Source organism: Streptacidiphilus sp. PAMC 29251 (genome assembly GCF_054208735.2).
In genome coordinates, this window is record NZ_CM135725.2 from 7,015,827 (window position 1) to 7,072,632 (window position 56,806).

Below are 56,806 nucleotides of genomic sequence, written 5' to 3' on the forward strand. Positions count from 1 at the left end.
GGGAGCAGCGAGACGATCCGCTCCGGCGCCGCGGTGGTGGAGACCAGGGCCTCGATGGCCAGCTGGTAGCGCGGACGGGTCCGGCCGCCGGTCATGGCGTACGGGCGGATCAGCGGCTCCTCGTCCGGCTCGGGCTCCTGGTGCGGCTGGTGCTTCCAGTCGTCCGCGTACGAGGGCCGACTCGGATAGCCGGATCCGGTGCCGCTGGTGGTGGGGGCGTTCGGCGCCGGGTTGGCGGTGCCGCCGTTGGCGTAGGGGTTGTCCTGGTAGCCCGGGGAGGGCGCGCCGTAGCCCCGCTGGTCCTGCTCATGGCCGTAGTTGCCGGGGTAGTTGGGCGCGGGCGGGTAACCGCCGCCGCCCGGACCACCGAACGCGTCGTGGCCTGTACCGGGATAGCCGGTTCCGTACTGGCCGTTCTGGTCCTCGGGCGGTGTCACGGTTCCTCCTCACAGTGGAGCGACAGGGGAGTTGCGGCTCTTGCTGGTGGTACGCGGTGCTGGTCGGGCCGGCCGGGGGAGCCGTCGGTCAGTGGAGCAGGCTGCCCTGGAGCTCGGCCCTGAGAGCCGGGGTGAGCACCGTGCCGGCGCGGTCGACGAGGAGGGCCATTTCGTAGCCGACCAGGCCGATGTCGCTGTCGGGTGAGGCGAGTACGGCGAGGGAGGAGCCGTCGGAGACGGCCATGATGAAGAGGAAGCCGCGTTCCATCTCCACGACGGTCTGGGTGACCCGTCCGCCCTCGAAGATCCGGGAGGCGCCCTGGGTCAGCGACGTCAGCCCGGAGGCCACGGCGGCGAGCTGGTCGGCACGGTCGCGGGGGAAGCCCTCGGACATGGCGAGCAGGAGGCCGTCGGCGGAGACCACCACCGTGTGCGACACCCCGGGGGTGTTGTCCACGAAGTTGGTGATCAACCAGTTCAGGTTCTGTGCCGCCTGTGACATCTGACTCACTGCTAACGCTCCGGGTGGTTCGGGCTGCCGAAGAGATCGGCGCCGCCGTGCTGGTCGGGGGAGGGGGTGTCGCCCGCGTTGTGTCCCTGCTGGATGCCGCGGCGCAGGTTGGTGAGCCGGCCGCGGACCTCCTCGGGGGATCGGGACAGCTGCGGGGAGACGGCAGTAGCGGCGTTGCTGGGCTCCGCGACATTGCCGGGGAGCAGGTTCTGCCGGGGCACGCGGCGGGGCAGGCCGGCCGGGGTGGTGCCCCCGGTGGACGGCTCGGCCGCGGCGGCCACGGGCGGGACGAACACGGGAGCGGACGGCGGGGTGGGGACCTGCTCGTCCTCCTCCTCGCGGGCGCCGGTGAACCAGTTGGGGCGCTCGCCGGCCTCGCGGTCACCGATCGCCCGACCGCCGCCGAGGGCTTGGCCGGGACGGCGGGTGGGCAGCGAGCCGAACGAGCCGTTGGCTGCCGGAGCGGGCGCCGGGGACGGCCGCTGGGGCAGGGCGGGCGGAGTAGTGGCGGCGGGTCGGGGAGCGGGGGCTGGGGGGCCACGGGCGCCTCGGTAGCGGGTGCGGGGGCGGACTGCAGGGGTTCCGAGTAGTACGGGTGTCCGTACTGGGTCTCGGGTTCGGGCTGGTAGGGCGGGTACTGCTCGTGCTCGTACTGCTCCGCGCCGTACTGCTGCTGGGCGCCGTACCCCTGGGCGGGGTACGGGTCCTGGGACGCGAAGGGGTCCTGGAAGCCGGTCGACTCGAAGTCGGCGGCGGTGTAGCGGCCCGCCTCGTAGGAGGCGTCCGGGGCCGGGTACGACGGCGCGGTCTCGGCGTAGCCCTGGGGGCCGCCGAACGACTGGTCGAACGCGCGCTCGTCGAACTCTGCGGCGGCATAGGGCTCGGGGGCGTAGGGCTCGGGGAAGGCCTCGGCCGGGTGCGGCTGCTGGACCGGCTGCTGCGGGGCCGGCGCCGGCTGCGCGGGCCGCCCGCCCTGCTGCGGCGGCTGCCCGCCCTGCTGGGCCTGGGCTGCCTGGGCGGCCTCCTGCGCCGCGGGCTCCAGCGCCGCCTGCTCGCGCCGGTGGCCGAGCCGCATGGTGCGCTGCATCAGGTCCGGTCCCGCGCCGACCTCCGCCGCCGGCCGCTCGTAGCGGCTGTCGTCGAAGCCCAGCTCGCTCGCGGTGCGGTTGTCCGGGTCGGCGTAGGTGCCGTTCTCGGGCTCGCCGTAGATCCGGGAGACGGTGAACTGCTCCTCCGGCTCGGCCATCCGGGGCACCTGGGTCAGGTGGTCCGGGATCATCACCAGCGAGGTGGTCCCGGCGGACTCGCCGGAGGGGCGGAGCTGGACCCGGATGCCGTGGCGCTCGGCCAGCCGGCCGACCACGAACAGGCCCATCTGCCGGGACACCGAGGCGTCCACGGTCGGCGGGTCGGCGAGCTTGCTGTTGATCGCGGCGAAGTCCTCGGCGGTGAGGCCGATGCCCTTGTCGTGGATCTCGACCAGCACCCGCTGGTCCGGCAGCCGGGTCGCGGTGACCCTGACCCTGGTCTGCGGGCTGGAGAAGGTGGTGGCGTTCTCCAGCAGCTCGGCGAGCAGGTGCACCATGTCGGTGACGGCGGGGCCGATCACGTCCGTCTCGGGGATGCCGCTGAGCTCGATGCGCTCGTACTGCTCCACCTCGGAGGCGGCCGCGCGCAGCACGTCCACCAGCGGGATCGGGTCGGTCCAGTCGCGTCCGGCCGACTCGCCGGCCAGGACCAGCAGGTTCTCGCCGTTGCGGCGCATACGGGTGGCCAGGTGGTCCAGCTTGAAGAGGCTCTCCAGCTGGTCCGGGTCGGCCTCGTTGTTCTCCAGCTCGGTGATCAGGCCCAGTTGGCGCTCGATCAGGCCCTGCGAGCGGCGGGAGAGGTTGGTGAAGATCGCGTTGACGTTCCCTCGGAGCAGTGCCTGCTCGGAGGCCAGCCGGATCGCCTCGCGGTGGACGTCGTCGAAGGCGCGGGCGACCTCGCCGATCTCGTCCCGTCCGGTCAGCGGGATCGGCTGGACCGTGGTGTCGACCCGCTCGGGGTCGGTCTTGGAGAGCTTGCGGACCAGGTCCGGCAGCCGTTCGGCGGCGATGCTCTGGGCGCTGTCGCGCAGGGTCCGCATCCCGCGGACCATGGAGCGGCCCATCAGGTAGACCAGCACACCGGCCACCAGCATCAGCGCGAGCGCCTCGGCGGTGATGGTCAGCGCCTGCCGGTTGGCGTCGCTCTGGGCCTGCTTGGCGTCGGCGACGACCTGGTCGGTGATCGCCTTCTCGACCGTGCGCTCCTGCTGGGTCCGCGAGCTGGCCAGCGCGAACCAGGCCTCGGGGGTGATCCCGGCGGGCTTGAGGTTCTTCTTCGTGACCATGTTGACCAGGGTGTTCTCGGCCGGCCCGATGCCCTGCCCGATCACGGTGTTCTTGTACAGCTTCACGTCGCTGGGCACACCGGAGATCAGGAACTGGTTCTCGGTGGTGGCGGTGAGCCGGTTGGCCACCTGGATCGCCTCGGCGAGCTGGAGCGGCATCTGGTTGGTGACCAGCGCGATCGTCACGTAGTTGCGCTCGGTGGAGGTGGAGGCCTTCTCCAGGGTCAGCGCGTAGAGCTCGCGGCCGCGGCTGTTGATGTTCTTGTCGCTGAAGAACAGCTCGTTGTCGAGGCCCATCAGCTGCAGGTACATCGCCGAGTACTGGAGCTCGGTGTCGATCGGGTCGATCTTGGTGTTGCCGTTGACCCGGAGGTTGGAGAGGTTCTTGGACACCTGGGTGTGGAAGTCGTTCAGGTCGTTGGCTATCTGGCCGTCCGACTTCACCCCCTTGGCGTCGTTGTCCATGGTCGCGATGTCGGCGTTGGTCTGCTGCCGCGCGGCGAGCACCTTGGGGTCGTTCTGGATGCCGTGCAGCTGCGGGATGACGGCGAGGTCGCCCTCGTTCTCCATGTCGTCCGCCACCGCGGCGGCGTCGCGCACCAGGATGGCGACCTTCTCGTTCTGCGCGGCCGCGCTGGCCAGGTCCAACTGGTCCTTGACGCGCAGCCCGGCGAAGGCCATCGCGGTGAGCACCGGGACGAGCACGATGGCCGTCAGCCGGGTGGGCACCCGCCAGTGGCGGAAGCCCCAACGGGAGCCTCCGTCCGCCACGGGAAGGGGAACGGCCTGCCGCGGTCCGGGGTCTGCCTGCTTCTGCCTCACTCGACAACAACCTCTCGGCCGGGCGGCCATTTCTGATGCGTGCTACTGATCTGCGCGGATCGCTGGAATTTCAGCACGTACGCGGTGTACGGGCCAAACACCTGGGCCAGGTCCGCATCCTGACGATAAATCGGACATAAAGCCCCACCTGCGGCGAATGCACACCCTTTGGTGGGCGCTGTGTACACATCCGGTCACAAGGGGTGAAACCTGTGGGGGAATTGCGTGTCGAACCGTTATGCAAACAGGACCCCCGGAGGGGTCCTTCCTAGCGCAGTCGTGCCAGCAGCGCGTGTTCGACGAGGGTGATCAGTGCGGATTTGGCGCTGTCGCGTCGGCGGGCGTCGGTGGTGATGACGGGGGTGTCGGGGCCGAGTTGGAGTGCTTCGCGGACTTCTTCGGGGTTGTGGGTCTGGTTTCCGTCGAAGGCGTTGAGGGCGACGACGAAGGGGAGTCCGCTGTTTTCGAAGTAGTCGATGGCGGGGAAGCAGTCGGCGAGGCGTCGGGTGTCGACCAGGACGACGGCGCCGATGGCGCCGCGGACGAGGTCGTCCCACATGAACCAGAAGCGGTCCTGGCCGGGGGTGCCGAAGAGGTAGAGGATCAGGTCCTCGTCCAGGGTGATCCGGCCGAAGTCCATCGCCACCGTGGTGGTGGTCTTGCCGCTGATGTGGGTCAGGTCGTCGATCCCCGCGCTGGCCGAGGTCATCACGGCCTCGGTGCGCAGCGGGTTGATCTCGGAGACCGCTCCGACCAGGGTGGTCTTGCCCACCCCGAAGCCGCCCGCGACGACGATCTTCGCCGAGGTGGTGGCCCGCCGGGCGGCGACGGGTGGCGCGGGCGCGAAGGGCGCCGCGGGCCTAGAGCTTGCGAAGTCCACTGAGCACCCTTTCGAGCAGTGTGACGTCCGGAGTGCCGCCGGTCTCGGAGGCGGCGGCCGGTTGGTGGATCGCGACCAGGCCGGCTTCGGCCAGGTCGGCGACAAGGATGCGGGCCACGCCGAGCGGCATGGGCACCAGGGCGGAGACCTCCGCCACGGACTTGACCTCACGGCACAGCTGGACGATCCGGGCGTGCTCGGGGAGCAGCGATCCGGCCCGGTCGGCCTGCGCCGTGGTGGAGATCAGCGCTTCGATCGCCAGTTGGTACCGGGGTCTGGTCCGGCCACCGGTCATGGCGTACGGCCGGACCAACGGCTGCCGGGCCGGCCCCTGCGGGGTGCCGTGCGCGTTGCCGTGCTGGCCGTAGGCGTTGCCGTACGGACCGGTGGAGCCTTGGGGCGGGGTCATCTGTCCTCCTTGAGCTGCAGCGGTCCGTCGTGCCACTCCGCGGCTGGCTGGTGGTGCCTGAGGGGGTTCGGTGCGGTGCGGGTCAGTGGAGCAGGCTGCCCTGGAGCTCGGCCCGCAGGGCCGGGGTCAGCACGTCGCCGGCGCGGTCGACGAGGAGGGCCATTTCGTAGCCGACCAGGCCGATGTCGCTGTCGGGTGAGGCGAGTACGGCGAGGGAGGAGCCGTCGGAGACGGCCATGATGAAGAGGAAGCCGCGTTCCATCTCCACGACGGTCTGGGTGACCCGTCCGCCCTCGAAGATCCGGGAGGCGCCCTGGGTCAGCGACGTCAGCCCGGAGGCCACGGCGGCGAGCTGGTCGGCACGGTCACGGGGGAAGCCCTCGGACATGGCGAGCAGGAGGCCGTCGGCGGAGACCACCACCGTGTGCGACACCCCGGGGGTGTTGTCCACGAAGTTGGTGATCAACCAGTTCAGATTGTGTGCCGCTTGGGACATCTGGCTCATCTGAGTCAACGCTCCTGGGGGTTGCTGCCGTACGGGCCACTGCCCCGGTTCGGCTGGTTGGCCTGGTGCGGCGTGGCCGGGTTGTGGTTGTCGCCGCCTGCCTGACGGCCCTGCTGGATGCCGCGGCGCAGGTTGGTGAGCCTGCCCCTGACCTCCTCGGGGGAGCGGGAGACCTGGGCCTGGGGGCCCTCGGCCGGGGTGGACTCGGCCGTGCCCGGCACGAGGTTGGCCTGCGGCACCCGACGCGGCAGCCCGGACGGAAGGACTCCGCCCGCGCTGGGCTCGCGCACCTGCTCGGCCCGGCGCCACACCTCGTCGTTGGCCGAGGCGCGCCACTGTCCGGCGGCGGTCGCGCCGGCCGGCGCGCCCTCCGCGGTGCCGCGCTGCGGCAGCGGACGCTGCGGGGGCGCCCCGAACGGGGCCTGCTCGGCGACCGGAGCCGCCGCGGGCGCCGGAACGGCCGAGGTGGACGGACGCTGCGGCTGGTACGGCTGCGGCCGCTGGGGGGCGGCCGCAGCCTGCTGCTGCGGGGCCTGGGCCTGCGGCGCCGCCGCGTCCGGAGCCTGTCCGGCGGCCTCGCCGTACACCTGCACCGCGCGCATCCGGTCGGCCCGGCCGCTGCGGAACCAGTTGGACTCCATCGCCTCGAAGATCGGCGAGCTGCCGGCTCCGGCCTCGGCCGGCGGCAGGGCCCGGGTCAGCGGGTGGTTCGCCACGTCCTGGGACACCACGGCCGGGGGCAGCGCCATCGGCGGCTGACCCTGCTGCGGTGCCGTCGGCTGCTGCTGCTGCGGCGGCCTGACCTGCTGCGGCGGCTGCGGCTGGGGGACCTGCGGCAGCTGCTGCGACTGCTGCGGCTGCTGCTGCGGCGGACGCGGGGCGAACTGCTGCGGCTGCTGCGGCGCGGGCCGCGGCGGGATCGGCCGGGCCGGCTCCTCGTCGAAGTGCGGCCTGGCGAACTGCGCCGTGCTGTCCGCACCGCCCAGGGCGTCCGCGGGCTGCGGGCGTCCGGCGGGCGAGCCGTGCTGGGGCTGCTCGGCCCACAGCGCGCGGTCGTCCGGGGGAGCGGGCTGCTGCTGACGCTGCGGGGGCTGCTGCTGGGCCTGCACCGGCTGCGGCTGCTGCTGTTGGGGCTGCGGCTGCTGCGGGGACGGGGACGGACCTCCCTGCGGGCCCTGCGGCCGGCGCGGGCCGCCGGGCTGGCCCTGCGGACCTCCCTGCTGGCCGCCCATCGGGGAGGAGCCCTGCGGCAGCCCCGGCGCGTTGCCGCGGCGCGGCAGACCGGGCTGCTCGGGGGACTGTGGCGGAAGCGGGGTGCGGCCGGGCGCCTGCGGCACCGCGCCGCGCTGCTGCGGGCCGCGGACCGGGGGAGCGCCCTGCATCGAGCCCTGCATCGCGTTCTGCTGCTGGGCGCCCTGCGGGCCGCCCTGCTGCGGGGACTGCATGCCGCCCTGCGGGCGCTGCTGGCCGGGGCCCTGCGCACCGCCGCGGCGCTCGGCCGCGTTGGTGACGTCCACCGGCAGCATGACCAGCGCGGTGGTGCCGCCGGAGTCGCTGGGGCGGAGCTGGATCCGGATGCCGTGGCGCAGCGAGAGTCGACCGACCACGAACAGGCCCATCCGGCGGGAGACGGAGACGTCCACCACCGGCGGGTTCGCCAGCCGCTCGTTGATCTCGGCCAGGTCGTCGGGGGAGAGGCCGATGCCGGTGTCGTGGATCTCGACCAGTACCCGGCCGTCCGGCAGCGCGTGTCCGGTGACCCGGACCCTGGTCTGCGGGCTGGAGAACGAGGTCGCGTTCTCCAGCAGCTCGGCGAGCAGGTGGACGAGGTCGTTGACGACCCGTCCGGCCACGTCGGCGGTGGGCACCGAGGCGAGTTCGATCCGCTCGTACTGCTCCACCTCGGAGGCGGCGGCACGGAGCACGTCGACCAGCGGGACCGGCCGGGTCCACCGGCGGCCCGGGTCCTCACCGGCGAGGACCAGGAGGTTCTCGCCGTTCCGGCGCATACGGGTGGCGAGGTGGTCCAGCTTGAAGAGGCTGGCCAGCTGGTCCGGGTCGGCCTCGCGGCTCTCCAGTTCGGAGATCATCGACAGCTGACGCTGGATCAGGCCCTGCGAGCGGCGGGAGAGGTTGGTGAACATCGCGTTGATGTTGCCTCGGAGCAGGGCCTGCTCGGCGGCCAGGCGCACCGCCTGCGCGTGGACCTGGTCGAACGCGCGGGCCACCGAGCCGATCTCGTCGGTGGTGTTGATGCCGATCGGGGCGACCGAGGTGTCGACGTCCTGCGGGTCCGACTCGGACAGGATCCGGACCAGCTCGGGCAGCCGGTGCTCGGCCACGTCCTCGGCGGCGGACTGCAGCGTGCTCAGGGTGCGGACCATGGAACGGGCCACGATGGCCGCGCCGAGCACGGCGACGAGGAGGACCAGGGCGATCAGCACCGCGTTGATGATCGCGTCCTGCTGGGCCGCGCTCCGCAGCGAGAGGACCTTGCTGTTGAGCTGCTGGACCAGGATCGACTCGTCCGCGTTCATGTTGGTGATCTGGGTGGTCGCCTCCGCGTTCCAGTCCGTGTAGGACGGCGGAATGCCGATGCCGCCCCAGCCGTCGGCCGCGTTCACGATGTTCTTGACCACGTTGTCGGCACGGGTGACGTTGATCGCGTTCAACCAGGCGCCGTCCAGGTTGTTGGCCTGGGTGACGCCGTAGAGGCGCTCGAACGTCGACTTGGTGCTGCTGGCGCTGGCGAAGGCCGAGGCGACGTACGCCCGGTCGCCGGGGCTCAGCTGGGTGGGGCCGGTGCCGGCCTTGATGGACCGGTCGTTGTTGGCCAGACCTGCGGCGATGACGGCGCGGACGACCGAGCGGTCGTCCTTCCACTTGGAGAACTCCTGCAGCGACCGGGTGGCCTGGACCAGCTCCGAGTTGGAGGAGGCCAGCGCGAGGTCCTGGCTCAGCGCCAGCAGCGGCTGGATCAGGTTCTCGTACGCCTCGACCGAGGCCTCCGCCTCGGTGCCGGTGGCGCGGCTGCTGAAGGCGGTCTTCCGAATCGTGTCCAGCTGGTTCAGCTTGGTGTCGATGTCGGTGATGTCGGCGCCGTCGGCCGGCAGGTCGGACTTGTCGAGCGACTCCACCAGCTTGGTGAACGCGGTCTGCCGGGTGGTGGTGGTCTTCTGGTCCTGCAGGATCGTGTCCGAGGAGGAGTCCTGCGAGTACATGATGGTGCCGGCCATCTCGTCGCGCTCGGTCTGCAGCGCGGTGGCCAGCAGCGTCGCGGCCTGGGCGACGTTACCCAGCTGGGCCACCTTGCCCAACTGGTCCTGGGTCTGCAGCGACGACTGGATGCGGAAGCCACCGAGCACGATGGCCGCGACCACGGGGAGCACCAGCAGCGCCATCAGCCGGGTGCGGATCCGCCAGTTGTTCAGCGCATAGCGCCTCGCGCCGGATACCCGCGTGGGGGCAAGGCGTCCTATTCGGGCCTTCGCGCCGTCGGCCGACCGCTGTCGGCCGTTCGTCGCGCTGTCCCGACCGGTGTCGATTGGGGGAGTCGCCGGAGACTGCTGGCGAACGGCTGCTTCGCGGTCCGCCGGGTCGCCCGGGCCGCCGCCACCCCTCTTGATACGTCCCTGCACTAGCGTCGCAACCTCTGGACCAGGCGCCCCCCGCGAGAACGCGGACAGGACGGTGTCGAGTTTCGGGCGGGCAAGGATCCGGTATATGGACCCTGTTGAGTGCCCGTGTGCCGCCTTTGGAATGGGCCCCGGCGCTGGCAGTGGCGCAGTGGAGGGGTGGCCTCCGGCGGTCCGTGGAATTTCAGCACAGTGCCGGACCAGCAACAAGGGGCCACACAGGGTAGCCAGTTCGGCTACTCTCCGCACCGCCCTCTTGACAGACTGTGCGCCTTCCCCCTGGCATATGGAACCTTTCGGACAGCTGACCGATCCTTGCACTCCAGCGAAGGTGACACCCTGTGATGATTTTGTCCGGTCTGTACGAGATGTCGGATTTTGAACTCAGAGCACAATGTCGTAACTGTCGGAACTCACCGCCACATAAGTGACCAAAATCACAGGGGGGGAGGTAGTGCGAGGCGGCTCGCATGTGGAATGAGATCCTGATGAGCAACCTGTCCGACCATCTGCCCCTGTGAGGTAGTCCGCGTGTCCACCAAGACGACGATGAGCTTCCGTCCGACCGCCAACCCGCGCCGGACGACTCTCGCCTCCCTGCCCGCAGACGGGGCCCCGGCTCTGCGCAGCTCCGCCGCCGATCAGGAGGAGCTGCCCCGGCAGACCGCGAACCCGCGGCGTACCAACCTCATGGTGGCCCCGATCCGGGTGGCTGTCCCCGAAACCGTCTGAGGACGTCCCCGAGGACTTTCCCGAGGCCCTGCCGGAGCAGATCCGGCAGGGCCTCCGCCATGCCTGCGGATAGGCTGGCAACAGCTCCACAGCAGTTCCGTCCGCAGTTCCGGCCAGTCCGAGGGGTCAGCAACCACCGTGCGTATCGCCAGGTTTTCCAGCGAGGGGACCGTTTCCTTCGGCGTCGTCGAGGGCGACGCCGCCCAACCCGAGACGCTGACCCTGCACGTCCTCTCGGGCCACCCCTTCGGCGAGCTCCAGCCCACCGGCCAGGTCCTCCCGGTCAAGGACGTCCGACTGCTGCCGCCGATGCTGCCCAACAAGATCGTCGCGGTCGGCCGCAACTACGCCGCCCACGCCGCGGAACTGGGCAACGAGGTCCCCGAGGTCCCGCTCACCTTCTTCAAGCCCTCCACCGCGGTGATCGGCCCCACCGAGAACATCGCCTACCCGCCGTTCTCCGACGACGTCCAGTACGAGGCCGAGCTCGCCGTGGTGATCGGCCGGATGTGCCGCGAGGTGCCGCTGGAGCGCGTGCCCGAGGTGGTCTTCGGCTACACCTGCGCCAATGACGTCACCGCCCGCGACGTCCAGCAGCGCGAGGGCCAGTGGGCCCGGGCCAAGGGCTTCGACACCTCCTGCCCGCTCGGCCCTGGATCGAGACCGACCTGGACCCGGCCGACCTGGCCATCACCTGCACCGTCAACGGCGAGCTGCGGCAGGCCGGACGCACCTCGCAGATGGTGCGCTCGGTGGCCGAGCTGATCGTCCACATCTCCGAGGCGATGACCCTGCTCCCCGGGGACGTCATCCTCACCGGCACCCCCGCCGGCGTCGGACCCCTGAACGTCGGCGACGAGGTCGCCGTCTCCATCGAAGGCATCGGCACTCTCACCAACAAGGTGATCAAGCGTGGCTAACACCGTCAGCGCCCCCGACCCCGCCGTCCGGGTCCGCTTCTGTCCCTCCCCGACCGGGAACCCGCACGTCGGCCTGGTCCGCACCGCCCTCTTCAACTGGGCCTTCGCCCGCCACAACGGCGGCAAGCTGGTCTTCCGGATCGAGGACACCGACGCGGCCCGCGACTCCGAGGACTCCTACGACCAACTGCTCTCGGCGATGCGCTGGCTGGGCTTCGACTGGGACGAGGGCCCCGAGGTCGGGGGTCCCCATGCCCCGTACCGGCAGTCGCAGCGGATGGACATCTACGCCGACGTCGCCGCCAAGCTGCTCGCGGCCGGCCACGCCTACCGCTGCTACTGCTCCACCGAGGAGCTGGACGTCCGCCGCGCCGCCGCCCGCGCGGCCGGCAAGCCCTCCGGCTACGACGGCCACTGCCGCGCGCTGACCGCGGAGCAGGTCGCGGCGTACGAGGCGGAGGGGCGCAGCCCGATCGTCCGCTTCCGGATGCCCGACGGCGCGATCACCTTCACCGACCTGGTGCGCGGCGAGCTGACCTTCACCCCGGACAACGTGCCCGACTACGGCATCGTCCGGGCCAACGGCGCTCCCCTCTATACCTTGGTGAATCCTGTGGACGACGCGCTGATGGGGATCACCCATGTGCTGCGCGGCGAGGACCTGCTCTCGTCCACCCCGCGCCAGATCGCGCTCTACGCCGCGCTCGCCGGGATCGGCGTCGCCACCGGCCCGGCCCCGCAGTTCGGACACCTCCCCTATGTCATGGGCGAGGGCAACAAGAAGCTGTCCAAGCGCGACCCCGAGGCCTCGCTCAACCTCTACCGCGAGCGCGGCTTCCTGCCCGAGGGCCTGCTCAACTACCTGGCGCTGCTGGGCTGGTCGCTGGCCGAGGACCGGGACCGCTTCTCCATGGCGGAGATGGTCGAGGCCTTCGACATCGGCAAGGTCAACGCCAACCCGGCCCGCTTCGACCTGAAGAAGGCCGAGGCGATCAACGCCGAGCACCTGCGCGGTCTGGCCCCGGCCGAGTTCGTCCGCCGGCTGGTCCCGTACCTGGTCGCCTCCGGACACTTCGCCGCCGAGGGCCCCACCGACGCCCAGTTGGACCTGCTGATCGCCGCCGCGCCGCTGACCCAGGAGCGGATGGTCGTCCTCGGCGAGGTCTCCGGCATGCTCGGCTTCCTCTTCGTCGCCCCCGAGGACTTCGCCCTCGACCCGGCCGACGCGGAGAAGGTGCTCACCGCCGACGCCCGCCCGGTGCTGGCCGCCAGCATCACCGCGCTGGACGCGCTGGAGGGCTTCGACCCGGACGACATCCAGGCCGCCCTGCGGGCCGCGCTGGTGGAGGGCCTGGGCATCAAGCCCAAGTTCGCCTTCACCCCGCTGCGGGTCGCGGTCACTGGGCGCCGGGTGTCCCCGCCGCTGTTCGAGTCCATGGAACTGCTCGGCCGGGACGAGACCCTGCGCCGTCTGCACGCCGCCCTGGACCGGGTGGCAGACTGACCGCATGGGGATAACGGGGCTGCTCTGGGACATCGACGACACGATCTTCGACTACACCGGGGCGGAACGCCTCGGTGTCCTCCAGCACCTCTCCGACGAGGGCCTGCTCGGCGAGTTCGACTCGCCCGAGCAGGCCCTCGCGCTGTGGCAGGAGGACATGGAGCGGGCCTACGCCCGCTTCCTGGCCGGGGAGCTGTCCTTCCTGGACCAGCGCCGCGAACGGGTTCGGCTGTTCCTGGAGCAGATCGACCGCTCGCTCCCCGACGTGGACGCCGTGGACTCCTGGTTCGGCCGCTACGTCCGCTGCTACGAGGCCCACTGGCGGATCTTCCCCGACGTGCTGCCGGTGCTGGACCTCCTGCAGCACCGCTACGCACACGGCCTGCTGTCCAACTCCTCGACCCGGCACCAGCACCGCAAGCTCAAGAAGCTGGGCCTGCGCCGCCGCTTCAGCTCGCTGGTCTGCTCCGACGACATCGGCTCCGCCAAGCCCGCCGCGGCGGCCTTCCTGGCCGGCTGCGCGGCCCTGCGCCTGCCGCCCGACCAGGTCGTCTACATCGGCGACAAGCTCACCACCGACGCCCTCGGCGCGCTCGGCGCGGGGCTGCTCCCGGTGTGGATCGACCGGCCCGCCACCGACCCGGCGCCGGCCCCGTCCGGGGTCCACCGCATTCACACCCTCGCTGACCTGCCGGGACTGCTGGAAGTAATCGATTTTGGTGCGATGCCCCCATCGGGTAATGTTCTTCTTGTTGCGCCGCCCGGGAGGGACGGTGGGAGAACCAGAAACTCTCATCAAGATCACCTGGACAGGCCAATGGGGTATGGTGTAATTGGCAGCACGAGTGATTCTGGTTCATTTAGTCTAGGTTCGAGTCCTGGTACCCCAGCGTAAGATCCCGCCCCCGTTGTGTAGCGGCCTAGCACGCTGCCCTCTCACGGCAGTAGCGCCGGTTCGAATCCGGTCGGGGGTACGCACCACTCAGCAGTACCGCAGGAATGATCAAGCCCCCGTTGTGTAGCGGCCTAGCACGCTGCCCTCTCACGGCAGTAGCGCCGGTTCGAATCCGGTCGGGGGTACCAGATCCTCCACCCTCACCATCGGATCGATCGAATCTCCGAGGCGACGAAGCAGGATCACCAAAGCTTGCCCCCGTTGTGTAGCGGCCTAGCACGCTGCCCTCTCACGGCAGTAGCGCCGGTTCGAATCCGGTCGGGGGTACGTGAGGACAGCAGGCCCCCGGCTCCGGTCGGGGGCCTGCTGCGTTACCCGGCCGGGTGTTATTGATCATGGTCTTGATCAGGTAGTGTTCTCCACGGAGCATCCACACGGGAGACCGGGTGGATTTTCTATGGGGTATGGTGTAATTGGCAGCACGAGTGATTCTGGTTCATTTAGTCTAGGTTCGAGTCCTGGTACCCCAGCAGTTCAAGCCAGCATGGCAGGCAAAGTGAAGGCCCGAGAGGGCCTTTTCGTGTTTTGAGAGGCCGGCAGCGCGCATGGCTAAGGGCAAGAAGGTCGCACGTCCACCCCTGCTGGCGCTCAGTCAGGTCAGCCGTCACTACGGCGGCAGGGTCGCCCTGCATCCCGTCAACCTCAACCTCGCCGCGGGCGAGTGCGTCGCCCTGGTCGGCCACAACGGCTCCGGGAAGTCGACGATGCTCCGGCTCGCCTCCGGGCGGGACACCCCGACCAGCGGCACGGTCAAGCTCGACGGCGTGGTCATGGACGAGAACGACCCCCGGGTCCGCGCCCGGCTCGCGGTCGTCGGCGATCTCTCGGCCTGCTACCCGGATCTGACGGTGCGTGAACACCTGGCCCTGGTCGCCGTCTCGCACGGCGTCGAGGAGCCGCTGACCTGGGTCGACCGCGCCCTCGCCGACCGCGGCCTGGCCGAGCACGCCGAGGCGCTGCCCAACTCGCTCTCCTCGGGCCAGCTCCAGTCGCTGCTGCTGGCCTGCGCCCTGGTCCGCCCGCGCGACCTGCTGATCCTGGACGAGCCCGAGCAGCGGCTCGACCCCGGCGCCCGGCAGCGCCTCGCCGACCTGCTGAAGGCCGAACTCGCGGACGGCGTCGCGGTCCTGCTCGCCACCCACCACCCGGATCTGGCGATGCACGTCGCCGACCGGGTGCTGCTGCTGGAGGACGGCGCGCTGCTGGCCCAGGGCGCCCCGCAGGCCGTCCTGCCCACCGCGTTCCCCGGCCTGGCCATGGGGAGCGCCAGGTGAGCATCGCGGACGGCGCCCCCCAGGAGGAGCAGGAGCAGGAACTCCAGCAGGAGGAGCTGCCCGAGCCGGAACCCTGGGTGGACTGGACCGACGACACCCTGGCCCTGCTGCGCGCCCTGCGCGCCCCGCACCGCCGCTCCCGCGCGGGCCAGATCGGCTATGTCGTCTACGTCGGCATGATGCTGGTGCTGACCTGGGGCGGGATGCTCTCCCTCGGCGCCTTCGCCAATGCCTCGATGGGCGCCGACTACACCGGCCACGACGCCCAGTTGCTGGCCGCGCTCCCGGCCGGGGTCTGCGCCCTGGGCCTCGGCCTGATCCTGGTGGTGGCCAGGGACGCGCTCTGGCGCGGCCCTGTGGTCGCCCCCCGGGCCACCGTCGACTGGCTGCTGAGCCAGCCGGTCCGGTCGGGTCCGGTGCTGCGCCCGTGGTTCTGGATCTCCTGTGCGATCGCGCTGGTGCCCGGGCTGCTGGCGGCGGCCGGGTCCGGGGTCGCGCTCGGGCTGATGGACAAGACCGGCTTCCTGCCGGCCTTCGGCTGGGCGCTGATCGGCGGGGTCTGCCTGCCGCTGCTGGCGACCTGCTGCGGCGTGGCCGTCGAGCGCTACGCCGGCGTCGCCCGCTTCGTCCGCCGGGCCTCGCCCTTCGTGGCGCTGCTGGTGCTGCTGCTCGCGGTGCAGAGCGTGCTCGGCTGGATGGGCCACGGCAACAGCGTCCTGGAACGGGCCGAGATGTGGTCCGGGCCCTGGGGCTGGGCCGCGCTGGTCGGCCTGGCGCCGAGTTCCGCCGCGGTCTCCGGCGGCTGGCTGGCGCTGGTCCCGCTGTTGGCGCTCACCGCCGTCGCCATGCTGCTGGCGTACCGCGCCGCGGCCGGCATCCCGCTGGGCAGCCTGCGCGAGCGGGCCCGGGCCGCGGCCGGGGTCGCGGCGGCGCTGCGCACCGCCGAACTGCGCTCGGCGCGGATGGTGCTGGCGCAGTCCGGGCCGAGCGGACGCCGGGCCAGGCTGCGGATCCCGCCGCCCACCCGGGCCTGGCTGGCCGTCCCCTGGCGGGATGTGACCGCGCTGCTGCGGGCGCCGTCCAGGGTCGGCCGCGCGGTGCTGTTCTCGGTCCCGGCGCTGCTGCTGGTGCCGGTGGTGGCCGCGGCGACCGGGCTGGACCGGCTGCTGCTGACCGCGGTCTCGGTGTCCTTCGGCTATCTGGCGGCCGCGCAACTCGCGGAGCCCGCCCGGGTCGAGGCGGACGATCCGCGCCGGGCCGGCTGGTCCCCCTATCCGTACGGCGAGCTGATGCTGCGCCACGCCGTCGTCCCCGCGCTGGCCAGCGTGCTGATCGCCGCGCTCGGGGCCGGTGTCGCCGCCGCGCTCGGGGCCGGCGCCGCGGTCTGGATGGCCCCGGTGGCGGCGCTGCCGCTGACCGCCGCCGCCATGGTCAACGCCTGCCGCGGGCCCTCCCGGGTGGAGCTGATGTACACCCCGACCGGGATGGGCAGCATGGGCCCGTTCATCTTCCTGGCCTGGTACGCCGCCGGACCGGTCACCCTGGTCCCGGCGATGGCGGCCGCGCTGGGCATCGGCCACGGCCCCGGCGCGATCAGCGGGGTGCTGTGGTGCCTGCTGTTCGCCGCGGTCCTGCTGTACTGGTCCTACCAGCGTGCGCTGACCCTCTCCGGTCGGCACCGTCCCAAGGACTGACTTGTCTGCGTCCATGACCAGAACCACAGGACCGGGCCGGGGTGAAGCCGCCCCGACCCCCTCCCACCGCTTCCGGGCCCCGCGCGGCGCCCTGCGGGACGCCGCCCCCGCCCTGGTCGGCTACGTCCTGGTGCGCCTGGCCGGGCTGCTGCTGGCCTTCTGGTACGGCAGCACGCACGACAAGCAGACCCTGGTGCGGCTGGGCACCTTCTGGGACGCCGGCTGGTACGTCCGCATCGTGCAGACCGGCTACAGCGTCGGTGACGGCTTCATCGGGATGCACAACATCCCCTACTCCCCGCGCGCGTTCTTCCCACTGTTCCCCTGGCTCGCCGACGCGGTCCGCTGGGTGCTCCCGGTCAGCCCGGGGACGGCGCTGGCGCTGGTCTCCAGCGCCGCCTCGCTCGCCGCCGCCTGGGGCATCCACGCGGTCGGCCGGTTCTGCTACGGCCGCCGGGTCGGGGTGATCGCCGCCGTGCTCTGGGGCGTGCTGCCGCTCGCGGTGCTGGAGAACACCGCCTACTCCGAGGCGCTGTTCACCGCCCTGGCGGCGTGGACCCTCTACGCGGTGCTGACCCGCCGCTGGCTGACCGCCGGCGTGCTGTGCCTGCTGGCGGGGCTGAGCCGGCCCAGCGCCATGGCGCTGACGGCCGCGGTGGGCCTGGCCGCGCTGCTGGAACTGGTCGCCTGCCTGCGCGGCCGCGGCTCGGGGCACTGGCTCCGACCGCTGGTCGCGGGCCTGCTCTCGCCGCTGGGCTGGGCCGGCTACATGCTCTGGACCGGCTGGGTGCTCGGCTCCTGGGGCGCCTACTTCCACATCCAGCAGGCCTGGGCGTCCAGCTTCGACGGCGGCGGAACCAGCCTGCACTGGTTCGAGGACCTGCTGTTCGGCTCGCGGGCGGTGTCCGGGATCCCGCTGTCCGACGCGGTGATGGCGCTGACCCTGGCCTGCTACCTGGTGCTGTTCGCGCTCACCCTGGTGCACCGGCAGCCGCTCCCGCTGCTGGTGTTCAGCGCCGCGCTGCTGGTCATCGACCTGGGCAACGCCTCTCCCGCCCCGCCGTTCGCCCGCTTCCTGCTGCCGGCCTTCCCGCTGCTGCTGCCGCTCGCGGTCTCCCTCGGCCGGCTCCGCTCGCGCGGCTCGCTGGCCGTGGTGCTGGGCTCGGCGACGCTGCTCTCGGGGCTCTACGGGGTGTTTGTGCTCTTCATCGGGGGAGCGCCGGGCTGAGCCGCGGCCAGAACCGCGGCCAGAACCGCGGCCGGGAGCCGCTGCCGGCCCGCCGCGGAACGCGCAAGGGCCCGTCCTGCGGTCAGGACGGGCCCTCGTTGCTGGTTCCCTCAAGCCGGTAGCTGCCTCAAGCTCTGCGCAGGGCCTCGGTCAGGCGTCCGGCGGCCTCGATGATGGACTGGGCGTGCAGCCGCCCCGGGTGCCGGGAGAGCCGCTCGATCGGCCCGGAGACCGACACCGCGGCCACCACCCGGTTGGACGGGCCGCGGACCGGCGCCGACACCGAGGCCACCCCGGGCTCGCGCTCGCCGATGGACTGGGCCCACCCGCGCCGCCGTACGCCGGAGAGCGCGGTCGCGGTGAACCTGGCGCCCTGCAGGCCGCGGTGCAGCCGCTCCGGCTCCTCCCAGGCGAGCAGCACCTGCGCGGCCGAGCCGGCCTTCATCGGCAGGGTGCTGCCGACCGGCACGGTGTCGCGGAGGCCGGAGAGCCGCTCGGCGGCGGCCACGCAGATCCGCAGGTCGCCCTGACGGCGGTAGAGCTGCGCGCTCTCGCCGGTGACGTCGCGCAGGTGCGTCAGCACCGGCCCGGCGGTCGCCAGCAGCCGGTCCTCGCCCGCCGCCGCGGAGAGTTCGGAGAGTCGGGGCCGAGAATGAAGCGGCCCTGCATGTCACGGGTCACGAGTCGGTGGTGTTCCAACGCGACGGCCAGCCGGTGCGCGGTGGGCCGCGCGAGCCCGGTCGCCGCCACCAGTCCGGCCAGGGTCGCGGGGCCTGACTCCAGCGCGCTCAGCACCAGAGCAGCCTTGTCGAGAACGCCGACGCCACTAGAGTTGTCCATGCGCTGATATTGCAGTCTCAGATCGCGAGACGCAAGTTCAATCTTCTGGGATCTGCGCCACTCTTGGCTCAAGCAGCCCGAGGACGTCGCCGCAGTGCGCCGTCGAGGGCGGCCAAATCGACACGTAGACCGACATAGTTGCCGGTCGGAGGGACTGTGATGGGACGCACACTCGCGGAGAAGGTCTGGGACGACCATGTCGTCAGGCGCGCCGAGGGCGAGCCGGACCTCCTCTTCATCGACCTGCACCTGCTGCACGAGGTCACCAGCCCGCAGGCGTTCGACGGCCTGCGGCTGGCCGGTCGCAAGGTCCGCCGCACCGACCTGACGATCGCCACCGAGGACCACAACACCCCCACCCTGGACATCGACAAGCCGATCGCGGACCCGGTCTCCCGGATCCAGCTGGAGACGCTGCGCGCCAACTGCGCCGAGTTCGGGGTGCGGCTGCACTCGCTGGGCGACGTCGAGCAGGGCGTGGTGCACGTGGTCGGCCCGCAGCTGGGGCTGACCCAGCCCGGCACCACGGTGGTCTGCGGCGACTCGCACACCTCCACCCACGGCGCCTTCGGCGCGCTGGCGTTCGGCATCGGCACCAGCCAGGTCGAGCACGTGCTGGCCACCCAGACCCTGCCGCTGGCCCCGTTCCGGACCATGGCGGTCACGGTCGAGGGCGAGCTGCAGGAGGGCGTGACAGCCAAGGATCTGATCCTGGCGATCATCACCCAGATCGGCACCGGCGGCGGCCAGGGCTACGTCCTGGAGTACCGCGGTTCGGCGATCCGCAGCCTCTCCATGGAGGCCCGGATGACCATCTGCAACATGTCGATCGAGGCCGGCGCCCGGGCGGGCATGATCGCCCCGGACCAGACCACCTTCGACTACCTGGAGGGCCGCGACCACGCCCCCAAGGGCGCGGACTGGGACGACGCCGTCGCCTACTGGAAGACCCTGGCCACCGACGAGGACGCGGTCTACGACGCCGAGGTCTTCATCGACGCCAACGCGCTGACCCCCTTTGTGACCTGGGGCACCAACCCCGGCCAGGGCGCCCCGCTGGGCGCCAGCGTGCCCGACCCGGCCTCGTTCGAGGACCCGCAGGAGCGCGTCGCCGCCGAGAACGCGCTGAAGTACATGGGCCTGACCGCCGGCACCCCGCTGCGTGAGGTCCAGGTCGACGCGGTGTTCGTCGGCTCCTGCACCAACGGCCGGATCGAGGACCTGCGCGCCGCCGCCGCGGTGGTCGAGGGCCGCAAGGTCGCCGACGGGGTACGGATGCTGGTCGTCCCCGGCTCGGTCCGGGTCGCCCTGCAGGCGATCGCGGAGGGCCTGGACAAGGTCTTCACCGCCGCCGGCGCCGAATGGCGGCACGCGGGCTGCTCGATGTGCCTGGGCATGAACCCGGACACGCTCTCCCCGGGCGAGCGCTGCGCCTCCACCTCCAACCGCAACTTCGAGGGGCGGCAGGGCAAGGGCGGACGCACCCACCTGGTCTCCCCGCAGGTGGCCGCCGCCACCGCCGTGCTGGGCCACCTGGCCTCGCCGTCCGACCTGTCCGACGCCCGCGCGACCGTGGAGGTCTGATCACCATGGACAAGTTCGTTTCCCACACCGGCCGCGCCGTGCCGCTGCGCCGCAGCAACGTCGACACCGACCAGATCATCCCGGCGCACTGGCTCAAGAAGGTGACCCGCACCGGCTTCGAGGACGGCCTCTTCGAGGCCTGGCGCAAGGATGAGAACTTCGTCCTCAACCAGCCGCAGTACGCGGGCGCCAGCATCCTGGTCGCCGGGCCCGAGTTCGGCACCGGATCATCCCGCGAGCACGCCGTCTGGGCGTTGGAGAACTACGGCTTCCGGGCCGTCATCTCCTCCCGCTTCGCCGATATCTTCCGGGGCAATTCGCTGAAGAACGGCCTGCTCACGGTCATTCTGCCGAGCGAGGCGGTGGAGCGGATCTGGGCCCTGGTCGAGGCCGACCCGACGGCTGGGATCACGGTTGACCTGGAGGCCCGCGAGGTCCGCGCCGAGGGCGTCAACGAGCCCTTCGAGTTGGACGAGAACGTCCGCTGGCGACTGCTCAACGGGCTGGACGACATCAGCATCACGCTCGCCCAGGAGGCGGAGATCGCCACCTATGAAGCGAGCCGTCCCGCCTTCAAGCCGAGCACCCTGCCGGTCGCCTGAGAGCACGACCACGGCACCACCGGGACACGGTTGAGAGAACGTCACCAACTGTCCCGCCCACGGCCTCCCGCCCCGGTCAGACGACCTGGACGGGGGGCCGTTGCCATGTCAGTTGTGACTCTGTGTAAGGTCGAACCAGGTCTGCGGAGGGCGTAACTCGCCGCAGATGGCACAATCGATACATGAGCCCGACTGTCCCTCCCTCCCAAGAGCCCCCCAACGGGGCCTCGCGGGAGCCCTCGGAGGTCGAGCTTTACGCGCTTGTGGCCGCACGGCTGAAGGAGGCGCACGCCCGAGTGCGTGCGCTGGACGTGTCGGACGGCACCCGGGCGTCGCTCACCCGTTCGTTGCTCCTGGTAACCGAGGCGGCAAAGCGCGATCTCCCGGAAGCGGCACGGAGGTTGGGCCGGTTTGTGGACGCGCTCGACAGTGGGGTCACCCCGCTGCCGAAGGCGCCCTGAAAGCCGAATCCATTGCGACACAAGGGTGATTCGGACGTTTGGTATTTGAATTGCCGCATATACATGCCTAACGTGCGAAAAGCCCGGATCGAAACAGAATCGTCCGGGCACTGGGTTTCCGAAGGGGAAGACGTGAACAAGGCGCAGCTTGTTGAAGCGGTGGCCGAGCAGCTGGGTGGCCGTAGGGCCGCCGCAGAAGCAGTGGACGCTGTGCTCGACACCATCGTCCGTGCCGTGACTGCTGGGGACCGGGTATCGGTCACTGGCTTCGGCACTTTTGAGAAGGTCGACCGCTCAGCGCGGTTCGCCCGTAACCCGCAGACGGGTGAGCGGGTCAAGGTCAAGAAGACCGCGGTTCCGCGGTTCCGTCCGGGTCAGGGCTTCAAGGACCTGGTCAGCGGCTCCAAGAAGCTGCCGAAGACCGGCCCGTCGGTGAAGAAGGCCCCCAAGGGCTCGCTCACCCCCGGCAAGAGCGGGATGTCGGCCCCGGTCGGCTCCCCGGCCGCCAAGAAGGCAGCCGCGGCGAAGAAGACCACGGTCAAAAAGGCCACGGCCACGGTCAAGAAGGCAGCCGCGGTCAAGAAGACCACCGCCGCCGCTGCCGCGAAGAAGACCGCCACCACTCCGGTGAAGGCGGCGCCGACCAAGGCCGCCGCCTCGAAGCGGGCTCCGGCCAAGAAGGCCGCCACCACGGCCGTGAAGACGACGGCGGTGAAGTCCACCGCCAAGAAGACCTCCGCGGCGGTCAAGTCGCCCGCGAAGAAGACGGTCACCGCCTCGGCGACCCGTCCGGTCGCCAAGAAGGCCCCGGCCAAGAAGGCCGCCACCACCGCCGTGAAGACGACGGCCGTGGCCAAGAAGGCCCCCGCCAAGCGGGTCGCCAAGAAGGTCTGACGTACCGAAGGTCCGCAGTACCGCAGTACCGCACCACCATGCAGGCGCTGGCGATCGGGCCGGACCGCGGGAGCAATCCCGTGGTCCGGCCCGATCGTCGTCAGTCCGTCAGTCCGGCCGTCGTCAGAAGGTCTGCAGGGTGAGGAACACCACGCGGCGCTCCGCCCCCTGGCCCTCGGTCTCGATCCGCACCCGCTGTCCGGGGCGGAGCAGCAGCAGCCCGCCGGCGTCGAACGCGGCGGTGTCGAAGGGCAGCGGGGTGCCGTCGTCGAGCAGCACCGAACCACTGCGGCTGTCGGGGGAGTACGTGAACGCGGTCGCCTGCATGCGCCCAGGTTAGGGCAGCCGCTACCGCGCCCGGAGCCGGACCAGACCGGCCAGCGCCGAGGTGCGCGGTCCGGTGCCGAGCAGCAGCGCGGCCCGCAGGTCGTCCGGGGTGTCCACGTCGCGGCGGACCGAGGGGACGTCGGCGAGGGCCAGCTCGTACGCGCCGGAGGCCGCGTGCCGCAGCCGTGAGCCGCCCTCGAAGCGCGGGTCGAGCGGCTGCCCTGGACCGGCCCCGAGCAGGGTGGTGCCGACCAGTTGGGTGTCCGCGAGGAACGCCCGCGGATGGGCCGCGGCGGCCCGCAGCACCCGTCCCAGCTCCTCCGGGCGCAGCGCGGGCAGGTCGGCCGACATCGCGGCCACCCGGGCCGCTCCGTACCGGCCGCGGGCCAGTTCGGCGCCGTGCGCCAGCGCCGCGTTGAGGCCGGCCCCGGGGGAGTCGGCGACCAGCTCGGCGCCCAATGCCACCAGTTCGGGCCCGGCCGCGCCGTCGTCGGTGACCACCAGCACCCGGGCCACCTCGGCGCAGCCCAGCGCCGCCGCCACGGTGTCCTGGGCGAACGCCAGCGCCAGTTCGGGACGCAGCGCACCGGCGGCCTCGGCCAGCCGGCTCTTGGCGCGCGCCAGCGGCTTCAGCGGTACGACCAGGGTCCAGCTGGGAAGGCTCACAGCAGGTCATTCTGCCCTCTCCGTTCCGCTCCGGTCGGGGGGTGCCTCGACAGCCCGTCCGGGGCAGGGGGACACTTGTACGGTTCGGAGCAGGTGAGATGTGGGCAAGGAGGAGTGCGCGTGCCAGGCAGGAGTACGAAGGCGGCCCGTCGCAGATACGGCTTCTGGTACCGCCTCGCGGCGGCCATCGGCAAACCGCCGCTGTTCCTGCTGACCAGGCGTGACTGGCGCGGCATGGAGAACTTCCCGGAGACGGGCGGCTTCCTGACCGTGGTGAACCACAACTCCTACCTGGATCCGCTGGTCTACGGCCACTTCCAGTACGACTCGGGCCGCCCGGCCCGCTTCCTGGGCAAGTCCGGGGTCTTCAAGGTCCCGGTCATCGGCAGGATCCTGCACGGCGCCGGCCAGATCCCGGTCTACCGCGGCTCGGCCGACGCCGCGCACGCGTTCCGGGCGGCGGTGTCGGCGGTGGAGCAGGGCGAGTGCGTCGCCTTCTACCCGGAGGGCACGCTCACCCGCGACCCCGAACTGTGGCCGATGACGGCGAAGACCGGCGCGGCCCGGGTCGCGCTGATGACCGGCGCGCCGGTCATCCCGGTGGCCCAGTGGGGCGCGCACGAGATCATCCCGCGCTACGCCCACGGCGGGAGGGGCGACCGCCGGTTCCAGCCGGTCCCCCGGCACACCGTGCACGTCATGGCGGGTCCGCCGGTCGACCTCAGCGCCTTCGCCGACCTGCCGATCACCGGCCCGGTGCTCCGCGAGGCCACCGAGGTGATCATGGACGCGATCACCGCTCTGCTGGAGGAGTTGCGCGGCGAGAAGGCACCCCCCGTACGCTACGACGTGCAGCGCGCCGCGACGGAGCAGCGCCAGGAGAGGGAGGCCGGTCGGTGACGACCCGTTGTGCCGTGTTCGGAACCGGGTCCTGGGGAACGGCTTTCGCCATGATCCTGGCCGACGCCGGCTGCGAGGTCGCCCTGTGGGGGCGCCGCCCCGAACTCGTCGACGCCATCAACGCGAGCCGCTCCAACCCGGACTACTTCCCGGACCTGGAGCTTCCGCCGGGCATCACCGCGACAACCGATCCGGCCAAGGCCGCCGCGGGCGCGGAGTTCGTCTTCCTGACCGTGCCCTCGCAGACGCTGCGGGCCAACCTCACCGCCTGGGGCGGCGCGATCGGCCCGGAGACGGTGCTGGTCAGCCTGATGAAGGGGGTCGAACTCGGCACCGCCAAGCTGATGAGCGAGGTCATCGCCGAGGTGGCCGGCGCCGGTCCGGAACGGATCGCCGTGGTGTCGGGCCCCAACCTGGCGCCGGAGATCGCCCGCCGCCAGCCCGCCGCCAGTGTCGTGGCCTGCAGGGACGAGGACGTCGCCAAGCGGATCCAGGCAGCCTGCCACACCGGCTACTTCCGCCCGTACACGGTCACCGACGTGGTCGGCTGCGAGCTGGGCGGCGCGGTGAAGAACGTGATCGGGCTCGCGGTCGGCATCACCGACGGGATGGGCCTGGGCGACAACACCAAGGCCTCGCTGATCACCCGGGGCCTCGCCGAGACCGCCCGGCTCGGCCGGGCGATGGGCGCGGACCCGCACACCTTCTCGGGCATGGCCGGGATGGGCGACCTGGTGGCGACCTGCTCCTCGCCGCTGTCCCGCAACCACACCTTCGGCGTCAACCTGGGCCGGGGGATGACGCTGCAGCAGACCATCGCCGCCACCAAGCAGACCGCCGAAGGGGTCAAGTCCTGCGAGTCGGTGCTCGACCTGGCGCAGCGGCACGGGGTGGACATGCCGATCACCAGCACCGTGGTGGACATCGTGCACGGCGGGAAGCCCCCGCTGGTCGCGGTCAAGGAACTGATGTCCCGTTCGGCCAAGTCCGAGCGCCGCTGATTCGGCCGAATGCGCCCCAAGAGGCAACCGAAACACCCGAACGGTAGTCTCCCTTGGGATATGAGCACTGAGCCCTCCTCCCCAGTCCCGGTTGCCGCTCCCGCCGCAGCCAGCAAGCCGCGTGTCGCGATCGTCTTCGGCGGTCGCAGTTCCGAGCACGCCATCTCCGTGTCCACCGCCGGAAGCGTCCTGCGGGCCATCGACCGCGACGCCTACGAGGTGCTGCCGATCGGCATCACCACGGACGGCCGCTGGGCGCTGACCGCCGACGAGCCGTCCCGGATGGCCATCACCGACGGGCGGCTGCCGAACGTCGACCAGATCGCCGAGTCCGCCGACGGCCAGGTCACCCTGCCGGTGAACCCGGTGGCGCACGGCGAGGTCGTCTACACCGAGCCGGGCTCGGTGCCCAAGGTCCTCGGCGACGTCGACGTCGTGCTTGCCGCTGCTGCACGGCCCCTGGGGCGAGGACGGCACCGTCCAGGGCCTGCTGGAGCTCTCCGGGGTGCCGTACGTCGGCTCCGGCGTGCTGTCCAGCGCGGTCGGCATGGACAAGGAGTACACCAAGCGGGTGCTGAGCTCGTTCGGCCTGCCGGTCGGCGCGTACACCGTGGTCCGGCCGCGCGAGTGGGCCGACGAGGCGCAGCGTCCGGCGGTCCGGGCCCGGATCGCCGAGCTGGGCTACCCGGTCTTCGTCAAGCCGGCCCGGGCGGGCTCCAGCATGGGCATCACCAAGGTCTCCGACCCGGCGCTGCTGGACGCGGCGATCGAGGAGGCCCGCCGGCACGACCCCAAGCTGATCGTCGAGGCCGGTCTGATCGGCCGCGAACTGGAGTGCGGCGTCCTCGAGTTCGAGGACGGGCCGCGGGCCAGCCTGCCGGCCGAGGTGCTGGTCGGCGAGGGCTACGACTTCTACGACTTCGAGGCCAAGTACATCGACTCCAGCGATGTGCAGATCCCGGCCGCGCTGACCGCGGACGAGACCGAGCGGCTGCGCGCCCTCGCGGTCGACGTGTTCGAGGCGCTCGCCTGCGAGGGCCTGGCCAGGGTCGACGTCTTCCTGCTGGCGGACGGCTCGTTCGTGGTCAATGAGATCAACACCATGCCGGGCTTCACCCCGATCTCGGCCTACCCGCGGATGTGGGAGGCCACCGGGGTGCCGTACCCGGAGCTGATCGACCGGCTGATCCGGGCGGCGCTGCGGCGCAGCACCGGGCTGCGCTGAGGTCGCTTTCCCGGATGGGAGGCCGCCTGCTCAGAGGCAGTCGAAGGGGTGGGCCGCGGTGTCGGTCGGGTCGGTCCTCAGCACCGGCCCGGCCAGCGAGCCGAGCGGCGACTGCTGCCCGGCGTAGGCGCCGGGGACGTTCACCTCGACATAGGTGTGCTGCCTGATGGTGGTGAAGCGGAAGCCGCCCCCGTCGGTCTTCTCGGAGGCCCAGCACACGCCGTTGACCTCCTCGGCGTCGTGCCTGGTGTCATCGGGGTCGTACGCCGGGGAGTGCGGGTCGAGCACCCCCGCCATCCCCACCCCGCAGCGCAGCGTGATCGCCGGGCTGCCCCAGGCCGCCGTGTTGGTGGACTTCGGCGTGGTGCCGCGGATCTTCTGCCCCTGCAGCGTCCCGGGCAGCGCCGCCTGCAGCGCCGCGCACTGCCGGGCGGCGGCACCGGTCGTCGCGGGCGCCGCCACCTTCACGCTGTCGCTGCCGGAACAGGCCGCCAGTACCAGCGCAGCCAGCAGCGCGGCGGCGGACAGCACGGCCTGGCGCACGGGTGCAGTAGTCACCCGGCGATGGTAGAGGGCCCTACAGATGCACCACCGGGCAGGTCAGGGTTCTGGTGATGCCGTCCACCTGCTGGATCTGGGCCAGCACCAGGCGCCCCAGGTCGTCCACGGTCTGCGCCTCGGCGCGGACGATCACGTCATAGGGTCCGGTGACATCCTCGGCGTGGAGCACGCCTGGGATCTCGCCGATGACCTGGGCGACCGAGGTCGCCTTTCCCACCTCGGTCTGGATGAGGATGTACGCCTGTACCACGGAGGACCTCCCGGCGGCTCGGCACGGAGATCGTGCGAGGGCTGGGGTTCCCCGCTTCGATGCCCCACAACCCCCCTCGCGGTACCGGATTCACGGCGTACGCAGCGAGGGGAGGCCGTACCGTGCGGGCTGAGGGCGTACGCTGCGCGCGGAGAACCTGAGATTTGCAGCCACTGTCGGAAGGCCGGAAGGACACACATGCAGGGCACCGTCGGCGAGCTCGGTGAGTTCGGACTGATCCGCGAGCTGACGTCCCGGCTGCCGCGGACCGCTGCCGTGGAGCTCGGCCCCGGCGACGACGCTGCCGTGGTCTCGGCCCCCGACGGCCGGGTGGTCGCCACCACCGACGTCCTGCTGGAGGGCCGGCACTTCCGTCGGGACTGGTCCACCGCCTACGACGTGGGCCGCAAGTCCGCCGCGCAGAACCTCGCCGACATCGCCGCCATGGGCGCCACCCCGACCGCGCTGCTGCTCGGCCTGGTCGCCCCGGCCGAGCTCCCGGCCACCTGGGCGCTGGAGCTGATGGACGGCATCAGGGACGAGTGCCAGGTCGCCGGGGCGGCCGTGGTCGGCGGCGACGTGGTCCGCGGCGACACCATCACCATCGCGATCACCGCGCTGGGCGACCTCCAGGGGCGCGCGGCGGTGACCCGCTCGGGCGCCCGCCCGGGGGACCTGGTGGCGGTGACCGGCTGGCTCGGCTGGTCGGCCGCCGGGTTCACCGTGCTGTCCCGCGGCTTCCGCTCCCCGCGCGCCTTCGTCGAGGCGCACCGCCGCCCGGAGCCGCCGTACCACGCGGGACCGGCCGCGGCGCAGCTGGGCGCGACGTCCATGATCGACGTCAGCGACGGCCTGGTGGCCGACCTGGGCCATGTCGCCGAGGCCAGCGCGGTGCACATCGACCTGCGGGCGGCCGACTTCGACATCCCGGCGCAGATGGCCGACATCGGCCAGGCGGTCGGCGTCGACCCGCTGACCTGGGTGCTCTCCGGCGGCGAGGACCACGCCCTGGTCGCCACCTTCCCCCCGGACACGCATCTGCCCTCGCGCTGGCGCATCGTCGGCGAGGTCACCCGGCCGGCCGGGCTCTCCCGGACCGGAACGGTCACCGTCGACGGGGCTCCCTGGGATCGCGCCGGTGGCTGGGACCACTTCGGCGATTGATCCGCTGCTTTGATCAACGGCGTGTCAGTGGTTGGGACGAACCGACACATAGCGGTAGTTCTGCTTAGGCTTGGACCATGCGAATCGGTGTGCTGACCAGTGGCGGGGACTGTCCGGGGCTCAACGCGGTGATCCGCTCGGTCGTGCACCGCGCGGTGGCCGACCACGGCGACGCCGTCGTCGGCATCGAGGACGGCTTCCTCGGCCTGATCGAGGGCCGCAGCCGCCCGCTCGCGCTGGACGACGTGCACGGCATCCTGACCCGCGGCGGCACCATCCTCGGCTCGGCCAGGGTGGCCAGGGAGCGGATGCGGGACGGGGTCTCCCGGGCCGACGAGCTGGCCAGGACCCTTGGCATCGACGCCCTGATCGCCATCGGCGGCGAGGGCACGCTGACCGCGGCCCAGCTGTTCAGCGAGGCCGGGCTGCCGGTCGTGGCCGTCCCCAAGACCATCGACAACGACATCGACGCCACCGACGTCACCTTCGGCCACGACACCGCGGTCCATGTCGCCACCGAGGCCATCGACCGGCTGAAGACCACCGCCGAGTCACACCAACGGGTGATGGTGGTCGAACTCATGGGCAGGCACACCGGCTGGATCACCCTGCACGCCGGGATGGCCGGCGGCGCCCACGGCATCCTGATCCCCGAACGGCCCTTCGACGTCGAGGAAGTCTGCCGGATGGTCGAGGAGCGCTTCGCCCGGGGCAAGAAGTTCGCCATCGTGGCGGTCGCCGAGGGCGCCGCCCCGCTCCCCGGCACCATGCGCTTCTCGCACGGCGAGACCGACGCCTTCGGGCACCAGACCTTCGGCGGCATCGGCACCCGGCTGGCCGGGGAGGTCGCCCAGTGGCTCGGCAAGGAGTCCAAGCCGGTGATCCTCGGCCATGTGCAGCGCGGAGGGACGCCCACGGCCCAGGACCGGGTGCTCGCCACCCGCTTCGGCTGGCACGCCGTGGAGGCCGTCCACAAGGGCGCCTACGGCCATATGACGGCCCTGCGCGGCACCGAGATCCGGCTGGTCCCGATCGTGGACGCGGTGACCCGGCTGAAGACCGTCCCCGAGGAGCGCTGGATCGAGGCCGAGGCGGTGCTCTGACCGCCGACCGACCAGCGCCGACCGATAGGTTGGCGGTCATGACGACCCACACCACCGCCCCGCCCCGGGTGCTCACCGTCGCCGGCTCCGACTCCGGCGGCGGCGCCGGCATCCAGGCGGACCTGAAGACCATGCTCGCCCTCGGCGTCCACGGGATGAGCGTGATCGCCGCCGTCACCGCGCAGAACTCGGTCGGCGTCCAGGGCTACTGGGAGCTGCCCGCCGAGGCGGTGCGGGCCCAGTTCCGCAGCGTGGTCGACGACATCGGCGTGCAGGCGGTGAAGACCGGGATGCTGGCCTCGGCCGAGCTGGTCGAGACCGTCGCCGAACTGCTGGCCGGGCTCGACCCGGCCGCCGCCCCGGTCGTGGTCGACCCGGTGGGGGTCTCCAAGCACGGCGACGCACTGCTGGCCGCCTCCGCGGTCTCGGTGCTGCGGGACCGGCTGCTGCCGGTCGCCACCGTGGCCACGCCCAATCTGCACGAGGTCGAGCAGCTCACCGGGCTGGTGGTGACCCGGGAGGCGGAGATGTCCGACGCCGCCAGGGCGCTCCAGGACCTCGGCGCCGCCTGGGCCCTGATCAAGGGCGGCCACCTCGACGGCGAGGCCGCCGACCTGCTGCGCGGCCCCGACGGCGGCGAGCACTGGTTCCGCGCCCCGCGCTACGACAACCGGCACACCCACGGCACCGGCTGCACCCTGGCCAGTGCCGTCGCCTCGGAGCTGGCGCTGGGGCTGGCCGTCCCGGAGGCGGTCGCCGCCGCCAAGGAGTACATCACCGGCGCGATCGCCGGCGGCTTCGCCCTGGGCGCGGGCATCGGCCCGGTCGACCACGGCTGGCGCCTGCGCCCGCGCTAGTGCGGGCCGGGGCCACACGGCCGGTCGCGGGCATGCAGAAGGCCGGCCCACCCTGGGGTGGACCGGCCTTCCGGCAGCTCGAGCTCGGTGACCGCGTCAGCGCGACACCTTGCCGGCCTTGATGCACGAGGTGCAGACGTTGAGCCGCTTCGGCGTACGTCCGACCACAGCGCGCACCGTCTGGATGTTGGGGTTCCAACGACGACGGGTACGGCGATGTGAGTGGGAAATACTGTTGCCGAAGCCCGGCCCCTTGCCGCAGACGTCGCAGTTGGCAGCCACGGGAGTCACTCCAAAGACTTCAGATGCACTTACGTTGACAACCCCGGTGGCGCGGAGGCCGTGGTAGCGACAGAGCTGCTAGGCGACTGCGCTGCTACCGAGGGGCGGCCCGGAGGGATCCGGGCAACCGGAGCAGCATACATCGGCTTACTCCGTACAACGAAACTACCACGGAGCCCCGGATAGCTCCGCATCCTCCTGGGGCTGGGGGTACGGATAACCTGCCAGCAGGCCTAGCTGGAACGCCGCGTACTCAAGGAGACACCCAGGTGCTGGACACCCTCGACGCTCCCGCCGTGCGCGCCTGGTGCCGCCTCTCCCTCGCCGCCCTCGGCCAGGCCCGGGAGGAGATCGACGCGCTCAATGTCTACCCGGTCCCGGACGGCGACACCGGCACCAATCTCTACCTCACCGTGGAGTCCGCCGCCGAGGAGGTGGACGCCCTGTTCGCGGCCGGCGCCGCCGCCCCCTCGGTGCACCAGGCGCTGCGGGCGATGGCGCACGGCGCCCTGCTCGGGGCCCGCGGCAACTCCGGGGTGATCCTGGCCCAGCTGCTGCGCGGCATCGCCGCCGCCTTCGGCACCGGCCCCGCCGACGGCCCCGCGCTCTGCCGGGCGCTGCGCCGCGCCGCCGACGCCGGCTACGAGGCCGTCGCCAAACCGGTGGAGGGGACGGTGCTCACCGTCGCCGCCGCCGCGGCCGAGGCGGCCGAGGCGGCCACGCTGCTCGACCCCGGGATCGCCCTGGCCGCCGTCGCCGACACCGCCTACGAGGCGGCCCGGGTCGCACTGGCCCGCACCCCGCTGCTGCTGGAGGTGCTGGGCCGGGCCGGGGTGGTCGACGCCGGCGGCCGCGGCCTGGTCACCGTGCTGGGCGCGCTCGCCGACGCGGTCGGCGGGCACACCCCGATGGGCCCGCTGGCCCTGGCCGGGACGCGGGCGGCCGAGCCGGTGCCCTCGGGCACGCACCTGGCGGTCGAGGGCGGCCCCGGCTACGAGGTGATCTATCTGCTGGACGCCGCCGACGACGCCCTGCCCGCGCTGCGCGAGGCGCTGGGCGCGCTGGGCGACTCCCTGGTCGTGGTCGGCGGCGACGGGCTGTGGAACGTCCATGTGCACGTGGACGATCCGGGCGCGGCCGTCGAGGCCGGGATCGAGGCCGGCCGGCCGCACCGGATCCGGATCACCCACTTCGCCAGCGTCGCCGCGACCGCCGCCGAGAACCCGGACGCCGACGCCGCCCCCGGCTCGCGCGGGGTGGTCAGCGTGGTCCACGGCCACGGCCTGGCCGGGCTCTGCGCCGACGCCGGGGCGACCGTGCTGCACGCCGACCCGGACCGTCCGCCGTCCAGCACCGAGCTGGCCTCGGCGATCCGCCGCTCGCACGCCCGGGAGGTGGTGCTGCTGCTGAACGACGCCGAACTGCGGGCGGCCGCAGGGGCCGCGGCCGAGCAGCTGCGCAAGGAGGGGGTCAGGGTCGCCGTCATCCCCACCCGCTCCCCGGTGCAGGGCCTGGCCGCGCTCGCGGTGCACGAGCCCGCGCGGCGCTTCGACGAGGACGTGGTCGCGATGACCTCCGCCGCCGGCGCCACCCGCTACGCCGAACTCGCGGTCGCCGAGGGGGAGTCCTGGACCATGGCCGGGGTCTGCCAAGCCGGGGACGTGCTCGGCCTGATCGACGGCGACGTGGCGGTGATCGGCACCGAGACCGGCCGGACCGCCGCCGTGGTGCTGGACCGGATGCTGGCGGCGGGCGGCGAGATGGTCACCCTGATCCTCGGCGAGGGCGTCCCGTACGAGGTCGCCGAGCAGCTGACCGCCCATGTCCGCCGGTCCTACCCGGTCGTGGACACCGTGGTCTACCAGGGCGGGCAGCCGCTGCTGCCGCTGCTCATCGGAGTGGAATGAACGGAATTGTCAGTGCCGTGGTGTACAGCTGAGTGCCGGAAGGGAGGGCGTCGACCATGTCCACACTGGATGAGCCGCTGAAGAAGCTGGTCGGGGGACCACCGCCAAGGTGCTCGCCGACAGCCTCGGCCTGCACACCAACGGCGATCTGCTGCACCACTACCCGCGCCGCTACGTCGAGCGCGGCGAGCTGACCAGCCTGGACGAGCTGGAGTTGGACGAGCACGTCACGGTCTTCGCGCGGATCGAGAAGACCGAGGTCATCCCCTTCAAGGGCCGCAAGGGCAACCGGCTGCAGGTCGTGGTCACCGACGGCCGGGGCCGGCTCACCCTGGCCTTCTTCAACCAGGCCCACCGCGCGCACGAGCTGCGTCCGGGCCGGCAGGGCATGTTCGCGGGCAAGGTCGGCGTCTTCAACCGGGTCCGCCAGCTCGCCAACCCCGACTACCAGTTGATGGACGAGGACGGCGCGGGCCTGGCCGAGGAGTTCGCGGGCCGGCTGATCCCGGTCTACCCGGCCTCGGCCGCGATGCCCTCCTGGAAGCTCTCCAAGGCCCTGGACGTGCTGCTCGGCAGCCTGGACTGGACCATAGTGCTGGACCCGCTGCCCGAGGCCCTGCGCGAGGGGCGCGGCCTGCTGCCGCTGGACGAGGCGCTGAAGGCCATCCACCGTCCGCGCAGCCAGGCCGACCGGATCGCCGCGCAGGCCAGGCTGAAGTGGGACGAGGCCTTTGTGCTGCAGGTCGCGCTGGCCCAGCGCCGGGCCGCCGACTCGGCCCAGCCCGCCGTCCCCCGGATCCCGCGCGAGGGCGGGGTGCTGGACGCCTTCGACGCCCGGCTGCCGTTCGCCCTGACCGAGGGTCAGCAGAAGGTCACCGCGGAGATCTTCTCCGACATGGCCCAGGACCACCCGATGCACCGGCTGCTGCAGGGCGAGGTCGGCAGCGGCAAGACCGTGGTGGCGCTGCGGGCCATGCTCGCGGTGGTGGACACCGGCGGCCAGACCGCCTTGCTCGCGCCGACCGAGGTGCTGGCGCAGCAGCACCACCGCTCCATCGTCGAGATGATGGGCGACCTCGCCGAGGGGGGCATGCTGGGCGGCGCTGAGCAGGGCACCAAAGTCGCCCTGCTGACCGGCTCGATGGGGGTCCCGGCCCGTCGGCAGACGTTGCTGGACCTGGCCGTCGGCGACGCCGGGATCGTCATCGGCACCCATGCCCTGATCGAGGACAAGGTCCAGTTCATGGACCTCGGCCTGGTCGTGGTGGACGAGCAGCACCGCTTCGGCGTGGAGCAGCGCGACGCGCTCCGGGCCAAGGCCGAACGCCCGCCGCACCTGCTGGTGATGACCGCCACCCCGATCCCGCGCACGGTCGCGATGACCGTCTTCGGCGATCTGGAGACCTCGGTGCTGGACCAGCTCCCGGCCGGGCGCTCGCCGATCGCCTCCCATGTGGTTCCGGCGCTGGAACGCCCCAACTTCCTGGCCCGGGCCTGGGAGCGGATCCGTGAGGAGGTCGGCAAGGGCCACCAGGCGTATGTGGTCTGCCCGCGGATCGGCGACGAGGACGAGAAGAAGGCCAAGCAGGCCGAGGGCGAGGACCGCCGCCCACCGCTGGCCGTGCTGGACGTCGCCGCCGAGCTCGCGGCCGGCCCGCTGAAGGGCCTCCGGGTCGAGGTGCTGCACGGGCGGATGGCGCCGGACGCCAAGGACGAGGTCATGCGCCGCTTCACCGCGGGGCAGTTGGACGTGCTGGTGGCGACCACGGTGATCGAGGTCGGCGTCAACGTCCCCAACGCCACCGTGATGGTGATCATGGACGCCGACCGCTTCGGCGTCTCCCAGCTGCACCAGCTCCGCGGCCGGGTCGGCCGCGGCTCGGCCCCCGGGCTCTGCCTGCTGGTCAGCGACATGCCCCCGGCCAGCGCGGCCCGGCAGCGGCTGGACGCGGTGGCCGGCACCCTGGACGGCTTCGAGCTCTCCCGGATCGACCTGGAGCAGCGCCGCGAGGGGGATGTGTTGGGCCAGGCCCAGTCCGGCGTCAGGTCCTCGCTCCGGGTGCTCTCGGTGCTGGAGGACGAGGAGGTGATCGCCGCCGCCCGCGAGGAGGCGGTCCGGCTGGTCGCCGCGGACCCCGCGCTGGAGGGGCAGCCGGGGCTGCTGAGCGCGCTGCGCAGCCTGCTCGACGCGGACCGCGCGGACTACCTGGAAAAAGGCTGAAGTCGCCGTTCCGCAGCGCCTCCGCGACCCCGGAAATGTCAGTGCCGCGCGCGACAATGGAGGGGTTCAGGACGCCGCTTGAGCAGGGCGTTCCCACCGGACACTGGGGGCACACCGATGGCATTCCGTCACCTCAACGAACTCCCGCTCGGCGACAAGGTCTTCCGGATCGAACTCACCAGTGACGACGACCGCGAGGTCGTCATCGAGCTCTCCGGCTGGCGCGAGGGCCATGCCGGCAGCCCCATCGCCTCGGGCACCTTCCGGCTGCCGGTGGAGGACGTCGCCTCGCTGCGGATCGCGCTGAACCGCGCCCTGCGGGCCCTGGCGATCGTCGCCGACGTCTCCGAGCCGATCCCCGACCGCGACGTGCTGCGCGAGCTCTACCCCGGACACGGCGCCCCCTGGGTGCCGGTGCACGAGGAGGAACTGGTCCGGCGCTTCCACGACAACGAGACCATCGCCCGGATAGCCGCCCGCTTCGGCCGCACCCCGGACTCGGTCCGCACCAAGCTGCGCGAGCTGGGCCACGACCCGCGCCGCCCCGAGTACTGCCCGCCCGACGGCTGCCTGTCCTGGTCCCGCTACGCCTCCCCGGCGCTGCTCGGGGCCAGCCCGGTGGCCGAGGTCCCGTAAGAGCCGGGCGGTCGCCCTCCCCGGCTACGGATAGCGTGGAGGGTGACCGCCCACACCACCAGCAAGGACTGTACCCATGACCCGCGTGATCGCCGGATCTGCCCGTGGCCGCCGGATGGCCGTTCCCCCCGGCGAGGCGACCCGCCCCACCTCGGACCGGGCCCGTGAGGGCCTGTTCTCCACCTGGTCCTCGCTGCGCGGCTCGCTGGCCGGGGCCCGGGTGATCGACCTCTACTCGGGCTCCGGCGCGGTCGGCCTGGAGTCGCTGTCCCGCGGCGCGGCCCAGGCGCTGCTGGTCGAGGGCGACCCGGCGGCGGTGAAGACGATCCTGGCCAACGTCCGCCATCTCGCCCTGCCGGGCGCCGAGGTGCGCCCGGGCCAGGTCGAGAAGGTGGTGGCCGGCGCGGCCCCGGGGCAGCCCTACGACATGCTGTTCGCCGACCCTCCGTACCTGCTCGGGGACGCCGAGCTGCGCGAGATCCTGATCACACTCCGGGCCGGGGGCTGGCTCGCGGACGGCGCTTTCGCCACCGTGGAGCGCAGCACCAGGGGCGGGGAGTTCGCCTGGCCCGAGGGCTTCACGGCGCTGCGGGAGCGCCGTTACGGCGAGGCCACGCTCTGGTACGGTCGCGCCGCCGCCAATGACGCCGGGAGCGAGTGAGGGATGACCGTGGTGAACAAGGTACGTCGAGCGGTCTGTCCGGGGTCCTTCGATCCCATCACCAACGGACACCTCGACATCATCGGCCGGGTGGCCAAGCTCTACGACGTGGTCCACGTCGCGATCCTGATCAACAAGTCCAAGCAGGGCCTGTTCACGGTCGAGGAGCGGATCCAGATGATCGAGGAGGTCGCCGCGCCGTACGGCAACGTCGTGGTGGAGTCCCACCACGGCCTGCTGGTGGACTTCTGCCGGGAGCGGGAGATCCCCGCGATCGTCAAGGGCCTGCGCGCGGTCAGCGACTTCGACTACGAGCTGCAGATGGCGCAGATGAACATCGGCCTGTCCGGGGTGGAGACGCTGTTCGTCCCCACCAGCCCGACCTACAGCTTCCTCTCCTCCTCGCTGGTGAAGGAAGTCGCCGCGTACGGGGGCGATGTGTCCCATCTGGTCCCGGAACTGGTGCACCGCCGCCTGGTGGCCAGGATCGCCGAACGCCGGTAGCAGTAGAGTGCAGCTTCGAGTCCATTGCCTCCTCCGGCTCCACTGTTTCGGGGGGCGACCCCCGGTCCCGAGAATGTGAGCTCAGGTGGACGTGCAGCAGAAGCTCGACGAGATCACCGCGACGGTCGAGAACGCCAGGTCGATGCCGATGTCGGCGTCGATCGTGGTCAACAAGGCCGAACTGATCGCCATGCTGGCGGAGATCCGGGAGGCCCTGCCGACCGAGCTCGCGCAGGCCCAGCAGACCGTCCAGCAGGGCGACCAGGTGGTCGAGGAGGCCCGCCGCGAGGCGGAGCGGATCGTCCAGGAGGCGCAGGGCGAGCGGGCCAGGCTGGTCTCCGGCACCGACCTCGCCATGCACTCGCAGGCCGAGGCGGACCGGATCCTGGCCGAGGCCAGGGCCGAGTCCGAGGAGGAGCGCCGCGAGGCCGACGACTACGTCGACAGCAAGCTGGCCAACTTCGAGGTGGTGCTCACCAAGACCCTGGGCGCCATCGGCCGCGGCCGGCAGAAGCTGCGCACCGGCGGGGCCCCGGTCGACGGCGAGGACGGCGAGGAGTTCGCCCAGGACGCCTTCCGCTCGCCCAGCCCCGAGGTGGACGAGTACGTCGACGTGAAGCTCGCCGCCCTGGAGACCGCGCTCAGCAAGACCCTGGACGCGGTCGGCCGGGGTCGGGACAAGCTGCTCGGCAAGGCCCCGGCCGACGACCTCGGCGCCTACCTGGCCGCCGCGGACCACGCCTCTGGCATCAACCAGGGCTCCGAGCGGCAGGCGGCCGTGGCCGCCGAGCTGGCCCAGGCGGGCCTGCTCGCGGCGGAGCAGCAGCCACAGCAGCAGCCCCCGCACCAGCAGCAGCAGTTCGCTCCGCAGGAGGAACCGCAGTACTGGCAGCCGGTCGAGGTCGACGCCAACGGCTACCCGTACCAGCCGCAGCAGCCGCCCCAGCAGTACGACGCCTACGGCCAGCCGCTGCAGCCGCAGTACGACCCGTACGGCTACCAGCCGCAGCAGCCGCAGCCCGAGCAGCCGCAGTACGACCCCTACGCGTACCAGCCGCAGCAGGCCCAGCAGCAGCCACAGCAGCAGTACGACGCCTACGGCCAGCCGGTCCCCGCGCCGCACCAGAACCTCGACGAGACCAGCTTCTTCGACACCGGTTTCATCGACGTCAGCAAGCTCCGCGAGCTCGGCGGCAATCACTAGCGGAAGGGTCGGGACCGCGCGAGTTGGGTTGCGGTCCACACGTCCGGTAGTCTGACCTCTCCGGCCTGTTCAGTGCCGGGGATTGTCGGCTGCCCCGAACGTCTCGTACGTTCGGCACCGACAGGCAGAACACATCGCACGTCGTAGCCAGGACGCGCCGTAAGAGAGCAGGAAACCCTGAACCGCCTCGACCACCGCAACCCGCTTGTGTTTGACACACATGAGCTGGGACGACGGCCTGGTTCGATGCGCAAGGTTCCCCGTTCCCTCCCGGCGCCGGAAGGCCTCGCGATCGAGGTGATCGGCGTCCCCGAAGGAAGCGCTGTTCAGCTGGACCTCCGTCTGGAGGCTGTGGTCGAGGGCGTACTCGTGACGGGTACGGTCGAAGCAGACCTCAAGGGTGAGTGCGTGCGGTGCCTGGAGCCGGTCGAGCAGCAGCTCGAAGCGGACTTCCAGGAGCTGTACTACTACCCCGAGGCCGATATGAGCCGCTTCGGTCCCGCGACCAAGAACGACGACGACGAGGACGAAGAAGCTTCCCGACTCGAGGGCGACCTGTTCGACCTCGAGCCGGTGCTGCGTGACGCGGTGGTGCTCGCACTGCCGCTGCAGCCGGTGTGCCAGGAAGACTGCCTGGGTCTGTGCTCCGAATGCGGGGCGCGGCTCACGGACGACCCGGACCACCACCACGAGGCCGTCGACCCCCGGTGGGCGGCTCTGCAGGGACTCTCGGCCCTCGGATCTGAGGCCGGAAGCGAAGACAGCGGTATCCGTGAGGGTGCTGCCGAGAACCAGGAGAAGTAGCCGTGGCTGTTCCGAAGCGGAAGATGTCGCGCAGCAACACGCGCCACCGCCGTTCGCAGTGGAAGGCTGCGGTCCCCGCCCTGGTGGCTTGCGACCGCTGCCACGAGCCCAAGCTGGGCCACATCGCGTGCCCGAGCTGCGGCACGTACAACCGCCGTCAGGTCATTGCGGTCTGATCGGCCGGTGACCAACACGATGTCAGCGTCTGCGCTGCAACACGCCGACACCGGGTACGCCGTCCTGGAGGGGCGGCTCGGGTACACACTCGAGCCGGCCCTTCTGGTACGTGCGCTCACCCACCGCTCGTACGCGTACGAGAACGGTGGCCTGCCCACCAACGAGCGCCTGGAGTTCCTGGGCGACTCGGTGCTGGGTCTGGTGGTGACGGACACGCTGTACCGGATCCACCCCGACCTCCCGGAGGGCCAGCTCGCGAAGCTGCGTGCCGCGGTGGTCAATTCGCGCGCCCTCGCCCAGGTGGCGCGCGGCCTCGAACTCGGCAGTTTCATCAGCCTCGGGCGCGGTGAAGAGGGTACCGGCGGACGGGACAAGTCCTCCATCCTCGCCGACACCCTTGAGGCCATCATCGGTGCCGTCTACCTCGACCAGGGTCTGGACGCCGCCGACGAGCTGGTGCACCGGCTGTTCGACCCGCTGATCGAGGAGTCCTCCAGCCTCGGCGCCGGACTCGACTGGAAGACCAGCCTGCAGGAGCTCACCGCTTCGGTCGGCATCGGCGTCCCCGAGTACGTGGTCTCCGAGTCGGGCCCCGACCACGAGAAGACCTTCATCGCCGCCGCGCGGGTCGCCGGCGACGACTACGGCACCGGCAGCGGCCGGTCCAAGAAGGAAGCGGAGCAGAAGGCGGCACAGAACGCCTGGCACTCCATCCGCGAGAAGCACGGTCTCACCGATCCTCCGGCCGCGCCGGAGCAGACGGCGACCACACCCGCCGACAGCTGACGCGCCGGTGCCCGAGCTGCCCGAGGTAGAGGTGGTACGCCGCGGCCTGGACCGCTGGGTGAGTGGACGCACGGTGGGTTCCGTCACCGTGCTCCACCCCCGGGCGGTGCGTCGCCATGCCGCAGGTTCCGAGGACTTCGCCGCGCAGTTGGCGGGGCGCGCCCTCGGCCCGGCGCAGCGCCGCGGCAAGTACCTGTGGCTGCCCATCCCCGGCACCGGCACCTCGCTGCTCGGCCACCTCGGCATGAGCGGCCAGCTGCTGATCCAGCCGGGCGACGCCCCGGCCGAGACCCATCTGCGGGTCCGCTTCCGCTTCGAGGACAGCGTCGGCACCGAGCTGCGCTTCGTCGACCAGCGCACCTTCGGCGGCCTCGCGGTCGAGGAGGCCGACCCCAGCGATCCGGACGGCGCCCCGCTGTCGCTGGCGCACATCGCCCGCGACCCGATGGACGCCCGCTTCGACGACACCGCCTTCCTGGCCGCGCTGCGCCGCCGGACGACCGGGGTCAAGCGCGCGCTGCTGGACCAGACCCTGATCAGCGGGGTCGGCAACATCTACGCCGACGAGGCGCTGTGGCGCGCCAAGCTGCACTACGAGCGCCCGGCCGACACGCTCTCCCGGACCCAGGCCGCGCTGCTGCTGGCTTCGGCCCGCGAGGTGATGGGGGAGGCCCTGGCGGTCGGCGGCACCAGCTTCGACAGCCTCTATGTGAACGTCAACGGCGAGTCCGGCTACTTCGCCCGCGCCCTGGACGCCTACGGCCGCGAGAACGAGCCCTGCCACCGCTGCGCCACCCCGATCCGCCGCGCCGCCTGGATGAACCGCTCCAGCTACTTCTGCCCGCGCTGCCAGCGGCTGCCCCGCCCGCGCTGAGCCCCACGCCCTGCTGAGCGTCACGCCCTGCTGAGCCCCACGCCCTGCTGAGCGTCACGCCCCGAAGGCCAGCACCGTGGCCGAGCGGTACTCCTCGCCCGGCCGCAGCACCGTCGACGGATAGTCCGGGCGGTTGGGGGAGTCAGGGAAGTGCTGGGTCTCCAACGCCACGCCGGAGTAGCGGCCGTAGGCCCGTCCGGACGGGCCGGTGAAGCTCCCGTCCAGGGTGTTCCCGGTGTAGACCTGGATGCCCGGCTCGGTGGTGGAGAGCGTCAGCACCCGCCCCGAGGCCGGATGCCGCAGCACCGCGACCCGGCGCGGGTTGCTGGTCCGGCCGCCGTCGAGGGCCCAGCAGTGGTCGTAGCCGCCGGCGATCCGCAGCTGTTCGTCCTCGGCGCCGATGCGCTCGCCCAGCGGACGCGCCGCGGTGAAGTCGAACGGGGTGCCGGCCACCGGGGCCGGGCCGCCGCCGAGCGGCCGCAGGTCGGCGTCCACCGGCAGATAGGCGGCGGCTGCGAGGGTGAGTTCATGGTCCAGGACGCTGTCCGCACCCTCCCCGGCCAGGTTGAGGTAGGAGTGGTTGGTGAGGTTGACCACGGTGGGGGCCTCGGTCTCGGCCCGGTAGTCGATCCGCAGCCGCCCCTCCGCCAGGGTGTAGCGCACGCTGGCCCGCAGCGTACCGGGGAAGCCCTGGTCGCCGTCCGGGCTGGTCAGACTGAGTTCGACCCCGCCCGGCACCGGCTCCGCGGTCCACAGCCGGGTGTCGAAGCCCTCGTCGCCGCCGTGCAGCGAGTTGGGGCGCGGCCGGTCGCTGAGCGGGACCAGGTGCACCCGGTCGTCCAGCCGGAAGCGCCCGGCGGCGATCCGGTTGCCGTAGCGGCCGATGGTCGCGCCGAAGTAGGGTGCGCGACCGAGGTATCCGGCCAGGTCGCGGTGGCCCAGGGCGATGTTCGCGGTGCGGCCGGAGGAGTCGGGGACGTGCAGGGCCTGCAGGATCGCACCCAGGGTGAGGACGGAGGCGGTGAGGCCGGTACCGTCCGTGATGGTCCACCGGTGCACCGGTGAGCCGTCGGGGAGGGTTCCGTAGTCGTCGCGGACTGGTGTGGATGACTGGGCTGGAGAGCGCACGGGCAGGACTCCTGATCCGATATTCTAACGTTGTAACGCAGCAGCTGATGCCGCCGTGGCCTCAGAGCCTGATCGGGTAGGACGAAAGGTCGACTCAATGGTCGGACGAATGGGCGGATCGACCGCACCGCGGCTCAAGGACGTCGCCGAGGCCGCCGGGGTGTCGGTGAAGACCGTCTCCAACGTGGTCAACGGCTCGGTGCATGTCGCCGAGGACACCAGGGTCCGGGTCCAGCGGGCGATCGACGACCTCGGCTACCACCCCAATGTGATGGCCAGGCGGCTGCGCACCGGGCGCAGCGGGGTGATCGCGCTGGCCTTCCCCGAGCTGCCCTCGCCGTACTTCGCCGAACTGGCGGTCGAGGTGATCGCCGCCGCCCGCCGGCACGGCTGCACCGTGCTGATGGACGACACCGCGGGCGACCCCGGCGCCGAGCTGCGGATCGCCTCGGGCCTCGGCGACCCGATGATCGACGGTGTGATCCTCAGCCCGCTGGGCCTGGACCAGGCGGAGCTGGTGTCCAGGGAGCGGCCGATCCCGCTGGTGCTGCTGGGCGAGGCCGACTTCGGACCGGTCGCGGACCGGGTCCACATCGACAATGTGGCCGCCGCCAGGGCCGCCACCCAGCACCTGATCGACCAGGGCTACCGCCGGATCGGCGCGATCGGCTGGCAGGACCCCAGCCCCCGCGCCACCGCGCAGCAGCGGCTGCTCGGCTACACCCAGGCGCTGGAGGGCGCCGGGCTGCCGGTGGAGCAGGCGCTGTTCCCGCCGGTCCGCTCCTACTTCCGGCCGGACGGGGCGGCGGCGATGCGCAGGCTGCTGAAGCTGCCCGACCGTCCGGAGGCGGTGTTCTGCTTCAACGACCTGATGGCGCTGGGTGCCATGCGGGCCGCGCACGAGGCCGGGCTCAGGGTCCCGCAGGACATCGCCCTGGTCGGCTTCGACGACGTGGAGGAGGCCGAGTACGCGATCCCCTCGCTGACCACCATCGCCCCGGACAAAACGAAGATCGCGGAGGCGGCGGTCGGCGCCCTGCTCGACCGGATCGCCAACGGCTACACCGAGCCCAGCCGGATGATCACGCCGGGCTTCCGGCTGGTGGTCCGGGAGAGCAGCCGCCGCCGTGGATGACGCCTGCCCGGGCCCGCTCAGCTGAGCCGCCGGGCTCGGCTGAGCAGGGTCTGCAGCAGCACCACCACCGCCAGGAACGCCCCGTTGACGGTGTCGGTGAAGGCCGACCCGTACTGCGAGAAGTAGTGGTCGATCAGATTGTGGATGACCGCGAGCAGCAGCACCCCGCAGACCGTGCCGCCGATCGACCCGGCGCCGCCGGTGAGCAGGGTTCCGCCGATCACCACCGAGGCGATCGCGGTGAGCTCGTAGCCGACGCCGATGGTGGTGACGCCTGAGCCGAGCCGGGCGCCGGCCAGCGCGCCGGCCGTCCCGGCCAGGGTGCCGGAGAGCAGGTAGACCAGCACCTTGGCGCGGACCACCGGCAGGCCCATCAGCACCGCGGCGTTCTCGTTGCCGCCGAGCGCGGTCAGCGTGGCGCCGAACCTGGTCCTGGTCAGCAGCAGCGCGCCGAGCCCGAACAGCGCGGCGACGATCAGCACCGGCGGCCAGACCCCGCGCCCAGGTTCCGGACGACCGAGTGCTGCGGGATCAGATAGGTGGTCGAGCCCTCGTTGGTCAGCGCCTGCAGCAGGCCGCGGGCGCCGAGCAGCCCGGCCAGGGTGACGATGAACGGCGCCATCCCGGCCCTGGCCACCAGCAGGCCCTGCACCGTTCCCCAGAGCGCGCAGACCGCGATCGGCAGCAGGATCGCCAGCCAGGTGCCGGTCTGCGCGCCCCTGGCGGCGAGCACCCCGCCGAGCGCGTAGAGCGAGCCGACCGAGAGGTCGATCCCGCCGGTGGTGATCACAAAGGTCATCGCCAGTGCCAGCAGCCAGACGAAGGCGTTGTTGCCGAGGATGCTGCTGATGTTGGACCAGGTGGGGAAGGTGCTGGAGGTCGCCGACGCGATCACGCAGACCAGCACCAGGACGGCCAGCGCCCCGCGCCGCTGGATCTGCCCCGACAGCTGTTCCAGCCGGGTGGACGGTTCGGCGGCGCCCTTCGGCGCGGCGTCGGGGGCGGGTGTCGCGGCGGTGCTGCGCGCGGTGGTGGAACTCATCGGGTACCACGCTCCCGGGAGGCGTAGACGGCGAAGCAGATGATGGCGGCTTCGACGAGTTGGGTGTACGAGGGGGGCACATTGTGCTGGTTCAGCACGGCGCTGATCAGCTGCATGAACAGGGCGCCGGCCACGGTGCCGGCCACCCGGACCCGGCCGCCGCTGAGCGGGGTGCCGCCGACGACCACGGCGGTGATGGCGCTCAGCTCCATGCTGAGGCCCTGGTTGGCCGGGTCGGCCTCGGCCCCGTGGCCGACGATCAGGATCCCGGCGAGCGCCGAGAGCACCCCGGAGATGACATAGACGGTGATCAGCACCCGGCGCACCGGCAGCCCGGCCAGCCGTCCGGCCTGCCGGTTGTCGCCGATCGCGACCAGCTGCCGGCCGAAGGTGGTGCGGCGCACCACCAGGCCGACCACCACGGCCGCCAGCAGTCCGATCCAGGCCATCAGCGGCACCCCGAGCAGGCTGTTCTCGCCCAGGGCGAGCAGGTTCGGGTCGGTGATCGGCTTCGCCGAGGAGCCGTTGACCAGCTCGGCCAGCCCGCGTACGCCGATCATCAGCGACAGTGTCGCCACGATCGGCTGCACCCCGGCGAAGGCCACCATCGCCCCGGCCGCCAGCCCGGAGACCGCCCCCAGCGCCAGCGCCAACGGGACCGCCACGCCCAGGCCGTAGCCCAGGTAGAGCGGGACCACGGCGGCGGACAGCGCGATCACCGCGCCGACCGAGAGGTCGATCCCCTCGGTGCCGATCACCAGCGCCATCCCCAGCGCCACCAGCAGCGTCGGGGCCAGCTGGAACAGCTGGATCCTGGCGTTGCCGGCGGACAGGAAGGTGGTGTCCAGCGACACCGCGATCACCAGCAGCAGCACCAGCGCCGCGTAGACGCCGTACTCCTGGAGCAGGTGCAGCAGCCGGGCCCGGTCGAGGACCGGCCCGCCGCGTTCCGCCGTGGTGGTACTCAACGCTCGTTCTCCTCAGCTGAGGCGGTGACAGGTGACGGGTCGTCGGCCGGGTTGCCGGCGTGGTCGGTGTCGGTGTGGCCGGCCTTGCCGGCGGGTCCGGCGGCGAGGGCCGCGAGCAGGGCGGTCTCGGTGACCTGGTCGCCGTCCAGACGGCCGACCATCCGGCCCTCCTTGAGCACCAACACCCGGTCCGAGCCCTCGATCAGCTCCTCCAGCTCGGAGGAGATCAGCACCACGGCCATCCCCTCGGCCGCCAACTCCTCGATCAGGCCCTGTACTTCGGCCTTGGCGCCGACGTCGATGCCCCGGGTGGGCTCGTCCAGCAGCAGCACCTTGGGGTTCATGCAGAGCCAGCGCGCCAGCAGCACCTTCTGCTGGTTGCCGCCGGACAGGTCGCTGACCTTCTGCTCCGGGCTGGACGCCTTGATCCGCAGCCGGTCCATGAACAGCTTCACCACCGCGTCCTGCTTGGCGGTGGAGACCACCCCGCCGCGGGACAGCCGGGGGAGCGCGGCCAGCACGATGTTCTCCCGCACCGACAGGCTGGGGACGATCCCCTCCACCTTGCGGTCCTCGGGCAGCAGCACCACCCCGGCCCTGATCGCCGAAGCCGGGCTGCGGTGCCGCAGTTCGACGCCGTCCACGGTGACCGTCCCGGCGTCGCTGGGCAGCGCGCCGACGATGGCCTTGGCGGTCTCGCTGCGCCCGGAGCCGAGCAGCCCGCCCAGGCCCAGCACCTCGCCGGCCCGGACCTCCAGGTCGACCCCGTGCAGCCGGTGACGGACGGTCAGATTCCTTGCGCTGAGCACCGGTTCGCTGTCGTCCCGGGTGTGCTCGGTGTCGCCGAAGGCGGTCGCCCCGCCGCGCTTCACCTCGGACATCTCCCGGCCCAGCATCAGCGAGATCAGCCGCAGCCGGTCGAGCCCGGCCATCTCGCCGGTGTGCACCACCTCGCCGTCGCGCATCACGGTGACCCGGTCGCAGATCCGGTACAGCTCCTCCAGCCGGTGGCTGACATAGACCACGGCGATGCCCTGTGCCCGCAGTCCGCGGATCACCCCGAACAGGGTGTCCACCTCGCGCGGCTCCAGCGAGGAGGTGGGCTCGTCCATGATCACCACCCGGGCGTCGATCCCCACCGCCCGGGCCAGCGCGACCATCTGCTGCGCGCCGAGGCCCAGCGTGTGCAGCGGACGGCTGACGTCGGCGTGCACGCCGTAGCGGGCCAGGGTGGCGGTGGCCTCGCGCAGCATCCGGCGTTCGTCGATCAGGCCGAAGCGGCGCGGCTCGCGACCGAGGAAGAGGTTGCGGGCCACCGACATCAGCGGGACCAGGTTCACCTCCTGGTAGATCGTGGAGACCCCGGCGGCCTGGGCCGCCAGCGGGCTGTGGAAGGCGAACTCCTCGCCCGCCAGCCGCATGCTGCCCGCGTCCGGCTTGTGCACCCCGGTGACCACCTTGATCAGGGTGGACTTCCCGGCGCCGTTCTCGCCGATCAGCGCGTGCACCTCGCCGGGGCGGAGGCTGAAGTCGACGCCGCGCAGGGCGTGCACCCCGGCGAGCGAAGCTCTTGCTGACGCCGGAGACCTCGAGCACGGGTGCCGGAACGGGCTCGGCTGCGGGCTCGGGCTCGGGTATGTCGGTGGGTGGTGTCTGGGGCACCGGTTGCCTCCTTGCCATGACGATCGTGCGGGCGCCCGCGCCTCGGGGTCGGTACCGGGCGCGGGCGGTTCCTCGGGGCCGGGTCAGTAGACGAGGCCCTGGGCCAGCGCGTCCTTGGCGTTGGCGGTGGTGAAGTGGTTGTCCTTGATGATCACCTTGGGCTGGACCCCGGCGGTGCCGAAGAAGTCCTGCAGCGACTGGAAGGCCAGCGGCCCGAACCGCGGGTTGGTCTCGATGTCGGCGGCCAGCTGGCCCGAGACGATATCCTGCACCGCCTGCTGGATCCCGTCGATGGACACCACCTTGATGTCCTTGCCGGGGGTCTTCCCGGCCGACTTGATCGCCTGCAGCGCGCCCAGCGCCATCCCGTCGTTCTCCGCGTAGACCGCGGTGATGTCCGGGTGGGCCTGGAGCATCTGCTCCATCACCTTCTGCCCGTCGGTCTGGTCGAAGTTGGCGGTCTGCGAGGCGACCACGGTCAGGTTGGGGTACTTGGCCGCGAGCTCGTCGGTGAAGCCCTTGGTGCGGTCGGTGGAGACGTTGTTGCCGGGGGTGCCGGAGAGGATGGCGACCTTGCCGGTGCTGCCGGTCGCGGTGGCCACGTCGTCGGCGGCGATCTGGGCCTGGCCGTAGAAGTTGGAGCCGATGAAGGCGATGTAGTCGCTGCAGGCGGTGCCGGTGACGCTGCGGTCGATGGTCAGCACCGGGATCTTCTTCGCCTTGGCCTGCGCCAGCGCCGGGCCGAGGCCGTCCGAGTTCTCCGGCGCCACGATCAGCACCTTGGCGCCCTGCGCGATCATGTCCTCGATCTGCGAGTTCTGGGCGTTGACGTCGGCGTTGGCGTTGCGCTCGATCAGCTTCACGCCCAGCGTCTTGGCCTGGGCCTCGATCGACTTGGTCTCGGTGGCCCGGAACGGGTTGCTGGTGGACTCGGACTGGGAGAAGCCGACCACGGTCTTGCCGTCGGTGATGTTCAGCGCGGGGACGCCGCCGCCGTAGGTCGCGGCGGTGCAGCCGGGTCCGGCGCTCGCCGAGGGGGTGACCACCTGCTGGGCGGCGGCCGTGTTGGCGGCCGAGGCCGAGCCGGTCGAGCCGGCGGCGGTGGTGCTCGCCTTGGTGCAGGAGCTGGCGGTGAAGCAGAGGACGGCGGCGAGGGCGGTTGCGGGGACGGCCTTGCGCAGCATGGTGGCGTTCATGCGCCGATCACATCCTTGTGAGGGTGGGGTGAGGCAGTGCGGGGAGGCGTTGCTGGGGGCGGTTGCAGTGGGCAGTGCGGGGGCTCATTCCAACGATGTAACGGGGACATTGAGACATCAGTCCCAGGGTGTGTCAAGGGTTTTGGTCGGTCCTGGGGACGTTCGATTGCCGATGGAAGCTCTCCGCTGCCGCCAAAAGGGCCCTGGGCCTGCAATGTTGTCATTTTGATGAGCTTTTGCCGCCGATTGCGATCGTTCTTGTTAGGTCTTGACGTGTTCTGTTGGAAGTGCCTCAATGTGCGTTACAACGATGTGCATTGACTCCCTCGCGCCCCACCCTTCGCGAACCAAGGACGATCCATGCCCGCATCAGAACCCGCCGGCCGCCGCGACGTACTCCGCTGGAGCGCCGCGCTCACCGCCGCCACCGTCGCCGGAACAGCCGGAACCTGGGTCCGACCGGCGGTCGGTCGAGCCGCCACTGCCGCCTCCGCCTCCGCCGTTTCCTTCGCCTCCTCCTCGGTTTCCGCCGCCGCGGTGACCCCGTCCGCCACGACCTTCTCCCCGCTGCGGCCGCCGGCCGTCCCGCTCGCCGTCCGCTCCCCGTACCTGAGCAGCTGGCTTCCCGGTGACAACCTGGCCGGGACCTGGCCCAGCTTCTGGAACGGCCACATCACCGCCCTCTGCGGCCTGGCCCGGATCGACGGCACCGCCTATGTCTTCGCCGGCAACCCCGCCCTGCCGGCCGGCGGTCCGGCGCTCACGGTGATGCAGCAGACCTCGCTGCAGCTCACCGCCACCCGCTCGATCTACACCCTGACCGGCGGCGGAGTCACCCTGACCGTCACCTTCTTCTCCCCGGTCGACCTGGGAAACCTGCAGCGCCAGAGCGTCCCGCTGAGCTACGTCACGGTCCAGGCCACCAGCAGCGACGGCCGCGGCCATGCCGTCGACCTGCACCTGGACGTCTCCGCCGAGTGGGTCCACGGCGACACCGCCACCCCGGTCAACTGGGCCCAGCAGACCGTCGGCTCCCTGGTCGCGTTGACCTGCCAGCCGGCCGCTCCCGGGGTGCTGCAGGAGCACAACGACCAGGCGTCCTGGGGCTCGCTGGTGCTGTCCGCCCCCACCGGCAACGGCACCAGCTGGCAGATCGGCCAGGACACCGTGGTCCGCGCCGCCTCGGCCGGCACCGGCCGCCTGGCCAACACCGTGGACAGCGCCCAGCCCCGCGCCATCAGCGACCGCTGGCCGGTCCTCGGCATCAACCGCGACCTGGGCACCCTCGCCGCCGGAGCCACCTCCACTCCGTTCACGCTCAGCCTCGGCCATGTCCGCACCCCCGCGGTGAGCTACCTCGGCACCCAGCTCCAGCCCTGGTGGACCCACTACTGGGGCTCCTGGCAGGACATGCTCAGCTGGTTCGCCGGCGACTACGGATCGGCGCTGAGCGCGGCCACCGCCCTGGACCAGCAGATCCACGACGCGGCCACGGCCGCGGTCGGCGGCGGGAGCACCGGCGACCACTACGCGGCGGTCTGCGCACTGGCCCTGCGCCAGGCCGTGGCCGGCACCGAGCTGGTCGCCAGGAACGGGGCGCCGTGGGCCTTCCTCAAGGAGATCTCCTCGGACGGCAACGTCAGCACCATCGACGTCACCTACCCGGCCTTCCCGGCGTACCTCTACCTCTCACCGGCCTATCTGCAGCTGCTGCTGGCGCCGATGCTGGAGTACGCCGAGCACGGCGGCTGGCCGAAGGCCTTCGCCGAGCACGACCTCGGCTCCAGCTACCCCAACGCGGCCGGGCACAACGACGGCAACGAGGAGGACATGCCGGTCGAGGAGTCCGCCAACATGCTGATCATGGCGGCGGCCGTGGTCCAGCGGCTGCCCGCAGCCACCGGCGCCGCCTTCGCCCAGGCCCACTACCCGATCCTGCGGCAGTGGGCCGAGTACCTGGTCGGCAACACCCTCGACCCGGGCTCGCAGAACCAGACCGACGACTTCACCGGCTTCATCGCGCACAGCGCCAACCTCGCCCTCAAGGGCATCATCGGCGTCGGCGCGATGGGCGTCATCGCCGCCGCGGCCGGCAACAGCGGTGATGTGACCCGCTATCAGGGGATCTCCCGCGGCTACGCCAGCCAGTGGGTCAGCAAGGCGGAGGACTCCTCCGGCACCCACCTCAAGCTCGCCTACGACCAGGACGGCACCTGGAGCCTGAAGTACAACGGCTTCCCGGACCGGCTGCTCGGCCTCGGCCTGGTCCCCACCGGCGTCGCCGCCCAGGAGGCCGCCTGGTACCAGTCGCACGCCGGCGCGTACGGCGTCGTCCTCGACCCCCGCAACGCCTACACCAAGGGGGATTGGGAACTCTGGACCGCGGCCTGGCTCGCCGACCACACCGCGACCAGGAACCTGCTGGTCGAGGGGGTCTACGGGTTCGCCAACAGCACCCCGCAGCGGGTCCCGCTGTCCGACTGGTACGTGGTCGCCAGCGGCGCCCAGCAGGGCTTCGCCGACCGCCCGGTGGTCGGCGGGATGTTCGCGCTGCTGCTCCCGCCCGCGGCGAGCGCCACCAGTTGGCACCGGATCCAGAACAAGAACTCCGGCAAGCTGCTCGCGGTCTCGGGCGCCTCGCTGGCCGACACCGCCGAGGTCACCCAGTGGACCGACAACGGCACGGCGGACCACCTCTGGTCCCTGGTCGACAACGGCGACGGCAGCTACCGCATCGTCAACCGCAACAGCGGCAAGGTACTCGCCGTCCACAACCAGAGCACCGACGACGGCGCCCACGTCCAGCAGTACCAGGACAACGGGACGCCGGACCACCTCTGGAAGCTGGTCGACAACGGCGACGGCTGGAGCCGCATCGTCAACGTCCACAGCGGCAAGGTGATCGCGGTGGACGGCCAGTCCCAGACCGACGGCGCCCAGATCACCCAGTGGGACGACAACGGCACCCCGGACCACCTCTGGAAACTGCTCTGAGCCGAGGCCCGGTCGCCGACCGTTCCCCCGGGTTTCGGGGGAGCGGCGGCGGTGCCGTCACCCTGCCGTGGGCGCACGTCGCGTGCGGTGGGCCCTGGTCAGGGCGACGGCCGGGACAGCGCATAGCCGAGCATCGGCCACGTCTCCCCCTTCGCCTCCTGGGACTTGTCGCGCTGCGGATCACGGCGAAAGCCCGCGCGCGATGCCGCCTGCCGCGAGGGGACGTTGTCCCGGTGAGCACGAAGCCACAGCTCGTCCAGGCCCACGCTCTGGAATGCCCAGGCACTGAACTGGGCCACCGCCCGGGTCGCCACCCCGCGTCCACGCGCGTCGGCGGCGACCCAGTAGGAGATCTCCCCGGCCTGTCCGTCATGCCGCAGTGCGATGTTGCCCAGCCGCTGCCCGGTGACCGAATCGCAGATGAGGAAGCCCTCCTGGTCAGCGGCCTCCCGCAGCCGGGCGATCGCCGCCCGCACCTGCGCGGCGTCCAGCGTCGGCGGGTCCGTCGTGAACCGCTGGATCAGCGGATCGCGCACGCTCTCCGCGTACCAGCCCGCATCCTCCTCGGCCCACCCGCGAAGCCGGACCACCCCGTCGTCCAGCACATGATCACCCATAGCCGAACGCTGCCTGTTCCGGCACTGGCGGCGTTGCCGGTCTCCCGCGGTCACCCCGCTCACACGGCGACCGGTACCGACTCGATCCACCACTCGGCCCCGCTCTCCGTGCGCTTGCGCGCCTGCTCCCGCTCCGCCTCCGCCCGGGTCAGGAACACCGAAACGGGACTCGCCTTGCCGGCAACGCCGGGGAGGTCGCCAAGGCGGAACATCAGGACGTAGACATAGCGATACGTCGAGCGATCCTGAGCCCGCGCCGAGCCCGTCCGATCTGTCGCGGCGACGGCATCGACAAGATCCTCAAGCCTGGCGGCCCTGCCGGTCAGGCCACTGTCGACGCCGATGAGCATCTGGTCCGACCAGGGCGGCGAGCCCTCCTCGACCACGCCCGCGAAGCGGCTCGGCTCGTGATCGCCGCCGAGGTCCTCGTGCCAGCCGAAGGCGCCGCAGACCACAAAGTCAGGGCTGCCCCGGGTCTCCAGGACCAGGATCCGGTCGCCGCCCGTCGGGGTCGGCGCGATCTGCTCCCGGATCCCCTCGGCCTCCTCGGCGGTGGCGCAGCGAACCACCAGGCCGTCGTAGTCCTGACGGAGCTTCATCGCCTGCACGGGCTTGAACAGCAGATCGACGCGAGTCGGCCCGCCTGCGCCGCTGCCGGCCTCCCGCCGACTGCGCAGCAACGTCTGGCCGTGGCTGACCGTCTGGGCCCACAGGCTGAACTGCCGACCCGAACGGAACAGCTCGCGACCAGGAGCGAATGCCTGCTCCGTGTTGAACCACTGACTCGATTCCATGCCGGTCAGGCTCCCTTCCCGCGGCCCTCGTGGTCAACGCACCCACCATCCTGCCACCACCGGGTGCGGTGGGATGGAGCATGGAGCGACGTCGCCAAGGTGCGGGATGCCTGCGCCCGGGGCGATCTCCCTTCTAGCAGCGACCGAAGCTCGACCGAGTCCGAATGAACGCCCGGGGCCGCCGACCCGAACCAGCCCCGCAGAGCCTCCCGGTACCCTTAAGTGACAACCCGTCAGCCACTCGCTTGATATGCCCTGGAACCACTGCCGCTGACCTTGTGCGACGTCTAGCATCCGACTATGCGAAACCCTCGGGCCGTAGCGGCCGTCATCGCCCTACTCGCGCTCCCGCTCTCCGCCTGCTCCGGTGGCGGCAGCGGCAGCGGCAGCGGAAGCGGCAGCAAGGAGACCGCCGACCTTCCGGCAGCCGCGCAGTTGCTGGGCAGCGGTGCGACGGCGATGACCGCGGTGCAGTCGGTGCGGTTCTCGATCAACGCGAGCGGCCAGATCTCGGGCCTCGCCCTGCGCAGTGCCACCGGCCAGCTGACCCGGGCCGGGAACGCGCAGGGCACGGCGTCGCTGTCGGAGAGCGGCGCCCTGGTGGAGATCAACTTCGTCATCGTGGGCTCCACGGCGTACATCAAGGGCGCGACCGGTGGCTACAGCAAGGTCCCGCTCCAGGTCGCCACCGCGGTCTACAACCCCGAGGCGATCCTGGACCCGGACAAGGGGGTCGTGAAGCTGCTGCAGACGGCGACGGGTGCCCGGACGGTGGACCGGGAGACTCTGGACGGGCAGTCGGTCTACCACGTGAAGGCGCTGCTGGCGCAGCCGGTGCTGGCCACGCTGGTGCCCGGGGACTCTTCGAGCGAGCAGGGCGATCTGTGGCTGACGGTGTCCTCGTCGCAGCTCGTGCGGGTCTCGTTCCCCGTACAGACGGCATCGGGAGGCAGCGGCTCGGTGACGGCCTCGTTCTCCGATTTCGGCGCACCGGCCACGATCACCGCTCCGCCGTCGTGACCGCCGACGACACAGCCGACGTAACAGCCGACGCCACCGGGCCAGCGCGCACCAGGCGGCACGCCGTCCTCGGTGTCACCGGCGTGGTCACGCTGCTCGGGTCGCTGGACGCGTATGTCATCGTCACCCTGCTGAACTCGATCACCAATGACCTGGGCATCCCGCTCAACCATCTGGAGCGGGCCACGCCGATCGTCACCGCGTACCTGCTCGGCTATGTCGCTGCCATGCCGCTGCTGGGGCAGAGCGCGGACCGGTTCGGGCCGCGGCGAGTGCTCCAGTCCTGCCTTGTCGTCTTCGCAGCCGCCTCGGCGCTCACCGCGAGCGCGCACAGCCTCCCACTGCTGGTCGCCGGGCGGCTGGTGCAGGGCGCCGCGGCAGGTGCGCTGCTGCCTGTCACGCTCGCGCTGGCCGGCCGCCTGTTCCAAGGCCGGGCAAGGCCCGTGGCGCTCGGTTCGGTGGGCGCCGCGCAGGAGCTCGGGAGCGTGCTGGGCCCGCTGTACGGGGCCGGCGTCGCGGCACTGACGGGCTGGCGCGGGGTGTTCTGGGTCAACGTCCCGCTCGCGCTGGTCGCCGTGGCGGTGGTGGAGTTCACGGTGCCGGCCTCGGCGTCGCCCGCGCAGGGCGAGCCGGCCGAGAGCCGACGCACCGACCTGGTCGGCGGCACGCTGTTGGCGGTGGCGCTGGCGCTGCTGGTGGCGGCCCTGGACAACCAGGACCCGCAGCGTTCGGTACTGCCGAGCTGGGGCCTGCCCATGCTGCTCGGCAGCGCGGTGGCGCTGGCGTCCTTCGTGCTGTGGGAGCGCCGCAGTCGGACGCGCCTGATCGACACCGGCCGGATGCGGCGGCGCCCCTTCGCCGCAGCGATGGCGACGAGCTTCTGCGCCGGCGTGGCGCTGCTGGTCACGCTGGTGGACGGGGAGTTGGTGGCGCAGTCGCTGCTGGGCGAGAGCTCGGTGGGTGGCGCGCTGCTGCTGCTGTGGTTCCTGGCGGCGCTGCCGGTGGGTGCCGTCATCGGCGGTCTGGCCGGGCGCCGACTGGGGCACTCTGTCGTGGCCGCGGCCGGCATGGCGGTGGCGGCCGTGGGCTATTTCCTGATCGCGGCGTGGCCCCTGGCGGCTCTGGCCGCCCACCTCGGCCCGCTTCCGCTGGCGCAGACCGACCTCGTGATCGCGGGCCTGGGTCTGGGCCTGGTGATCGCGCCGGTGGCGGGGGCGGTGTTGGACTCGACGGACCCCGGGCAGCACACGGCGGCCTCGGCCGCAGCCGTGATCTCCCGGACCATCGGCATGCTGGTCGGCGTGGCGGCGCTGTCGGCGTGGGGGCTGCACCGCTTTCAGACGCTGACGGCCCACCTCAACATGCCGGTCCCGGGCACGGGCGACTTCGCGAAGGCGTGGCCGGCCTACCAGCATGCGCTGCACGTGGCGCTGCACACCGAGTACAGCGACATCTTCCGGGTGACGGCCCTGGTCTGCGCGCTGGGCGCCTTGTGCGCGCTGGGACTTGCCGACCGGACGTCCGGCGGTTGACCAGCCGGACCAGCCGGACGACGAGGCCGACCCACCACGCCGGCCCCGGCAGGTCACTGACCTGCCCGTTGGCTCAGAAGCCGAAGTCCTGGGTCCACCACGGGCCGCCGCTGCTGGCGTAGTACGCGCCGACGCCGAGGGAGTGGTAGGTGCAGTTGAGGATGTTGGCGCGGTGGCCGGGGCTGTTCATCCAGGCGGTCATCACGTCGTCGGGGGTCTGCTGGCCCATGGCGATGTTCTCGCCGCCGAGGTTGGTGATGCCCAGGGCCTTGGCCCGGTCCCAGGGTGACTTGCCGTCGGGGTCGGTGTGGTCGAAGAAGTTCCTGACCGCCATCTCCTGGCTGAAGTTCTGGGCGAGGGTGTTCAGCGGCTTGGAGGCGGTGAGCGCACCGCAACCCGCCTTGGCGCGTTGGACGTTGACCAGGGCGAGGATCTGGCTCTGGTCGGTGGCGACCAGCGCGGCGGTGGTCCGACTGGCAACGCTGCTGGACGCGGTCGGCGTGGCGGTGGTCGCGGTCGGCGTCGCCGAGGCCTTGACCGTGGGCGTCGGCGTGGGCTTCGGCTTCGGGGTGGCGGAGGGGCGGACGCTGCTCCCGGCCGTCGCGCCGGGCCCGCTGCCGACGGTCACGCCGCCGGTGACGGCGGGCTCCGCGGTGCTGGTGCTGGTGCCGCCGCTGCGGTGGGCCACCGGACTGCGGCCGGCCGGGTCGCCGGCCACCACCACGCTGGCGGGCACGCCGGGCGGCAGCGGCAGCACACCGCTGAACACCCCGCCCGCGCCTGCGGCCAGGGCCGTGCAGCAGACCGCGAGCACGATCCGCGGCCCCCGCCTGCGCTTGCGCCTGCTGGTGCCCGAGCGGGCGGAGCGGCGGTGCGAGGAGTGGTTGCTCTGTGCGTGACGGGGCATGGCTGCCGCTGTCCCTTCCTGGCCCCCCGACCGAAGACTGGCCATCGTCGCTCACCCGAACGGGTGATGCAGGGGAGCGTAGGGCATAACCGGTGGGACGCGCGGGCAGGTGCGGCAACCTGCTGGTGAGAGACTTGTGCCCATGGGTGACGAGGTCCGGATGACCGCCTGGGTGCGCGGCGCGGTGCAGCAGGTCGGGTTTCGCTGGTGGACCAGGTCACGCGCGCTGGAGATAGGACTGCTCGGTTACGCGTCCAATCTGGGCGACGGACGGGTACAGGTGGTGGCCGTCGGCGGCCGGGAGCAGTGCGAGCTCCTGCTGGAACTGCTGCGGCACGGCGACACGCCCGGCCGGGTCGACGGGGTCACCGAACTGTGGGGCGATCCGCCGGACGACGAGTTCGCCGGCTTCGCGATCCGCTGAGCCGCGCTGACCTGCACCGGACCCGCGCCGGGTGACCGCTGTGCGGTCGGGCGCGGGCCGGAGGGGCCTTGCCGCAGTCATATGGTTGCGCTCTCGGCCATACCGTGGTTGACTCCGCTCCGAGCGGTGATCCACCGCCACTGCGCGTAGCGTGACGAATCCGCTGCCTGGCGACGTGGCCGGGGTTGCACGCTGTGATCGTGTTGACCCTTTTCGCGTTTGGTGAGACGCTGGAAGCCCGCGCACTCGCACGTACAGTCCAAGGCGTTCGGCCCCGAAAAGCCTGACAAAGACTGCCCTCCGGGTGCGTCCCACAACCACGACCTCACCTTCATCGGTCGGTCACTCAGCGTGGAGGACCATCCATCATGGCAAAGGCGCTTCTCGGTTACGTCGGCGGACCCGACCCGCGCGTGCTCTCCGAGATGCGACGTCTTCAGCAGCGAGTCCAGGACCTGGAATCCGAGCTCACTCGGATGCAGGCCGAGAACGACGCGCTGTCGTCCGTCGCGGACCACGAGCAGCTGCTTCGCAGCATCGACGTACCCCAGCCGGTTCCCGCCTACTCCTGATCACTTGAGCCAGTCCTCGGTCCGCAAGCCGAGGACTGTCCCGGATCCGGCGGGCGGCATCGCCACAGAGATAGTGCAAGGGACGCCCACCGTGGCGTCCCTTCGTCATTTCGCCTTCATCCCGTATACCCCCGCCCCGTAATCCCCTGTTCCTGGGATGCCCGCTTCCCTCGCAGGTGAAACCAGGTCGCGGGTCCACCGGTCCCGGCGTCGCGCCCGGATAGAGTGCCAGGCGTGCATCTCAAGAGCCTCACGCTGCGTGGATTCAAGTCGTTCGCGTCGGCGACCACGCTGCGTTTCGAGCCAGGGATCACCTGCGTCGTCGGCCCCAACGGCTCGGGCAAGTCCAATGTGGTCGACGCGCTGTCCTGGGTGATGGGCGAGCAGGGCGCCAAGTCGCTGCGCGGCGGCAAGATGGAGGACGTCATCTTCGCCGGGACCAGC

Annotated in this window: 46 protein-coding genes, 5 tRNA genes and 9 pseudogenes (2 of these 60 only partly in view); 39 read left to right on the forward strand and 21 right to left on the reverse strand. The window is 71.6% G+C overall.

Annotation, left to right across the window (positions count from 1 at the left end; genetic code table 11):
• The 7 genes and pseudogenes from ACXKR8_RS33440 to ACXKR8_RS33470 all read right to left on the reverse strand — a co-directional run.
• Positions 1–437: the 5' portion of a DUF742 domain-containing protein gene (locus ACXKR8_RS33440; protein ID WP_458268309.1), read on the reverse strand. 220 nt of this gene lie to the left of the window's left edge; 437 of the gene's 657 nt are visible here — the first part of the coding sequence; the start codon lies at positions 435–437; its stop codon lies beyond the left edge, outside the window.
• A gap of 88 nt (positions 438–525) precedes the next feature.
• On the reverse strand, positions 526–939 hold the full coding sequence (locus ACXKR8_RS33445; RefSeq protein WP_370084116.1) for a roadblock/LC7 domain-containing protein: 414 nt from the start codon (positions 937–939) through the stop codon (positions 526–528).
• Between the two features lie 1,278 nt (positions 940–2,217).
• Positions 2,218–4,093 (reverse strand): annotated as a pseudogene (locus ACXKR8_RS33450) (sensor histidine kinase); the annotation flags it as partial.
• A gap of 319 nt (positions 4,094–4,412) precedes the next feature.
• Entirely contained in the window at positions 4,413–5,024 is a 612-nt protein-coding gene (locus tag ACXKR8_RS33455; protein ID WP_458268311.1) for a GTP-binding protein, read from the reverse strand.
• Positions 5,005–5,433, reverse strand: coding sequence for a DUF742 domain-containing protein (locus ACXKR8_RS33460; protein WP_458268312.1), 429 nt, complete (start codon positions 5,431–5,433; stop codon positions 5,005–5,007). The genes ACXKR8_RS33455 and ACXKR8_RS33460 overlap by 20 nt, the downstream gene beginning before the upstream one ends.
• Positions 5,434–5,515: 82 nt before the next feature.
• On the reverse strand, positions 5,516–5,938 hold the full coding sequence (locus ACXKR8_RS33465; RefSeq protein ID WP_034090093.1) for a roadblock/LC7 domain-containing protein: 423 nt from the start codon (positions 5,936–5,938) through the stop codon (positions 5,516–5,518).
• Between the two features lie 5 nt (positions 5,939–5,943).
• Positions 5,944–9,339 (reverse strand): sensor histidine kinase, encoded by a 3,396-nt coding sequence (locus tag ACXKR8_RS33470; protein WP_458268313.1) that lies wholly within the window; start codon positions 9,337–9,339, stop codon positions 5,944–5,946.
• 765 nt (positions 9,340–10,104) lie between these two features.
• On the opposite strand from ACXKR8_RS33470, the gene ACXKR8_RS33475 reads away from it, so the two are divergent.
• The 12 genes and pseudogenes from ACXKR8_RS33475 (at position 10,105) to ACXKR8_RS33530 (ending at position 17,880) form a co-directional block, all read left to right on the forward strand.
• Positions 10,105–10,305: a hypothetical protein gene (locus ACXKR8_RS33475; protein WP_458268314.1), complete on the forward strand. Its 201-nt coding sequence runs from the start codon at positions 10,105–10,107 to the stop codon at positions 10,303–10,305.
• Positions 10,306–10,443: 138 nt separating this feature from the next.
• Positions 10,444–11,225: pseudogene (locus tag ACXKR8_RS33480) on the forward strand (fumarylacetoacetate hydrolase family protein).
• Positions 11,218–12,729, forward strand: coding sequence for a glutamate--tRNA ligase (gltX, locus tag ACXKR8_RS33485; RefSeq protein ID WP_458268316.1), 1,512 nt, complete (start codon positions 11,218–11,220; stop codon positions 12,727–12,729). The pseudogene ACXKR8_RS33480 and the gene gltX overlap by 8 nt, the downstream one beginning before the upstream one ends.
• Before the next feature lie 4 nt (positions 12,730–12,733).
• Positions 12,734–13,345: pseudogene (locus tag ACXKR8_RS33490) on the forward strand (HAD family hydrolase); the annotation flags it as partial.
• A 202-nt stretch (positions 13,346–13,547) separates the two neighbouring features.
• Positions 13,548–13,619, forward strand: a tRNA-Gln gene (locus tag ACXKR8_RS33495).
• Positions 13,620–13,630: 11 nt separating this feature from the next.
• A tRNA-Glu gene (locus ACXKR8_RS33500) sits at positions 13,631–13,703 on the forward strand.
• 33 nt (positions 13,704–13,736) lie between these two features.
• A tRNA-Glu gene (locus ACXKR8_RS33505) sits at positions 13,737–13,812 on the forward strand.
• A 66-nt stretch (positions 13,813–13,878) separates the two neighbouring features.
• Positions 13,879–13,951, forward strand: a tRNA-Glu gene (locus ACXKR8_RS33510).
• Between the two features lie 131 nt (positions 13,952–14,082).
• Positions 14,083–14,154: transfer RNA gene (locus ACXKR8_RS33515), tRNA-Gln, on the forward strand.
• Positions 14,155–14,229: 75 nt separating this feature from the next.
• The gene (locus ACXKR8_RS33520) at positions 14,230–14,958 is read left to right on the forward strand and encodes an ABC transporter ATP-binding protein (protein ID WP_458268318.1); all 729 of its coding nucleotides are present in this window, start codon (positions 14,230–14,232) and stop codon (positions 14,956–14,958) included.
• Positions 14,955–16,652 (forward strand): DUF6297 family protein, encoded by a 1,698-nt coding sequence (locus ACXKR8_RS33525; RefSeq protein ID WP_458268319.1) that lies wholly within the window; start codon positions 14,955–14,957, stop codon positions 16,650–16,652. Before ACXKR8_RS33520 ends, ACXKR8_RS33525 begins: the two co-directional genes overlap by 4 nt.
• 13 nt (positions 16,653–16,665) lie before the next feature.
• Positions 16,666–17,880 carry a glycosyltransferase family 39 protein gene (locus ACXKR8_RS33530; protein WP_458268320.1) on the forward strand — a complete coding sequence of 405 codons (1,215 nt, stop codon included), beginning with the start codon at positions 16,666–16,668 and terminating at the stop codon, positions 17,878–17,880.
• Between the two features lie 127 nt (positions 17,881–18,007).
• On the opposite strand, the pseudogene ACXKR8_RS33535 reads toward ACXKR8_RS33530, so the two are convergent.
• Positions 18,008–18,720, reverse strand: a pseudogene (locus tag ACXKR8_RS33535) (IclR family transcriptional regulator).
• Positions 18,721–18,879: 159 nt separating this feature from the next.
• On the opposite strand from ACXKR8_RS33535, the gene leuC reads away from it, so the two are divergent.
• From leuC to ACXKR8_RS33555, 4 genes are all read left to right on the forward strand, one after another.
• A complete protein-coding gene (leuC, locus tag ACXKR8_RS33540; RefSeq protein WP_458268321.1) occupies positions 18,880–20,304 on the forward strand; it encodes a 3-isopropylmalate dehydratase large subunit in 1,425 nt (474 codons plus the stop codon).
• A gap of 5 nt (positions 20,305–20,309) precedes the next feature.
• Complete coding sequence (gene leuD, locus ACXKR8_RS33545; protein WP_458268322.1) at positions 20,310–20,906, forward strand: 3-isopropylmalate dehydratase small subunit; 597 nt, start codon at positions 20,310–20,312, stop codon at positions 20,904–20,906.
• A gap of 182 nt (positions 20,907–21,088) precedes the next feature.
• Positions 21,089–21,367 carry an SCO5555 family protein gene (locus ACXKR8_RS33550; protein ID WP_458268323.1) on the forward strand — a complete coding sequence of 93 codons (279 nt, stop codon included), beginning with the start codon at positions 21,089–21,091 and terminating at the stop codon, positions 21,365–21,367.
• 132 nt (positions 21,368–21,499) lie between these two features.
• Entirely contained in the window at positions 21,500–22,261 is a 762-nt protein-coding gene (locus tag ACXKR8_RS33555; RefSeq protein ID WP_458268324.1) for an HU family DNA-binding protein, read from the forward strand.
• A 123-nt stretch (positions 22,262–22,384) separates the two neighbouring features.
• On the opposite strand, the gene ACXKR8_RS33560 is transcribed toward ACXKR8_RS33555, so the two are convergent.
• Entirely contained in the window at positions 22,385–22,588 is a 204-nt protein-coding gene (locus ACXKR8_RS33560) for a hypothetical protein (RefSeq protein WP_458268325.1), read from the reverse strand.
• 21 nt (positions 22,589–22,609) lie between these two features.
• Entirely contained in the window at positions 22,610–23,254 is a 645-nt protein-coding gene (gene cofC / locus ACXKR8_RS33565) for a 2-phospho-L-lactate guanylyltransferase (protein WP_458268326.1), read from the reverse strand.
• 120 nt (positions 23,255–23,374) lie between these two features.
• Between cofC and ACXKR8_RS33570 the strand changes: the two genes are divergently transcribed.
• The 3 genes and pseudogenes from ACXKR8_RS33570 (at position 23,375) to ACXKR8_RS33580 (ending at position 26,380) form a co-directional block, all read left to right on the forward strand.
• Positions 23,375–24,154 carry a lysophospholipid acyltransferase family protein gene (locus ACXKR8_RS33570; protein WP_458268327.1) on the forward strand — a complete coding sequence of 260 codons (780 nt, stop codon included), beginning with the start codon at positions 23,375–23,377 and terminating at the stop codon, positions 24,152–24,154.
• A complete protein-coding gene (locus ACXKR8_RS33575) occupies positions 24,151–25,155 on the forward strand; it encodes an NAD(P)H-dependent glycerol-3-phosphate dehydrogenase (RefSeq protein WP_458268328.1) in 1,005 nt (334 codons plus the stop codon). Before ACXKR8_RS33570 ends, ACXKR8_RS33575 begins: the two co-directional genes overlap by 4 nt.
• A gap of 60 nt (positions 25,156–25,215) precedes the next feature.
• Positions 25,216–26,380, forward strand: a pseudogene (locus ACXKR8_RS33580) (D-alanine--D-alanine ligase family protein).
• A 30-nt stretch (positions 26,381–26,410) separates the two neighbouring features.
• Here the strand turns inward: ACXKR8_RS33580 and ACXKR8_RS33585 are convergent.
• Positions 26,411–26,938 (reverse strand): DUF3515 family protein, encoded by a 528-nt coding sequence (locus ACXKR8_RS33585; protein ID WP_458268330.1) that lies wholly within the window; start codon positions 26,936–26,938, stop codon positions 26,411–26,413.
• Between the two features lie 19 nt (positions 26,939–26,957).
• Positions 26,958–27,191 (reverse strand): Lrp/AsnC family transcriptional regulator, encoded by a 234-nt coding sequence (locus ACXKR8_RS33590; RefSeq protein ID WP_458268331.1) that lies wholly within the window; start codon positions 27,189–27,191, stop codon positions 26,958–26,960.
• 198 nt (positions 27,192–27,389) lie between these two features.
• Between ACXKR8_RS33590 and ACXKR8_RS33595 the strand changes: the two genes are divergently transcribed.
• The 3 genes from ACXKR8_RS33595 to thiD all read left to right on the forward strand — a co-directional run bounded on the left by ACXKR8_RS33595 (position 27,390) and on the right by thiD (position 30,315).
• Positions 27,390–28,355 carry a thiamine-phosphate kinase gene (locus tag ACXKR8_RS33595; RefSeq protein WP_458268332.1) on the forward strand — a complete coding sequence of 322 codons (966 nt, stop codon included), beginning with the start codon at positions 27,390–27,392 and terminating at the stop codon, positions 28,353–28,355.
• Positions 28,356–28,432: 77 nt separating this feature from the next.
• A complete protein-coding gene (locus tag ACXKR8_RS33600) occupies positions 28,433–29,458 on the forward strand; it encodes an ATP-dependent 6-phosphofructokinase (protein WP_458268333.1) in 1,026 nt (341 codons plus the stop codon).
• A 38-nt stretch (positions 29,459–29,496) separates the two neighbouring features.
• Positions 29,497–30,315, forward strand: a complete 819-nt coding sequence (thiD, locus tag ACXKR8_RS33605; RefSeq protein ID WP_458268334.1) for a bifunctional hydroxymethylpyrimidine kinase/phosphomethylpyrimidine kinase — start codon at positions 29,497–29,499, stop codon at positions 30,313–30,315.
• Positions 30,316–30,411: 96 nt separating this feature from the next.
• On the opposite strand, the gene rpmB is transcribed toward thiD, so the two are convergent.
• Positions 30,412–30,597: a 50S ribosomal protein L28 gene (rpmB, locus tag ACXKR8_RS33610; protein ID WP_084717743.1), complete on the reverse strand. Its 186-nt coding sequence runs from the start codon at positions 30,595–30,597 to the stop codon at positions 30,412–30,414.
• Between the two features lie 269 nt (positions 30,598–30,866).
• Between rpmB and ACXKR8_RS33615 the strand changes: the two genes are divergently transcribed.
• From ACXKR8_RS33615 to mutM, 10 genes and pseudogenes are all read left to right on the forward strand, one after another.
• Positions 30,867–32,504, forward strand: coding sequence for a DAK2 domain-containing protein (locus ACXKR8_RS33615; protein ID WP_458268335.1), 1,638 nt, complete (start codon positions 30,867–30,869; stop codon positions 32,502–32,504).
• A 56-nt stretch (positions 32,505–32,560) separates the two neighbouring features.
• Positions 32,561–34,725: pseudogene (recG, locus tag ACXKR8_RS33620) on the forward strand (ATP-dependent DNA helicase RecG).
• 117 nt (positions 34,726–34,842) lie between these two features.
• Entirely contained in the window at positions 34,843–35,361 is a 519-nt protein-coding gene (locus ACXKR8_RS33625) for a hypothetical protein (protein WP_458268337.1), read from the forward strand.
• Positions 35,362–35,434: 73 nt separating this feature from the next.
• A pseudogene (gene rsmD, locus ACXKR8_RS33630) lies at positions 35,435–36,022 on the forward strand (16S rRNA (guanine(966)-N(2))-methyltransferase RsmD); the annotation flags it as partial.
• Positions 36,023–36,025: 3 nt separating this feature from the next.
• A complete protein-coding gene (coaD, locus tag ACXKR8_RS33635; RefSeq protein ID WP_458268338.1) occupies positions 36,026–36,526 on the forward strand; it encodes a pantetheine-phosphate adenylyltransferase in 501 nt (166 codons plus the stop codon).
• A gap of 85 nt (positions 36,527–36,611) precedes the next feature.
• Positions 36,612–37,730 carry a cell division initiation protein gene (locus ACXKR8_RS33640; protein WP_458268339.1) on the forward strand — a complete coding sequence of 373 codons (1,119 nt, stop codon included), beginning with the start codon at positions 36,612–36,614 and terminating at the stop codon, positions 37,728–37,730.
• Between the two features lie 246 nt (positions 37,731–37,976).
• The gene (locus ACXKR8_RS33645; RefSeq protein WP_458268340.1) at positions 37,977–38,534 is read left to right on the forward strand and encodes a YceD family protein; all 558 of its coding nucleotides are present in this window, start codon (positions 37,977–37,979) and stop codon (positions 38,532–38,534) included.
• Between the two features lie 2 nt (positions 38,535–38,536).
• The gene (gene rpmF / locus ACXKR8_RS33650; protein ID WP_380518329.1) at positions 38,537–38,710 is read left to right on the forward strand and encodes a 50S ribosomal protein L32; all 174 of its coding nucleotides are present in this window, start codon (positions 38,537–38,539) and stop codon (positions 38,708–38,710) included.
• 19 nt (positions 38,711–38,729) lie between these two features.
• On the forward strand, positions 38,730–39,497 hold the full coding sequence (rnc, locus tag ACXKR8_RS33655; RefSeq protein WP_458275148.1) for a ribonuclease III: 768 nt from the start codon (positions 38,730–38,732) through the stop codon (positions 39,495–39,497).
• A 7-nt stretch (positions 39,498–39,504) separates the two neighbouring features.
• Positions 39,505–40,371: a bifunctional DNA-formamidopyrimidine glycosylase/DNA-(apurinic or apyrimidinic site) lyase gene (mutM, locus tag ACXKR8_RS33660; protein WP_458268341.1), complete on the forward strand. Its 867-nt coding sequence runs from the start codon at positions 39,505–39,507 to the stop codon at positions 40,369–40,371.
• Positions 40,372–40,425: 54 nt separating this feature from the next.
• On the opposite strand, the gene ACXKR8_RS33665 is transcribed toward mutM, so the two are convergent.
• Complete coding sequence (locus ACXKR8_RS33665; RefSeq protein ID WP_458268342.1) at positions 40,426–41,499, reverse strand: aldose epimerase family protein; 1,074 nt, start codon at positions 41,497–41,499, stop codon at positions 40,426–40,428.
• Positions 41,500–41,596: 97 nt separating this feature from the next.
• Here ACXKR8_RS33665 and ACXKR8_RS33670 point away from each other — a divergent pair, with 97 nt between their 5' ends.
• Positions 41,597–42,634, forward strand: coding sequence for a LacI family DNA-binding transcriptional regulator (locus ACXKR8_RS33670; RefSeq protein WP_458268343.1), 1,038 nt, complete (start codon positions 41,597–41,599; stop codon positions 42,632–42,634).
• Positions 42,635–42,651: 17 nt separating this feature from the next.
• Here the strand turns inward: ACXKR8_RS33670 and ACXKR8_RS33675 are convergent.
• The 4 genes and pseudogenes from ACXKR8_RS33675 to ACXKR8_RS33690 form a co-directional block, all read right to left on the reverse strand.
• Positions 42,652–43,676, reverse strand: a pseudogene (locus tag ACXKR8_RS33675) (ABC transporter permease).
• Entirely contained in the window at positions 43,673–44,644 is a 972-nt protein-coding gene (locus ACXKR8_RS33680) for an ABC transporter permease (RefSeq protein ID WP_458268345.1), read from the reverse strand. The pseudogene ACXKR8_RS33675 and the gene ACXKR8_RS33680 overlap by 4 nt, the downstream one beginning before the upstream one ends.
• Positions 44,641–46,324: pseudogene (locus ACXKR8_RS33685) on the reverse strand (sugar ABC transporter ATP-binding protein). Before ACXKR8_RS33685 ends, ACXKR8_RS33680 begins: the two are co-directional and overlap by 4 nt.
• A 65-nt stretch (positions 46,325–46,389) precedes the next feature.
• Positions 46,390–47,502 carry an ABC transporter substrate-binding protein gene (locus ACXKR8_RS33690; protein ID WP_458268347.1) on the reverse strand — a complete coding sequence of 371 codons (1,113 nt, stop codon included), beginning with the start codon at positions 47,500–47,502 and terminating at the stop codon, positions 46,390–46,392.
• A gap of 360 nt (positions 47,503–47,862) precedes the next feature.
• Here ACXKR8_RS33690 and ACXKR8_RS33695 point away from each other — a divergent pair, with 360 nt between their 5' ends.
• Positions 47,863–50,496 carry a glutaminase domain-containing protein gene (locus ACXKR8_RS33695; protein WP_458268348.1) on the forward strand — a complete coding sequence of 878 codons (2,634 nt, stop codon included), beginning with the start codon at positions 47,863–47,865 and terminating at the stop codon, positions 50,494–50,496.
• A 98-nt stretch (positions 50,497–50,594) separates the two neighbouring features.
• Here ACXKR8_RS33695 and ACXKR8_RS33700 read toward each other — a convergent pair whose 3' ends face one another.
• Both ACXKR8_RS33700 and ACXKR8_RS33705 read right to left on the reverse strand, forming a co-directional pair.
• A complete protein-coding gene (locus tag ACXKR8_RS33700) occupies positions 50,595–51,113 on the reverse strand; it encodes a GNAT family N-acetyltransferase (RefSeq protein ID WP_458268349.1) in 519 nt (172 codons plus the stop codon).
• A 59-nt stretch (positions 51,114–51,172) separates the two neighbouring features.
• Positions 51,173–51,907: a hypothetical protein gene (locus ACXKR8_RS33705; RefSeq protein ID WP_458268350.1), complete on the reverse strand. Its 735-nt coding sequence runs from the start codon at positions 51,905–51,907 to the stop codon at positions 51,173–51,175.
• Between the two features lie 300 nt (positions 51,908–52,207).
• Between ACXKR8_RS33705 and ACXKR8_RS33710 the strand changes: the two genes are divergently transcribed.
• Together ACXKR8_RS33710 and ACXKR8_RS33715 are read left to right on the forward strand one after the other, a co-directional pair.
• Positions 52,208–52,927, forward strand: coding sequence for an LppX_LprAFG lipoprotein (locus tag ACXKR8_RS33710; protein WP_458268351.1), 720 nt, complete (start codon positions 52,208–52,210; stop codon positions 52,925–52,927).
• On the forward strand, positions 52,924–54,459 hold the full coding sequence (locus ACXKR8_RS33715) for an MFS transporter (RefSeq protein WP_458268352.1): 1,536 nt from the start codon (positions 52,924–52,926) through the stop codon (positions 54,457–54,459). Before ACXKR8_RS33710 ends, ACXKR8_RS33715 begins: the two co-directional genes overlap by 4 nt.
• Positions 54,460–54,532: 73 nt before the next feature.
• Here the strand turns inward: ACXKR8_RS33715 and ACXKR8_RS33720 are convergent, their stop codons facing one another.
• Positions 54,533–55,366 carry a CAP domain-containing protein gene (locus ACXKR8_RS33720; RefSeq protein WP_458268353.1) on the reverse strand — a complete coding sequence of 278 codons (834 nt, stop codon included), beginning with the start codon at positions 55,364–55,366 and terminating at the stop codon, positions 54,533–54,535.
• 142 nt (positions 55,367–55,508) lie between these two features.
• On the opposite strand from ACXKR8_RS33720, the gene ACXKR8_RS33725 reads away from it, so the two are divergent.
• From ACXKR8_RS33725 to ACXKR8_RS33735, 3 genes are all read left to right on the forward strand, one after another.
• On the forward strand, positions 55,509–55,790 hold the full coding sequence (locus ACXKR8_RS33725) for an acylphosphatase (protein ID WP_458268354.1): 282 nt from the start codon (positions 55,509–55,511) through the stop codon (positions 55,788–55,790).
• A 368-nt stretch (positions 55,791–56,158) separates the two neighbouring features.
• Positions 56,159–56,362 carry a hypothetical protein gene (locus ACXKR8_RS33730; protein ID WP_380518298.1) on the forward strand — a complete coding sequence of 68 codons (204 nt, stop codon included), beginning with the start codon at positions 56,159–56,161 and terminating at the stop codon, positions 56,360–56,362.
• Positions 56,363–56,596: 234 nt separating this feature from the next.
• Positions 56,597–56,806 carry the 5' portion of an AAA family ATPase gene (locus ACXKR8_RS33735; RefSeq protein WP_462099944.1) on the forward strand. Its footprint extends 123 nt past the window's final position, so 210 of the gene's 333 nt are visible here — the first part of the coding sequence; its start codon is at positions 56,597–56,599; its stop codon lies off the right edge, out of view.

Excerpts from the sequence above, each read along its gene's own strand:
- ACXKR8_RS33725 (WP_458268354.1), top strand. The coding sequence starts at position 55,509 with ATGGGTGACGAGGTCCGGATGACCGCCTGGGTGCGCGGCGCGGTGCAG.
- ACXKR8_RS33560 (WP_458268325.1), bottom strand. The coding sequence starts at position 22,588 with ATGCAGGCGACCGCGTTCACGTACTCCCCCGACAGCCGCAGTGGTTCG.
- ACXKR8_RS33595 (WP_458268332.1), top strand. The coding sequence starts at position 27,390 with ATGCAGGGCACCGTCGGCGAGCTCGGTGAGTTCGGACTGATCCGCGAG.
- leuD (WP_458268322.1), top strand. The coding sequence starts at position 20,310 with ATGGACAAGTTCGTTTCCCACACCGGCCGCGCCGTGCCGCTGCGCCGC.
- ACXKR8_RS33625 (WP_458268337.1), top strand. The coding sequence starts at position 34,843 with ATGGCATTCCGTCACCTCAACGAACTCCCGCTCGGCGACAAGGTCTTC.
- ACXKR8_RS33465 (WP_034090093.1), bottom strand. The coding sequence starts at position 5,938 with ATGAGCCAGATGTCCCAAGCGGCACACAATCTGAACTGGTTGATCACC.
- ACXKR8_RS33645 (WP_458268340.1), top strand. The coding sequence starts at position 37,977 with ATGCGCAAGGTTCCCCGTTCCCTCCCGGCGCCGGAAGGCCTCGCGATC.
- thiD (WP_458268334.1), top strand. The coding sequence starts at position 29,497 with ATGACGACCCACACCACCGCCCCGCCCCGGGTGCTCACCGTCGCCGGC.
- leuC (WP_458268321.1), top strand. The coding sequence starts at position 18,880 with ATGGGACGCACACTCGCGGAGAAGGTCTGGGACGACCATGTCGTCAGG.
- ACXKR8_RS33710 (WP_458268351.1), top strand. The coding sequence starts at position 52,208 with ATGCGAAACCCTCGGGCCGTAGCGGCCGTCATCGCCCTACTCGCGCTC.
- ACXKR8_RS33700 (WP_458268349.1), bottom strand. The coding sequence starts at position 51,113 with ATGGGTGATCATGTGCTGGACGACGGGGTGGTCCGGCTTCGCGGGTGG.
- ACXKR8_RS33695 (WP_458268348.1), top strand. The coding sequence starts at position 47,863 with ATGCCCGCATCAGAACCCGCCGGCCGCCGCGACGTACTCCGCTGGAGC.
- ACXKR8_RS33600 (WP_458268333.1), top strand. The coding sequence starts at position 28,433 with ATGCGAATCGGTGTGCTGACCAGTGGCGGGGACTGTCCGGGGCTCAAC.
- ACXKR8_RS33470 (WP_458268313.1), bottom strand. The coding sequence starts at position 9,339 with ATGGCGCTGCTGGTGCTCCCCGTGGTCGCGGCCATCGTGCTCGGTGGC.
- ACXKR8_RS33460 (WP_458268312.1), bottom strand. The coding sequence starts at position 5,433 with ATGACCCCGCCCCAAGGCTCCACCGGTCCGTACGGCAACGCCTACGGC.
- ACXKR8_RS33705 (WP_458268350.1), bottom strand. The coding sequence starts at position 51,907 with ATGGAATCGAGTCAGTGGTTCAACACGGAGCAGGCATTCGCTCCTGGT.
- rnc (WP_458275148.1), top strand. The coding sequence starts at position 38,730 with ATGTCAGCGTCTGCGCTGCAACACGCCGACACCGGGTACGCCGTCCTG.
- ACXKR8_RS33690 (WP_458268347.1), bottom strand. The coding sequence starts at position 47,502 with ATGAACGCCACCATGCTGCGCAAGGCCGTCCCCGCAACCGCCCTCGCC.
- ACXKR8_RS33550 (WP_458268323.1), top strand. The coding sequence starts at position 21,089 with ATGAGCCCGACTGTCCCTCCCTCCCAAGAGCCCCCCAACGGGGCCTCG.
- ACXKR8_RS33520 (WP_458268318.1), top strand. The coding sequence starts at position 14,230 with ATGGCTAAGGGCAAGAAGGTCGCACGTCCACCCCTGCTGGCGCTCAGT.
- ACXKR8_RS33720 (WP_458268353.1), bottom strand. The coding sequence starts at position 55,366 with ATGCCCCGTCACGCACAGAGCAACCACTCCTCGCACCGCCGCTCCGCC.
- ACXKR8_RS33530 (WP_458268320.1), top strand. The coding sequence starts at position 16,666 with ATGACCAGAACCACAGGACCGGGCCGGGGTGAAGCCGCCCCGACCCCC.
- ACXKR8_RS33730 (WP_380518298.1), top strand. The coding sequence starts at position 56,159 with ATGGCAAAGGCGCTTCTCGGTTACGTCGGCGGACCCGACCCGCGCGTG.
- coaD (WP_458268338.1), top strand. The coding sequence starts at position 36,026 with ATGACCGTGGTGAACAAGGTACGTCGAGCGGTCTGTCCGGGGTCCTTC.
- ACXKR8_RS33445 (WP_370084116.1), bottom strand. The coding sequence starts at position 939 with ATGTCACAGGCGGCACAGAACCTGAACTGGTTGATCACCAACTTCGTG.
- ACXKR8_RS33670 (WP_458268343.1), top strand. The coding sequence starts at position 41,597 with ATGGTCGGACGAATGGGCGGATCGACCGCACCGCGGCTCAAGGACGTC.